Source organism: Microlunatus flavus, from assembly GCF_900110855.1.
Taxonomy (GTDB): Bacteria; Actinomycetota; Actinomycetes; order Propionibacteriales; family Propionibacteriaceae; genus Microlunatus; species Microlunatus flavus.
The window spans coordinates 115,344-173,014 of sequence record NZ_FOFA01000005.1; the positions used below are offsets into that span (position 1 = coordinate 115,344).

The following is a 57,671-nucleotide window of genomic DNA, read 5'->3' on the forward strand; positions in this document are numbered from 1 at the left end:
GCAGGGCGCGCAGCTGCTGTTCGTGCGGCAGGTCTCCCCCTCGGTCGAGGACCTCACGGCCCGCCGGACCGACGTCAACGCGCTGACCGGCTCCTACCCGACCGGGTCGTGGGGCGACGAGTCGCGCGACTACCACGTCGCCGTACGCCTGCCGGCCAAGTCGCTCGGGCAGGAGCAGCTCGCCGCGCGGGTGCAGCTCGCGCTCGGGCCCGACGTCGTCGCCCAGGGGCTGGTCAAGGCGCGCTGGTCCGACGACGAGGGCCTCACCACCCGCATCAACCCCGAGGTCGCCCACTACACCGGCCAGACCGAGCTCGCCGACGCCATCCAGCAGGGGCTCGCCGCCAAGGCGGCGGGCGACGACGCGACCGCGACGACCCGCCTGGGCCGTGCCGTGCAGCTCGCCGAGGCGACGGGCAACGCGGAGGCGACCACGCGGCTGCGCAAGGTCGTCGACATCGACGACCCGGGCACCGGCACCGTCCGGCTGCGCCGCGACATCGCCAAGGCCGACGAGATGGCGCTCGACACCGCCTCCACCAAGACGACGAGGATCCGGCCGTGAGCCCCGACCTGCACCGCTGCCCCAACGGCCACTTCACGAGCGCCGCCGACTACTGCGACGTCTGCGGTGCCCCCGTCGACGCGGGTGCACCGGCCACGGGAGGGTCCGCGCCCGAGGCAGCGGTCCCCGCGGCCGCCGCGCTCGAGCCCTGCCCCAGCTGCGGCACCCCGCACGGCCCGGACGCGCTCTTCTGCGAGGGCTGCGGCTACGACTTCACGACCGGGGCCATGCCGCGTCCGCTCGACCCGCCCGAGGGCGTGGCCGTGACCGCGGACGTCCCGCCGGAGGACCCGGACGCGTCCGGCCTGCCCGACGTCGCCGCCCCGGCCCCCGTGCCGCGCTGGGTGGTCGAGGTCTGGGTCGACCCGGACTGGTACGCCGAGTCGCAGGGCCCCGACCCGCTCCCGACCTCCGGACCGCCCCGCACCGTCGTGCTCACGGGCCGCTCGGCGCTGGTCGGGCGCCCCTCCGCGAGCCGGAACATCCACCCCGACGTCGACTGCGCCGACGACACCGGCGTCAGCCGCCGGCACGCCCAGGTGACGACCGACGGGACGCGCTTCTTCGTCGAGGACCTCGAGTCGGCCAACGGGACGTTCGTGGCGCCGTCCGGCGGCCCCCTGCCGCAGCAGCCGGTCGGTGTGGGCGCCAAGCACGAGCTCGGCGCCGACGACCGCGTCTACGTCGGCGCGTGGACCAGGCTCGTGGTGCGACCGGCGACCGAGGACGAGGGCACCGACCAGGCCGGCTGAGCCGCGAGCCCGCGGACGGGGCGGTCCGGCTCCGCCGGTCGCGAACACGTCCGTGGTCGTTCGGTGCGGTGTGGCAGCGTGGGGCTCCGGCGCCGGGGGTCCACCCCGTACGCCCCTGACGCAGGAGGACTCGTGGAGATCAAGGTCGGCATCCAGTACGTGAACCGCGAGGTCACCGTCGAGACCGACGACAGCGCCGCCGACGTGGAGAAGGCGTTCAACGACGCCGTCTCCGGCGGTTCCGTGCTGACGCTCACCGACACCCGTGGCCGCAAGGTCATGGTTCCCGGCGACAAGATCGCCTACATCGAGCTCGGCGAGGAGAACGCCCGCCGCGTCGGCTTCGGGATCTGACCGCCCGCCTCGACCTCCGGCGGGGTGGTCGGCTCAGGGCTGCAGGCCCAGCCTCCGCATCCGGGCGGCGTGGTTCTCGACCAGCCGTGAGAACGTGCGGTTGACCGCGACCACGTCGGCCCCCTCGCCGCCCATCAGCAGCGCGGTGAGGCCGGCGCGGTCGACGGCGACGCGCTGGGCCTGGCTGAGCGCCTCCCCCACCAGCCGGCGGCCCCACAGCGCGAGCCGGCCGGCGACGCGGGGGTCGGCCTCGATGCCGGCGCGGACGTGGGAGACCACGAAGTCGTCGTGGGCCGAGTCCGACAGCACGTCCTCGACGAGCGCGCGGGTCGCGCCGTCGACGTGCACGGCCACCTCGCCGTAGAAGTCGTCGGCGAAGCCGCTGCCGACGTAGACCCACATCAGGCCCTCGAGCCAGTCCTTGGGCCGGGTGTGCGCGTGGAAGTCGTCGAAGGCCCGGTGGAACGGCGTCATCGCCTCCGTCAGGTCGGTCCCGAGCGCGGCCAGGCGGTCGCGCACCCGCTCGAGGTGGTCGACCTGGCGCCCGGCGATGGTCGCGAGCGTCACCTTGTCGGCCAGGGTCGGGGCCCCGGCGCCGTCCTGCGCGAGCCGCTCGAAGGCCGTGAGCGCCCCATAGGCGATCGCCCCGAGCAGGTCGACGGTGCCGGCGTCGTGGAGTGGGTCTGCCATGCCCGCAGCCTAATGACGGGGGATGTGGTACCGGACGGCTAGACTGGGCGCCACAGGCGTCACAACCGACGCCGCTGGCCGCCGGCCCTGGCACCGCGACATCCTCGCGTCGTGCTGGCTGCGTGGCCACCCGCAGACTCTCAGGACAGGCGAGACGCTGAACACGCAGACCGACAGCACGAGCACGCAGGACGAGGTCCTCGACGACCTGGGCACCGCCCTCGACCTCCAGGACGACGAGAGCGGCACCGGCATCGCGCCGACCGACGAGTCGCTCGCCGCGGCCGAGGAGGCCGACGACGCCGACGCCGGGCTCGGGCCGGTGCCCGTGCAGCAGACCTTCGCCGACCTCGGCGTCGAGGGCCTGATCGTCGAGGCGCTCGAGCAGGTCGGCATCGTCCACCCGTTCCCGATCCAGTCGATGGCCATCCCGATCGCGTTGTCCGGCACCGACATGATCGGCCAGGCGCGCACCGGCACCGGCAAGACGCTGGCCTTCGGCATCACGATGCTGCAGCGCTCCGTCGCCCCCGGCGAGCCCGGCTACGACGAGCTCGCCAAGCCGGGCGCCCCGCAGGGCCTGGTCGTCTGCCCGACCCGTGAGCTCGCCAGCCAGGTGAGCAAGGACCTGTCGACGGCCGCCGCCCTGCGCGGCCTCCGCGTCCTGACCATCTACGGCGGCGTCGGCTACGACACCCAGATCGACACCCTCAAGGCCGGCGTGGACGTCGTCGTCGGCACGCCCGGGCGCCTCCTCGACCTCGCCGACCGCCGCGCGCTCGACCTGTCGCGCATCAAGACGCTCGTGCTCGACGAGGCCGACGAGATGCTCGACCTCGGCTTCCTGCCCGACGTCGAGCGGCTGCTGGCCAAGACCCCGGCCTCGCGCCAGACGATGCTCTTCTCCGCGACGATGCCCTCGGCGATCGTCACCCTCGCGCGTCGCCACCTCGAGCACCCGGTCAACATCCGCGCCGAGTCCGCCGACGACGAGACCACGGTCCCTGCGACGGCGCAGTTCGTCTACCAGGCGCACATGCTCGACAAGCCCGAGGTCGTCGCCCGCATCCTGCAGGCGCAGGACCGCGGCCGGGTCATGATCTTCAGCCGCACCAAGCGCTCCGCGCAGCGGCTCACCGACGACCTCGTCGAGCGCGGCTTCGACGCCACCTCCATCCACGGCGACCTCAACCAGGTCGCGCGGGAGAAGGCCCTGAAGCGCTTCCGCGAGGGCAAGGTCGACGTCCTCGTCGCCACCGACGTCGCCGCCCGCGGCATCGACGTCACCGGCGTCACGCACGTGATCAACTACGAGTGCCCCGACGACGAGAAGACCTACGTGCACCGCATCGGTCGCACGGGTCGCGCCGGCGCCTCGGGCATCGCGATCACCTTCGTCGACTGGGCCGACCAGACGCGCTGGAAGGTCATCAACAACGCGCTCGGGCTGCCCTTCGAGACGCCGGAGGAGACCTACTCCACCTCCGCGCACCTCTTCCACGACCTCGGCATCGACCCGTCGGTCAAGGGCCGGATCGTCGACCCGGCGCCCGTGCCCGAGGCGAAGCGCGAGCCCCGCGAGGGCGGGCGTGGTCCGCGCCGCCGCGGCGGGCAGGACGGCGCCGAGGCCTCGAGCGAGGGTTCGGGTCCGGGCAAGAGCCGCGGGCGCCGGCGGCTGCGCAACGGCGTGCCGGTCGACGGTGCCGCCGAGGCCGTGACCACGACGACGGCAGATGCGGCGGCGGAGGCTCCGGCCCCCGTCGAGTCGTCCAGCCCGACGGACGGCCCGGCGGTCGAGGGCGAGGGCGCTGCGCCCAAGCGCCGTCGTCGCCGCCGCGGTGGTCGCGGGCGCGGCCCGCAGGACGGTACCGGCGCCGGTGGCGACGCGGGCAGCGAGCCGAGCGCGAGCGTCGAGGCCTGACCACGTGAGGGGCTCCGCCGCCGGGCGGGGCCCCGTCCTCAGCGCGCGAGGCCCTTCGGGGTCGCGGTGACGACCACGTTGCTGTCGTAGCCGCCGGCCCCGCGCCGGTACTGCCCGCCGCAGGTGATGAGGACCAGGTGCGGGTCGCCGGTCTGGTCGAACGCGGCGCTGCCGGTCGCCAGCGCGTCCTTCTTGATCGTCTTCACCGACCGCACCGTGTACGCCAGGTGGTGCCCGTCGGGACCGCGCAGCGTGACGGTGTCCCCCTCGTGCACGGACAGCAGCCGCGCGAAGAAGCCGAGGCCCTCCGTGGCCGAGTCCACGTGACCGGCGACGACGGTGTTGCCGAAGGGGTCGCCCGCCCGGGCGCTGCCGTCCCACCAGCCGACGTGCTGCACCTCTTCGGGGACCTGCAGCTCGCCGTCCCTGGTCGCCGCCGGCTGCACCGGCGCGGAGGCCCCGCCCGGCAGGTCGACGCGGACGGGGACGAAGGTGACCCGGTTGCTCGCCGCCGGCGAGCCGACCGAGGCCGGCGGGGCGGGCGCGTCGGCGGGGCTGCTCGACGGACCCGCCGGGACCGCTGCCGGCACCGGGCTGCTGGCGGTGCTGCCCGCCTCGCAGCCGGCCAGGCCCAGCGTGACGACCAGCGCGACGCCCGCCGCCGGCGTACGGAGGCTCCCCCTCAACGAGTGAGCTTGGCCAGGAAGCGGACGACCCCGGCCGCCTCACCACCCGTGCCGGTGTCGACCTTCTTGGGCCGCTCGGATCCCGACGAGCCCGCGGCGAGGACGTGCACCGCGACGTTCATCGTGTTGTTCTCCGGGTCGCCGAGGGCGTAGACGCGGTTCACGGCCCCGCCCTTGACGGTGAGGCTGACCGGGCCGAGGTAGATCGGCGACTTCTTGCCCGTCGGCGTGATCGCGACCTTGTAGGTGGCGACCGGGACCGTCAGATTCAGCGACTGGCCGTTGGCGATGTCGGAGAAGAGAACCTTGCCGTTGACCCGGATGTCGGCGGCCGGAACGGTCGCGGTGTGCGCGACGACGAGCTCGGCCTTGCCGCGCGGGACCGCGGAGGTGTCGTTCCGGAAGACGGTGACGGTCGGGTCGGTCGAGCCGCCCGCGGGCAGGTGCACGACGACGTCCCAGCTGGAGCGGGCCTTGACGTCGAAGGAGCGGCTGAGCAGCTGGTCCCCGCCGTCGCTGAAGCTGATCTTGCGCGAGCCCGGCTTGACCTTGAAGGGCCCGACCACGGCGGCGGTCTTCACGCCCTTGGCGACCGTACGGCCGTCGACGGTCACGTCCACCGTGCGACCGGGCAGGCCCTGGACGACGTAGACGCTGGCCGTGCCGGCGGCGAAGCTCGGTCCGGCGGTCAGGCCCGCGAGCCCCACGGTGGCGCCGAGGAGCACCACGAGCGTGAGCAGGCGGCGCAGAGCGCGTGCAGTCATTGGACGTCCCCCCGAAGGTCCTTCGGCGCGAGCCCCCGCTGCACCGTGGGGCGAGGCTACAAGCCCGGTGATCATCCGCGCAGCCGCCCGGATATATCCGGTGGACGTTTCAAGCGCCCCTCAGGAAGCCTCCGCGCCGCGGGTAGCGTGGCGATCATGACCACGGACGCCTCCGCCCCCTCCTCCGGGCTCGCCGGCACGTACGACGTCGCCGGCTACCAGGTGCACCGCATCGGCTTCGGCGCGATGCAGCTCCCCGGCCCCGGCGTGATGGGTCCGCCGAAGGACCACGACACCGCGATCGCCGTGCTGCGCCGCGCCGTCGAGGCCGGCGTGAACCACATCGACACCGCCCAGTTCTACGGCCCCGACGTCTCCAACGAGCTCATCCGCGAGGCGCTGCACCCGTACGCCGACGACCTCGCCCTCGTCTCCAAGGTGGGTGCGCGTCGCGACGCCAAGGGGCAGTGGCTGCCGGCCCTCACCCCGAAGGACGTCCGCGAGGACGTCGAGACCAACCTGCGCACCCTCGGCACCGAGCGGCTCGCCGCCGTGAACCTGCGCCTGCAGGAGCGGCCCGTGCCCGGGCAGGCGCCGCTGGAGGACCTGCTCGCCGCCATGGTGCAGATGCGCGAGGACGGCCTCATCGCCGGCGTCGGCATCTCCACCGCGAACCGCGACCAGGTCGTGCAGGCGATCGAGCAGGCCGACGTCGTGACCGTGCAGAACCCGTACAGCCTCCTCGCGCGCGAGGACGAGGAGGTGCTCCGGCTCTGCTCGGACCACGGGATCTCCTACGTGCCGTACTTCCCGCTCGGCTCGGCCTTCCCCGGCATGCCGAAGGTGGTCGAGAACGAGGTCGTGCTGCAGGTCGCCGCCGAGGTCGGGGCCACGCCGGCCCAGGTCGGCCTGGCCTGGCTCCTGGCCCACGACGACAGCATCCTGCTCATCCCCGGCACCTCCTCGCTCGCGCACCTGGAGGAGAACCTGGCCGTCGCCGGCGTGCAGCTCTCGGACGACCAGGTCGCCCGGCTCGACGCGATCGCCCCGCCGAGGTAGCCGCGGCGGCGGGCTGGCCCGGGGTCCGGGGTCAGACCGCCACGCGGAGGCGCTTGCGCAGCTCGTCGTAGACCTCGGGGCGGGTCGTGTTGACCCCGAGGCCGTGGTCGGTCTTGCCGGTGCCGTGGTAGTCGCTCGACCCCGTGCCGAGCACGCCGAGCTCGTCGACCAGCCGCCACAGCCGGGCGCGCGCGTCGGCGTCGTGGTCCTGGTGGTCGACCTCGATGCCGTCGAGGCGGTGCTCGGCGACGAGCTCGGCCAGGTAGTCCGGCGGCAGCAGCCCCTCGCGCCCGCGGCCCCAGGGGTGGGCGATCACGGCGACGCCGCCGGCGGCGTGGACGAGGTCGATGCCGTGAGCGACGTCGATCGCGTAGCGCGCGACGTGCGCCGGTCCCCCGTCGTAGAGGAAGCGGTCGAAGGCCTCGGTCCGGTCGGCGACGTGCCCGGCCGCGACGAGCGCGTCGGCGATGTGCGGGCGCCCCACCGAGGGCGACGTCCCGACCTGCTCCATCACCTGCTCCTCGGTGACGGGCACGCCGAGCCCCTCGAGCAGGTCGAGCACCGGCCGCAGCCGGCCCGTGCGCCCCTCGCGGACCCGCACCATCTCCTGCGCGAGGGCGGCGGCCTCCGGGTCGGCGCCGTACGCGAGCAGGTGCACGCTCTGGTGGTTCCGCGAGCAGGAGAGCTCCAGGCCCCGGACGACCTCGACGCCGTGGTCGCGGCCGGCGGCGACCGCGCGGTCGAGCCCGTCGAACGTGTCGTGGTCGGTCAGCGCCACCACGTCCAGCCCGGCCTCCGCGGCGGCCACCACCAGCTCGGCCGGGGTGTCGGTGCCGTCGGAGACGTTGGAGTGCGTGTGCAGGTCGATCCGCATGGGTCCAGACCTACCACGCCCGCCGCCGCGCTCAGCCGCCGACGAGCCCCCGGACCACGCGCAGCGCGACGGAGGCCTTGGCCAGGTCGGTCTGCCCGGACAGCACCGAGCGCAGCGTGGCCCGCGCCTGGTCCGCCGCCGGCGTCGATCGTTCCCAGGCCTCGACGAGCGCGTCCGCCTCGGTGCCACCGGCCGGACGGTCGGCGACCACCTGCGCCGTGAGCCGGGCGTGCGCGGTGTGGAGGTCGTCGCGCAGCGCCGCCCTGGCCATCGTCGACCAGCGGTCCTCCCGGGGCAGGGCGGCCACGCGGTCGACGAGCCGGTCCAGGCCGAGCCGCTGCGCCAGCGCGAAGTGCACGCGCGTGACGAGCGCCGGGTCGACGTCGGCGGCCTGCGCGGTGGTGACCGCCGAGAGCGCGGCGAAGGCCGTGGGCAGCGCGGCGACGTCTGCGGCGAGGTCGTCGGGGACCCCGACCTTCCGCAGCCGTTCCGCGCGCTCGGCGACCCCGGCGGCCTCGCGCTGGCCCAGCGCCTCCGGCAGCCCAGCGACCACCGTGGCCACCCCCGGGCCGAGCGCGTCGACCGTCTCCGCGATGGGCAGCGGGCGCGGGCGCTCGTTCACCAGCCAGCGGGTGGCCCGCTCGACCAGGGTGCGCACGGCCAGCCGCATGCGCGTCTGGGTGTCGGCGGCGACGGCGTGGTCGAGGTCGGCGATGCGGGCCTCGAGCGCGGACGCCCCGAGCAGCGCGCGGGCGGCGACGTGCGCCCGGACGAGCTCCGGCGCGGTGGCGCCGGTCTCGGTCGAGAGCCGGTGGAAGCACGTGATCCCCGCGGTGTCGACGAAGGCGTTCACCACCCGGGTCGTGACGATCTCGCGGTGCAGGCGGTGCTGACGCATCGCCTCGGTGTAGGTCCCGCGCAGCGCCGGCGGGAAGTAGTCGACCAGCCGGTCGGCCAGGTCGGGGTCGTCGGGCAGGTCGCTGCGGCCGACCTCGTCGCTCAGCACGATCTTCGTGTACGCCAGCAGGACGGCCAGCTCCGGCGAGGTCAGGCCGCGGTTCTTGGCCCGGCGGGCGTCGAGGGCCTCCTCGTCGGGCAGGAACTCGATCTCGCGGTCGAGCAGCCCGTGCTCCTCCAGCCGGTCGACCCACTCGCCGTGCACGCGGGCCATCGAGGGGGCCTGCACCTCGGCGGTGGCGAGGGCGAGGTTCTGCGACACGTTGTGGGCGAGCACGAGGTGCGCCACGTCGTCGGTCATCGACGCCAGCAGCGTGTTGCGCCCCTCGAGGGTCAGGCTCCCCTCCTCGACCGCCGGCGCGAGGAGGATCTTGATGTTGACCTCGTGGTCGGAGGTGTCCACCCCGGCCGAGTTGTCGATGAAGTCGGTGTTGATCTTGCCGCCGCACGTCGCGTACTCGATGCGGCCGAGCTGGGTGAGCCCGAGGTTGCCGCCCTCCCCCACGCAGCGCGCCCGCACCTGGGCGCCGTTGACCCGGAGCCCGTCGTTCGCCTTGTCGCCGGCGGCGGAGTCGGGCTCGGAGGCGGCCTTGACGTAGGTGCCGATGCCGCCGTTCCACAGCAGGTCGACGGGCGCCTGGAGCGCCGCGTGGATCAGGGCGGTCGGGTCGAGCGCACGCACGTCGCGACCGAGCCCGAGGGCCCGGCGCATCGGCTCGGTCACGGTGATCGACTTCAGGCTGCGCGGGAAGACGCCGCCGCCCTCCGAGATCAGCGAGGGGTCGTAGTCGGCCCAGCTCGACCGGGCGAGGCCGAACAGCCGGCGCCGCTCGGCGAAGCTCGTCGCCGGGTCGGGGTCGGGGTCGACGAACACGTGGCGGTGGTCGAAGGCGCACACGAGCCGGAGGTGCTCCGAGAGCAGCATCCCGTTGCCGAACACGTCGCCGCTCATGTCGCCGATGCCGACGACGGTGAACTCGTCGGCGTCGGGGTCGATGCCGAGCTCGCGGAAGTGGCGCCGCACCGACTCCCACGCGCCGCGGGCCGTGATGCCCATCGCCTTGTGGTCGTAGCCCGCCGAGCCCCCGGAGGCGAAGGCGTCGCCCAGCCAGAAGCCCTCCTCCAGCGCGATCCCGTTCGCGATGTCGGAGAAGGTCGCGGTCCCCTTGTCGGCGGCCACGACGAGGTACGGGTCGTCGCCGTCGTGCCGCACCACGCCGGGCGGCGGGACGACCTGCTGCGCCCCGGCCGTGCCGACGAGGTTGTCGGTGACGTCGAGCAGGCTGGTGATGAAGATCCGGTAGCAGGCGACGCCCTCGGCGAGCCAGGCGTCGCGATCCGTGGCCGGGTCGGGCAGCTGGCGCGGCACGAACCCGCCCTTGGCGCCGGTCGGCACGATGACGGTGTTCTTGACGGTCTGCGCCTTGACCAGCCCGAGGATCTCGGTGCGGAAGTCCTCGGCCCGGTCCGACCACCGCAGCCCGCCGCGCGCCACCAGCCCGAAGCGCAGGTGGACGCCCTCGACGCGGGGCGAGTGGACGAAGATCTCGAACGCCGGGCGCGGCTCGGGCAGGTCCGGCACCTCGCGCGAGCGGAGCTTGAGCGCCAGCGCCGCGCGACCCGGACGGTAGAAGTTCGTGCGGACGAGCGCCCGCAGGACCGCCAGGAACGAGCGGATGATCTTGTCCTGGTCCAGGCTCGACACGTCGTCGAGCGCGGACTCGACCGCGGTCCCGAGCTCAGCCGCGCGGGCGGTGCGCTCCGCGGTGCTCAGGTCCAGGGCGGGGTCGAAGCGGACGGCGAAGAGGTCGACGAGCTGGCGGGCGACGCCGGTGTTCGCCGCGAGGGCCTGCGCCATGTAGGTCTGGCTGTAGGACACGCCGGCCTGGCGCAGGTAGTGCCCGACCGCGCGCAGCACGCTCACCTCGCGCCAGCCCAGCCCGGCGCTCATCACCAGGGCGCCGTAGGCGTCGGACTCCGCCTCGCCGCGGTAGGCGGCCCTGAAGGCGTCGGCGAACCGCTGCCGCGCCGGCTCGTCCCAGTCGCGCGCGACGGCCTCCGCGCCGCCCGGCACCGACAGGCCGAAGTCGTAGATCCAGGCGCGCTGCGCGTCGCCGGCGTCGAGCTCGTACGGCCGCTCGTCGATCACGTCGACGCCGAGCCGCGTCAGGTGCGGCAGCAGCTGCGACAGCGACAGCGACACGTCGCGGCGGAAGATCTTGAGCCGCAGGTCGGCCTCGTCGGCGGGGCGGCCGGGCAGCCGGTCGGGCGCGTACAGCGTGAGCGTCATGTCCGCGCCGGTCTCGAGGTCGGCCAGCGCACCGAGGTCCAGGCGTCCCTGACGCGGGGTGTAGTCCTCCTTGTAGCCCTCGGGCAGGGCGCGCAGGAGGCTGCCGAGCCGGTCGGCCGCCGGCGTGCCGGTGAGCAGGTCGGCGAACTCGTCGTCCCAGGTGCGGGTGGCCGCGGTGAGCTCGCGCTCCAGCGCCCTCAGGTCGACGACGTCGCCGAGGTCGTCCAGCGCCTGCCGCGACGGCATCCGCACGACCACGTGGAGCCGCGCCAGGACGGCGTCGGTGACCCGGGCGCTGTCGTCGATGCTGGCCCCGCCCAGCCGGTCGAGCAGGATCTGCTCCATCCGGCGGCGCACCGTTCCCGTGTACCGGTCACGCGGCAGGTAGACCAGGCACGACACGAAGCGCCCGTACGGGTCGGCACGGGCGAAGACGCGGACCTGGCGGCGCTCCTTGAGGTGGGCGATGCGCTCGACGGTCTCGGCGAGCTCGGGCAGCGGGGTCTGGAAGAGCTCGTCGCGCGGGTAGGTCTCGAGCGTGTCGACGATCGCCTTGCCGCCGTGGCTGGCGAGGTCGTAGCCGGAGCGCGCGATCACCCCCTCCGCCTTCTGGCGCAGCACGGGGACGCGCATCACGCTCTCGGAGTAGGCGGTCGTGGAGAAGAGGCCGAGGAAGCGGTGCTCCCCGACGACCTCGCCGCGGGCGTCGAAGCGGCGCACCCCGATGTAGTCGAGGTAGGCGGGCCGGTGCACGCGCGAGCGGGTGTCGCCCTTGGTCACCACGAGCAGCGCCGGCCGGCCGTCGACCCGCGGGAGCGCGGAGAAGGTGCCCGACCCGTCCTCGTGGCGCAGGATCCCCAACGCGGTGCCCGGGACGGGGACGTACGCCGCGTCGTCGCCGGTGCTGACCAGGTCGTAGTCCTGCGCGCCGAGGAACGTGAAGTGGCGCGCGGTCAGCCAGTCGAGCAGCTCGCGGGCCTGGTCGGCGTCGCCGCCGGAACCGCCGCGCCGGCCGCTCGCGACCTCGTCGCCGAGCTCGGCGGAGACCGCCACGGCGCGGCGGGCCATCGAGCTCCAGTCCGCGACGGCGACGCCGACGAGGTCGAGGACCTCGTGCACGCCCTGCTCGAGCTCGTCACCGGCGACCGCCTCCGAGCCGAGCCGGGCCGGCGGGAGCAGCTCGAGGTGCATCCACGACTCGTGCAGCGTCTCGGGCTCCTGCGCGGCCTGCGCCGAGCGCAGCAGCTGCCGCAGCCGGCCGGAACCGTCGCGCAGCACGAGGAACTGCGGGTGGAACACCTCGCGGATCGTCCAGCCCTGGCGCAGGACCTCCATGGTCACCGAGTCGACGAGGAACGGCAGGTCGTCGGTGACGACCTGCAGGACCGTCGCTCCGCCGACGCCACCCGCACCGCGGGGGCCGACGACCCGGACGACGTCCTGGCCGGGCTCGCGGACCATCGCCGCGCGGTAGTGGCTCTCGACGACCGACAGCAGGTCCTCGACCGTGCGGTCCTCGAGGTCGGCGGGGTCGACGTGGCGGAAGTAGTGCCACATGAAGGTCGCGACGGCCTCGGGGTCCTGCCCGAGCTCGCGCGCCACGTCGCGCCCGGCGGCGGCGACCGCCGCGATCTTGTCGGTCTTGTCCTGCTCGAGCCCGACCTCGTACGTCGTCACCACACCATCCGTTCTCACCGCGTCGCCGCACCTCGTCGTGCCGCCCGTCCACGTTAGCCCGACCTGGTTGGATGACGGCCATGGACATCTCGACCGACCTCGACTTCGCCGCCGACCCGGCCACCGTCTACGCGATGATGCTGGACCGCGGCTACCAGGAGCAGGTCTGCGTCGACAGCGAGTCGCGCCGCTGGGAGGTCGAGGTCACCCCGCCGCGCACCTGGACCTCGCGCACCCTGGCCGCGCCGGAGTCGGCCGCGCGGTTCACCGGGTCCGAGCTGACGATCCTCGAGGACACCACCTGGGGCGAGGCCGGACCGGACGGCTCGCGGGACGCGCGCCTCGCGCTCACGGTCGACAAGCAGCCGGTGTCGCTGAACGGCAACCTCCGCCTGGCGCCGGGCGGCCGGGGCACGACCGTCCGCCTCACCGGCGAGCTGAAGGTCAACGTCCCCCTGCTCGGCCGAAAGCTCGAGCAGGCGGCCGCGCCGGCCGTCCTGGCCGGGTTCCGCACGCAGCAGCGCGCGGGCGACAAGTGGCTCTCGGAGCACCCGCGGGGCTGAGGCTCACCCGGCCTTCGCGGCACCTTCCGCGCGGCGCTTCTTGGCCGCCTCGACGGACGCGCGCAGGGCGGCGACGAGGTCGACCACCTCGGCCTCCTGGGGAGCCTCGGTCTGCTCGGGCAGCGCGACGCCGGCGGCCTTGCTCTGCACGACCTCCTCCAGCGCCTCGCGGTAGGCGTCGGTGTACTCCTCGGGGTGGAAGTCGCCCGACAGCGCCTCGATGAACGACTGCGCCATCGTCACCTCGGCGTCGGACACCGACACCGACTCCGGCGGAGCCGCGAACTCGCCGGAACGCAGCTCGTCGGGCCAGAGCATCGTGTGCATGACGAGCAGCCCGTCGCGCGGTCGCACCAGGGCCAGCGCCTCGCGCGAGCGCAGCGCGACCTTGACCAGCGCGCACTGGCCGGTCTTGACCAGCGCGTCGCGCAGCAGGACGTAGGGCTTGGTGCCCGGACCGTCGGCCTGCATGAAGTAGGTCTTGTTGAAGTACGTCGGGTCGACCTCGTCCTCCGCGACGAACTGCACGACCTCGACGGCCTTGGTCGTCGCGAGCGGGAGGTTGTCGAAGTCGTCCTTCTCGAGGATGACCATGCGACCGTCGGGCAGCTCGTAGCCCTTGGCGATCTCCGCGTACGGGATCTCCTCGCCGTCGATCTCGCAGACGCGGCGGTACTTGATCCGGCCCCCGTCGGAGGAGTGGACCTGCCGGAAGGCGATGTCCTTCTCCTCCGTGGCCGAGTAGAGCTTCACCGGGATGGTGACGAGGCCGAAGGAGATCGCGCCCTTCCAGATCGAGCGTGGCATGCGACCAGTCTCCCCCAGCCCGTTCAGCCGGCGGCAGGCCCGTAGACGAGGTGCACGACGCCGTTCTCGTACGGGGTCGCGCTCAGCAGCGCGAGCGGGGTCTGCGGGGTGCCCTGCGGGATCAGGTACGGGCCCTCGCCCAGCCCCACCGGGTAGACGAAGAGGTGCAGCTCGTCGACCAGGCCGTCGGCCAGCAGGCCGCGTACGAGCGTGCCGCTGCCGCTGACGTACAGGTCGCCGTCGACCTCCTCCTTGAGCGCCGCGATCCGTGCCGGGTCGTAGGGCAGGACCGTCGCCGGGCCCCAGGAGGGTTGGGTGAGGGTCGCCGACACCACGTACTTGCGCGAGTCGTTGAAGAACGGCGCACCCGGGTCATCCTCCACGGTGCGCTGCGACCACGCCGGCCCGAACATCTCGTACGTCACCCGACCGAGCAGCAGCGCCCCGGCGCCGCGGGTCAGCGCCGCGGTGTCCTCGACCTGGGCGTCGGTCCAGGGATAGGCGGCCGTCCACATCGGCACCCCCACCGACCCGTCGACGGTCGTGAACTCGTGGACCTTGATCTTGCCCATCAGGGACTCCCTAGGTGAGGTTCGGTGGAGCAGAGCAGCGACGTCGGTCAGACCATGCCCGACGCCGGGACTCATCGCGCACGAGCCCTCTGATCGCCACGGCTGGTCCTGCCGTGCCGGAACTGTCAGTGGTCTCGGGCAGAATCGTTCGTATGTTCGATCCGGCGGTGGAGGTGGCGACGGCGGCGCAGCTGGCCGAGCGCATCGCCGACGCCCACGCTCGCCTGGTGGAGGCCGAGTGCGAGGAGCTCGTGCTCGCCGCCGCCTGGGCCGACGCGCACTACCTCGACCCGGACGGGACGCGGCAGCACGAGTTCGCGCCGGTCGTCGAGCGGTCCGTCGCCTGGGGCGGCGACGGCTGCCCGCCGGTGTCGGAGCACTGCGCGCTCGAGCTGGGCGCACTGCGCGGGACCGGCGCCACGACCGCTCGGATGCTGATCACCGACGCCCTCGACGTCCGCCACCGCCTGCCCCGGCTCTGGGCGCTCGTCCGTGCCGGTTCCGTGCGGCAGTGGCAGGCCCGGGCGGTCGCCCAGGCGACGCACGCGCTGAGCTGGGACCAGGCGGTCGCGGTCGACGCGCGCCTGTCCGGGTTCCTGCCGCTGCTGCCGTGGCCGCGATTCCGCCGGCTGCTCACCGCCGCCGTCCTCGACGCGGACCCGGAGGCCGCACGAGAGCGCGCGGAGGCGGCCGCCACCTCGGTCGGCGTCTGGGCGTTCGAGGGCGAGCACGGGCTCAAGACGCTCGTCGCGAAGGCCTCCTCGGGCGACGTGACCTGGTTCCTGGCCGTGGTCGACCGCATCGCCGGCATCCTCGCCCTCGAGGGCGACCGCGGAACCGCGGATGTCCGTCGGGCCAAGGCCGTCGGCGTCCTCGCCCAGCCCGCCCGCGCGCTCGCGCTGCTCGTGGCCCACGCCGGGGACGAGGACCGTCGCACGAGTGAGCCGAGGCCGGCCGACCCGGACGACGAGCCCGACCCGCGGCCCGACCCCTCCCTGGACCTGCGGGTTCCGGCCGTCCTGGGCGCGGGCCGCGACGGAGGAGCACTCGACGACGCCACCCTCGCCCGCCTCGCCCGGGCGGCCAGACCGCGGGTGGTCCTGCACCTGCACCTCTCCGACGCGACCCTCCGCTCGGGCGAGGGGCTCGTCCGGCCGGAGCACGGCGACGCGCTCACCCTGGCGCAGCTGCGCGAGTGGCTCGTCGACACCGGGTGCAGCGTGACCGTCCGTCCCGTGGTCGACCCGGTGGCAACTGCGGCGGTCGACGCGTACGAGGTCCCCGGCCGGCTGCGCGACGCCCTCGTGCTGCGCCACCCGGTCGACGTCTTCCCGTTCGGGCAGGCGACGAGCCGGACGCTCGACGCCGACCACACGGTGCCCTTCGTCCCGCTCGACCGGGGCGGGCCACCGGGGCAGACCGGGCTGCACAACCTGGGCCCGCTGACCCGCCGCCACCACCGCGCCGTGACCGCCGGGCGGTGGCGAAGACGGCAGCCCGTCGCGGGAACCTACCTCTTCCGGTCCCCGACCGGCTTCGTCTTCGCCGTGACCAACCAGGGCACGCTCCGCCTGGGGCGCAGCGCGTTCACCGACGCCCTGTGGGACCTGGCGGCGTCCGCGGGCACCTGGGAGGAGGCGCGCCTGTCGGTGGCCGCCTGATCCATACCGTCAGGCGAGGACGGAGTCGAGCTCCTCGGGGGCGTACCAGAGCAGGTCCCAGCGGTCGACGAGACCGACCACGTCCTCGTCGTCAGCGACCTCGGCGAGGGTCCGCCCGGCGACCAGCCGGCGCACCTCGGCGAGGTCGGCGGCCGCGTCGGGCTCGTCGCCGAACAGCGCCGTGACCTGGCCCCAGCGCAGCCCTCGGACCTCGGTCGTGCCGAAGTCGTCGCCGGACGCCCGCACCTGGCCGGCGTCGAGGTCGACGGCCAGGACGAGCCGGGGACCGGCGTCGTCGAGCAGCGCGGCGAGACCCGCGTAGCCGAGCGCGACGAAGCCGGCCTCCTCGTCGTCGGAGGCGCCGAGGCCGTGCGCCTCGCGCAGCGCGGGCCCGGCCGCGTACGCGGTGAGGAGGCCGGGCTCCTCGCCGTCACGCAGCCAGCGGGCCGCTTCGGGCGGCAGCGGGACGAAGGCGGGCACGGTGCTCATCCGAGGTCCCCGGGCTCGGTGGTCGGCGGCGCCGCCTCGGTCACGGGAACCTTCCTCGCCGCGGTCTTCCTCACGGTCTTCCTCGGTGTCGTCTTCCCTGCGGCCGTCTTCTTCGCGGCGCGGGTCGGCTGACGCCGGCCGGGCTGCCGGGTGGTGCTGACGAGCTCGTCGACGGCGTCCTCGAGGCACTGCACGAGGACGTCGAGGTCGGCGACCGCGGCACGGTCGGCGGTGAGCCCGACGTAGACGTCGCCGTCGTAGGAGGTGACGCCGATCGCCAGCAGGTGTCCCGGGCCGAGGGGCACGACCGGGTAGGTCGCCTCGAGCCGGGCCTCGCCGGCGAACAGCGGCACCTGCGGGCCGGGGACGTTGGTGATCAGGAGGTCGTGGGGCCGGCGGACCGTCTCGGCGGCCACCCGCACGCCGAGCGCGTGCAGGGTCGCCGGCGCGAAGCCCGCGATGTCGGTCAGGGTGCGGGCGTCGACGGCGCGCCCGCTGCTGCGGTGCGCCTTCGACCCGTACGCGACCTGGTGCAGCCGCATCAGCGCGTTGGCCTCCCCCACCGGCAGGTCCTGCAGGTGCGGCGCGACCTGGACGCCGAGCGAGGAGCTGCCGCCCTCGTCCTCGAGCACGCTCATCGGCACCAGCGCACGCAGCGTCGTCCGGGCGCGCAGCTGGCCTCGCGTCAGCAACCACGCCCGCAGCGCGCCGGCCAGGGCGGCGAGGACGACGTCGTTGACGGTGTGCCCGTGCGCGGCGTGCACGGCCTGGAGGTCGGCCAGCGGCAGCCGTGCGGTCGCGAAGCGGCGGTGTTGCGACACGGGTCCCGCCAGCGGCGAGCCCGCCGGCGGCCGTCCGCCGCGCAGCGCGTCCTCCGCCAGGGTGCCCAGGCTCGCGCCGATCGTCCCGCCCAGGACCTCGCCCACGGCCAGCGCGACGCCGAGGGTGCCGGTGACGAGCCCCCGCAGGTTGTCGACGGCGCGGACGGGGTCCTGGGCGCTCTCCCAGAGCGCGCCCACGACGAGGTCGGTCGGCGACGGCTCGAGGGCCGGGTGCCAGGTCGCGGGTTCGACGACGTCGGACGTCGGCTCCGAGTCGAGCAGGACCTGGGCGAGGTCGACGGTGTCGCCACCGTCGACGAGGGCGAGGTGGACCTTCTCGACCAGGGCCACCCGGCCACCCTCGAGCCCCTCGACGACGTAGAGCTCCCAGAGCGGCCGCGAGCGGTCGAGGCGCCGGGACAGCAGCGCGGCGACGTGCTCGCGCAGCTGCGCCGGCGTCCCGGGTCGCGGGAGCGCCGAGGGCCGCACGTGGAACGACAGGTCGAAGTCGTCGTCGTCCACCCACACGGGCGCGGCGAGCCGGCCGGGCACCGCGACGACGCGCTGGCGGTAGCGGGGGGTGTACGCGACACGGTTCGCCACGAGGGCGAGCACGCGGTCGAGGTCGAGCCCGCCGGCGTCCGCGGGGCCGGGCTGCAGGACGGCCACCGTGCCGACGTGCTCCGGGATGTGGGCGGTGTCGAGGGCCAGGAGCGAGACCTCGAGGGGGGTCAGTCGCTGGGCCACGCGACCACCGTACGGCGTGCCCCGGTGCCCCGGTCAGCCCCCGAGGGCTCGCGGCTCCGTCGGGTCGTAGATCACCAGCGCCCGGTTGCGCTTGAGCAGCTCCTCGCCGACCCGCCGGCCCGTCCGCCGGTCGATGACGTCGCGCCAGATCTCGTTGTGCCGGTACCAGCGCGACCCCACCTGGTCGAAGCCCTCGTCGCGGGCGTGCACCGAGTACGAGTGCGGCAGCGCCTCGCTCGCCCGGAGCTCGCCCTCGAGGTAGCGCTCGCCGACGGACACCCGGACCTGGAACGTGGTGTCCGTGTCGTTGCGGAAGCGGAGGTCGACGTAGTTGAAGTAGACGGCGCACCCGACCCCCCAGGGCAGCACACGGCCGCTGTCGGGGAACGGGTCGAAGGAGTGCTCGGAGCGCTCGGTCACCGTCATCGGGCTGTGCAGCACCATCCAGTGCAGGAGGTTGGCGAGCTGGCAGATGCCGCCGCCGGTCCCGGCCTGGGCGACGCCGTTGTCGAGGAGCATCCCCTCGATGTAACCCTTCCGGCGCGTGGTGCGGCCGACGAGGCGGCAGAAGGAGAACTCCTCGCCCGGCCGGACGAGGACGCCGTCGACCGCCGCGCAGGCGAGCCGCAGGTTGACCACCTTGTTGTGCTGGAGCCGCATGTCGACGTCGCCGAGGGTCCGCAGCAGCAGCGAGCGGTGGCGCAGGACGCGGACGGGCAGGTCGCCGCCCGAGCGACTCCGGGCCACCGGGGTCGCCCCACGCAGGTCCTGCCCGAGCCAGCGGGCGTGGCGTCGCAGCCGGTGCACCTCCACCGCGAGCGGGTAGAGCGCCGGGAACCGTTCCGACCACCGTCGGCGCTGCTCGTCGTCGACGCGCTCGCTGCTGGGCACGCTGGTCATGACCGTCCTCCTCACCACGACGCCGTGAGCCGGCGGGCGCCCCCGCGCCGGCTGTGACGCTAGCCACAGGAACTCTCCGGTGGAAGCACCGACGCGCGTGGAACGGCCCAGGTGGCGTCCGCCCGCCTCCGTATCCTGGAGCGTCAGGCCCGACACTGGTTCGGACGACCTGCAGCAGCCACAGGGGAAGTCGTGAAGGTGACCGTCGACCACCGCCCGGACGCGACCAGCGAGCTGGCCGCGCTCATGCGCGAGCGCGTGGTGGTCATGGACGGCGCGATGGGCACGCTGCTGCAGCAGCAGGGCCTGGGCGAGGCCGACTTCCGCGGGGAGCGCTTCGCCGACTGGGCAAGCGACCTGCAGGGCAACAACGACCTGCTGAACCTCACCCAGCCCGACCTCATCGAGCGCCTGCACACCGAGTACCTCGACGCGGGCGCCGAGCTCGTCGAGACGAACACCTTCAACGCGCAGCGGATCTCGCTCGCCGACTACGGCATGAGCGACCTCGCGTACGAGGTGAACGTCGCCGCCGCGCAGGTCGCCCGCCGCGCCTGCGACGCCGTGGAGGCTCGCACGGGCCGTCCCCGTTGGGTGCTCGGCGCGATCGGACCGACGAACAAGACGGGGTCGATCTCGCCCGACGTCAACGACCCGGGCGCTCGGAACACCACGTTCGACGAGCTGGTCGAGGCCTACCTGGAGCAGGCGCGCGGCCTGGTCGACGGCGGCGCGGACGTGCTGATCATCGAGACGATCTTCGACACGCTGAACGCCCGGGCGGCGATCTTCGCGGTGGAGACGCTGTTCGAGGAGCACGGGCGCCGCTGGCCGGTGATCATCTCGGGGACGATCACCGACGCGTCCGGTCGCACCCTGTCGGGGCAGGTGACCGAGGCCTTCTGGAACTCGGTGCGCCACGCCCGCCCGCTGGCCGTCGGCCTGAACTGCGCGCTCGGCGCGGGCGACCTGCGCCCGTACGTCGCCGAGCTCGCCCGCATCGCCGACACCTTCGTCTCCACCCACCCGAACGCGGGCCTGCCGAACGCGTTCGGCGAGTACGACGAGACGCCCGAGGACCTCGCCCGGGTGCTCGGTGAGTTCGCGCGCTCCGGGCTGGTGAACATCGTCGGCGGCTGCTGCGGCACGACGCCCGAGCACATCGCCGCCCTCGCGGCGGCCGTGACCCCGGACGCCGGCGCGGTGACGCGCGAGCCGGTCGAGGTCGCCCCGGCGCTACGGCTGTCCGGCCTGGAGCCGCTGACGGTGACCGAGGACTCGCTCTTCGTCAACATCGGCGAGCGGACCAACATCACCGGCTCGGCGCGGTTCCGGAACCTGATCAAGGCCGGCGACTACGCGACCGCCCTCGACGTCGCCCGTCAGCAGGTCGAGGCCGGCGCGCAGGTGATCGACATCAACATGGACGAGGGCATGATCGACGGCGTCGCCGCGATGGAGCGGTTCACGCGCCTCGTCGCCACCGAGCCCGACATCTGCCGGGTGCCGGTCATGGTCGACTCCTCCAAGTGGGAGGTCGTCGAGGCCGGCGTCAAGGCGCTGCAGGGCAAGCCGATCATCAACTCGATCTCGCTCAAGGAGGGCGTCGAGCCCTTCCTGAAGCACGCCCGGCTGGCGCGCAAGCACGGCGCGGCCGTCGTCGTCATGGCCTTCGACGAGCAGGGCCAGGCCGACACCCTCGAGCGCCGCCAGGACGTGTGCCAGCGGGCGTACGACCTGCTGGTCGAGGAGGTGGGCCTGCCGCCGACCGACATCATCTTCGACCCGAACGTCTTCGCCCTGGCCACGGGCATCGAGGAGCACGCCACGTACGGCGTCGACTTCATCGAGGCGGTGCGCTGGATCAAGAAGAGCCTGCCCGGCGCGCTCGTCTCGGGCGGCATCTCGAACGTCTCGTTCTCCTTCCGCGGCAACAACCCGGTGCGCGAGGCCATCCACGCGGTGTTCCTCTTCCACGCCATCGAGGCGGGCCTCGACATGGGCATCGTCAACGCCGGCGCGCTCGCCGTCTACGACGACATCGAGCCCGACCTGCGCGAGCGCATCACCGACGTCGTGCTCAACCGTCGTCCCGACGCGACGGAGCGGCTGCTCGAGGTCGCCTCGGCCCACAACCGCGCGAGCGACGACAGCGTCGACGAGCAGGAGTGGCGCTCGCTCCCCCTGCGCGAGCGCATCAGCCACGCGCTCGTGCACGGCCTCGACGCCTTCGTCGTCGAGGACACCGAGGAGCTGCGCCTCGAGCTCGCGGCCTCCGGCGGGCGGCCGCTGGACGTCATCGAGGGCCCGCTGATGGACGGCATGGGCGTCGTCGGCGACCTCTTCGGCGCCGGCAAGATGTTCCTGCCGCAGGTCGTGAAGTCGGCGCGCGTGATGAAGAAGGCCGTCGCCCACCTCGTGCCCTTCATCGACGCCGAGAAGCAGCCGGGCGACGCGAGCACCAAGGGCAAGGTGGTCATGGCCACGGTCAAGGGCGACGTGCACGACATCGGCAAGAACATCGTCGGCGTGGTCCTGCAGTGCAACAACTACGAGGTCGTCGACCTCGGCGTGATGGTGCCGGGCCAGAAGATCCTCCAGACCGCAAAGGCCGAGGGGGCCGACATCGTCGGCGTGTCCGGGCTGATCACGCCGTCGCTGGACGAGATGGTCAACCTCGCGGCCGAGATGGAGCGCCAGGGGTTCACGATCCCGCTGCTGCTCGGCGGGGCGACGACCTCCCGCGCGCACACCGCGGTCAAGGTCGCGCCGCGCTACTCGGGCCCGGTCGTCTGGGTCAAGGACGCCTCGCGCTCGGTCCCGACCGTCGCCTCGCTGCTGTCCGACGAGCGCCGCCCGGCTCTGCTCGAGTCCGTCGCCGCGGACTACGCCTCGCTGCGCGAGCGTCACGGCGCCAAGCGCACCGAACGTCCGCTGCGCCCGTACGCCGAGGCGAAGGTCCACGCCTCGCCGCTGGAGTGGGACACCGAGCACCGCCCCGTCCGCCCGCGGATGCTGCTCCAGCAGGCGCGCGACGTGCACACCTCGGAGGAGCCCACGGGCTCGCACGCGGTGGCCTCGTTCACGCGGACGTTCGCCGACTACGACCTCGACGAGCTGCGCGAGTACATCGACTGGAGCCCGTTCTTCGGCGCCTGGGAGATGCGGGGCCGCTTCCCCGACCTGCTGCACAACCCGGCGACGTCGACGGTCGCACGCCGGCTCTACGACGACGCGCAGCGCATGCTCGACCGGCTGACGCGGGAGAAGTGGCTGCGCGCGGCGGGGACGTTCGGACTGTTCCCGGCGAGCTCGCTCGGTCGGGGCAGCGACGACCTCGAGGTCTACACCGACGAGTCCCGCACCCAGGTGCGGACGGTGCTGCACCACCTGCGCCAGCAGGGCCGGCACCGCGAGGGCGTCCCGAACCGGTCGCTGGCCGACTTCGTGGCGCCGAAGGACAGCGGGCTCGCCGACTACGTCGGGGCGTTCGCGGTCACGGCGGGCCACGGGTCGGCCGAGCACGTGGCCCGGCTGAAGGCCGACCTCGACGACTACGGCGCCATCCTGCTGGAGTCGCTCGCCGACCGGCTGGCCGAGGCGTTCGCCGAGCGGCTGCACCAGCGCGTGCGCCGGGAGTTCTGGGGCTACGCCGCCGACGAGCACCTGGCCAACGACGACCTGATCGCCGAGCGCTACCGCGGCATCCGGCCGGCGCCGGGCTACCCCGCCTGCCCCGACCACACCGAGAAGCGGACGCTGTGGGAGCTGCTCGACGTGGAGCGGACGGTGGGCATCTCGCTGACCGAGTCGATGGCGATGTGGCCGGGCGCGGCGGTCAGCGGCTGGTACTTCGGGCACCCGCAGAGCCAGTACTTCGTCGTGGGCCGGCTGGGCCGCGACCAGGTCGCCGACTACGCGGCGCGCAAGGGCTGGACGCAGGCCGAGGCCGAGCGCTGGCTCGCGCCCAACCTCGACTACGAGCCTGAGGACTAGGGGCGCTCGTGGCTCGGGACGTGGGGGCGTCGATCTGCTACCGGGTACGCGGTCCGGTGGACGACGTCGCCCTCTCCGCCCTGCACGACGCGGCCTTCGGCGAGCCCGGCCCGGTGCTGCCCTGGAACCGTCGCCTCCACCACCACAGCCTCACCTGGGTCGAGGCGTACGCGGTCGGGGACGGGCCGAGGGCGGCGCTGGTCGGGTTCGTCAACGTCGCCTGGGACGGCGGGGTCCACGCGTTCCTCCTCGACACCTGCGTCGCGCCCGAGCGGCAGGGGCAGGGCGTCGGCGCCGAGCTGGTGCGACGCGCGGCCGCCGGCGCGGCCGAGGCGGGCTGCGCGTGGCTGCACGTCGACTTCGAGCCGCACCTCGCGGCCTTCTACGCGCGGTGCGGCTTCGGGCCCACGCAGGCCGGGCTGCTGAGCCTGCGCGCCCGCGGGTAGGAAGGGAGCATGAGCGAGAGCAGCCACCAGACGAGCACCGACCCGAGCGAGACCAGCCACGAGCCCACCAGCCGGCAGACGAGCCCGGAGTCGCAGACCGACGGGCCCGCGGACATGAAGGCCGGCGTGAAGCCGGGCGACAGCCTCTCCGAGCTGCGCCACCCCGAGCAGAACAACGGCATCACCGAGGAGGAGGAGGCCCGGCGCCAGGCGAACGTCGACGCCGCGGCCGAGCAGGCCGAGCGCCTGCGCAACGCCCCCGGCCACACGGGCCGCGACCACCTCTAGCGCCCTCCCCCTTGCCCGGCGAGCGGTAGGTTGCCGCGCGAAAAGACGCTCGAAAGGCGCGGCAAACTACCTCTCGGCGGGTCTCAGGAGGGCGCGCCCACCCGGACGTCCGGCGCGCCGACGCGGGCGGCGTCGGCGGTCAGGTCGTCGGGCTGGGTCTGCGACTCGCGCTCGGCGGCGACGCGGGCGACGTAGTGCTCGACCTCGCGCGCGACGTCGGCGTCGTCCCAGCCGAGCACCGGAGCGACCAGCCGGGCCACCTCCTCGGCGACCTTCGTCCCGCGGTCCCACGTCTCGATGGACACGCGGGTGCGGCGGGCGAGGACGTCGTCGAGGTGCAGGGCCCCCTCGTGGGAGGCGGCGTACACGGCCTCGACCCGCAGGTACTCCCGCGCGTCGGCCAGCGGCTCGGCGAGCGTCGGGTCGGCCTCGACGAGGTCGAGGAGCTCGGGCAGCAGCGAGCCGTAGCGGTTCAGCAGGTGCTCGACCCAGCTCTGCTCCAGCCCGGTCCGCTCGGCCAGGAGCCGGCGCGAGTTCCAGAGCGCGTGGTAACCGTCGGCGCCCACCAGCGGGACGTCCTCGGTGATCGACGGACCGGTGCCGGCGTCGAGATCCTTCACGGCCGCGTCCACGGCGTCCATGGCCATGATCCGGTAGGTCGTGTACTTGCCGCCGGCGACCGCGGTCAGGCCCGGCGCCGGGGAGGACACGGCGTGCTCGCGCGACAGCTTGGACGTCGACTCGTCCTCGCCCGCCAGCAGCGGCCGCAGGCCGGCGTAGACGCCGATGACGTCGTCGCGGGTCAGCGGGTCGAGGAGCAGCGCGTTGACGTGCTCGAGCACGTAGTCGATGTCGGCCGCGCTGGCGGCCGGGTGCGCGAGGTCGAGGGCCCAGTCGGTGTCGGTGGTCCCGATGAACCAGAAGTTCCCCCACGGGATGACGAAGAGCAGGCTCTTCTCGGTCCGCGTGATGATCCCGGTGCGTGAGCTGATCCGCTCGCGCGGCACGACCAGGTGGATGCCCTTCGAGGCGCGCACGCGGAACTGCCCGCGCCCGCCGATCATCTCCTGGATCTCGTCGACCCAGACGCCGGTCGCGTTGATCACGTGCTTGGCGCGGACCTCCACGGCGCCGCCGGTCTCGAGGTCGGTGACCGTCGCCCCGGTGATGCGGCCGGCGGTGCGCGTGAAGCCGCTGACGCGGGCGCTGCTCGCCACCAGCGCGCCGAAGTGCGCGGCCGTGCGGGCGATCATCATCGTGTGCCGGGCGTCGTCGACCTGGCCCTCGTAGAAGGTGATCGACCCGGTCAGCGCGCCGGGCTTCGCGGACGGGAAGTCCTCGTAGGTCTTGCGCCTGCCGTGGTGGCGCAGGTGCGACGGAACACCCCGGCCGGCACCCATCACGTCGTAGACGCCGATGCCCAGGCCGGCGTACGCACGGTCGATCCCGGTCTTCTGCAGCGGGTAGAGGAACTCGACCGGGTGGGCCAGGTGCGGGCAGAGCGTCTCGAGGGCGAGCTTGCGCTCCTTGAGCGCCTCGAAGACGAGCGCGAAGTTCAGCTGCTCGAGGTAGCGCAGGCCGCCGTGGAAGAGCTTGCTCGACCGGCTCGACGTGCCAGCGGCCCAGTCGCGGGCCTCGACGAGCCCGACCTTGAGCCCGCGGGTCACGGCGTCGAGCGCGGCCCCGGCCCCGACGACGCCCCCGCCGACAACGAGGACGTCGAGCTCCTCGGTGCCCATCCGGCGCAGCGCGTCGGCGCGGGCGGCGGGGCTCAGGGGGGTGCTCAGGGAGGTGCTCGCAGAAGCCATGGGACCGATTGTCCCCTCCCCGCCCACGGGGGTCCTACTCGACGTCGACCCAGCCGTACGTGCGCTCGACGGCCTTCTTCCAGCCGGCGTAGCCCTGCTCGCGCGCGGCCTCGTCCTGCTGGGGGCTCCAGCGAGCGTCCTCGTGCCAGTTCTCGCGCAGCTCGTCGGGGTCGGACCAGAAGCCCACCGCCAGCCCGGCCGCGTACGCCGCCCCGAGCGCCGTGGTCTCGGCCACCTGGGGCCGGCTCACCTCGACGCCGAGGACGTCGGACTGGATCTGCATGCACAGGTCGTTGGCCGTCACGCCGCCGTCGACCTTGAGGACGTCGAGGTGGACCCCCGAGTCGGCCTCCATGGCGTCGACCACGTCGCGGCTCTGGTAGCAGATCGCCTCCAGCGCGGCCCGCGCGACGTGGGCGTTGGTGTTGTAGCGCGACAGCCCGACGATCGCGCCGCGCGCGTCCGAGCGCCAGTAGGGCGCGAACAGCCCCGAGAAGGCCGGCACGAAGTACACGCCGCCGTTGTCGTCGACCGAGCGGGCAAGCGCCTCGCTCTCCGCAGCGTCGCCGATGATCTTGAGCTGGTCGCGCAGCCACTGGACCGCCGAGCCGGTGACGGCGATCGAGCCCTCGAGGGCGTACACGGGCTTGGCGTCGCCGAGCTGGTAGCAGACGGTCGACAGCAGGCCGTTCTCGGAGCGGACGAGCTCCTCGCCCGTGTTCATGAGCAGGAAGTTGCCCGTGCCGTAGGTGTTCTTGGCCTCGCCGGCGGACAGGCACACCTGCCCGACCATGGCCGCGTGCTGGTCGCCGAGGACCCCGGCGATCGGGATCTCGGCCTTCCAGAGACCGCCCTTGGCCTGCGTGTGGCCGAACAGGTGCGGGTCCGACGACGGGCGGATCTCGGGCAGCATCCGCTCCGGGACGCCGAAGACGTCGAGCAGCTCGGGGTCCCAGGCGAGGGTCTCGAGGTTCATGAGCATCGTGCGCGATGCGTTGGTGACGTCGGTGAGATGGACGCCGCCGTCGACCCCGCCGGTCATGTTCCACAGCAGCCAGGTGTCGATGGTGCCGAAGAGCAGGTCGCCCGCCTCGGCCCCCTCACGCACGCCGTCGACGTTCTCGAGGATCCACTTGAGCTTGCCGCCCGCGAAGTAGGTGGCCGGCGGGAGCCCGGAACGCTCCCGGATCAGGTCGGCGTGCCCGTCGCGCTCCAGCGCCGCGGCGATCGAGTCGGTCCGGGTGTCCTGCCAGACGATGGCGTTGTAGCAGGGCCGCCCGGTCCGCCGGTCCCACACGACGGTGGTCTCGCGCTGGTTGGTGATGCCGACGGCGGCGACGTCGGACAGGTCGGCCTTCGCCCGGCGCAGCGCCTTCTTGGCCACCGTGCGGGTCCGCTCCCAGATCTCGTCGGGGTCGTGCTCGACCCAGCCCGAGCGCGGCAGGATCTGCTCGTGCTCCAGCTGGTGGCGCGCCACCTCGCGCCCCTCGTGGTCGAAGAGCATGCAACGCGTGCTGGTGGTCCCCTGGTCGAGCGCGGCGACGAGCTCTGGCATGGCCACACCGTAGCGAGCGCCCCGCCCCGCCCCGTAACCTCTGGCCATGACCGTCTCCCACGGGTTCGGCGGACGGCGCCGCCCCCCGCGCAGCGACCTCCCGCCCGGGCAGTACGACGCGGGCCGCGAGTGGCCCGTCCTGACCGCCGAGGTGACCCCGCACCTCGACCCCCAGCGCTGGACGATGAGCGTCGACGGCCTCGTCGACACCCCGACCACGTGGTCGTGGGACGAGATGCACGCGCTGCCGCAGTCCGACTACGAGGGCCCGATCCACTGCGTCACGACGTGGTCGAAGTTCGGGATGACGTGGTCGGGCGTGAGCGTGGACGTGCTGCTCGACGCCGTCGGCGTGCAGGACGAGGCCGCGTACGTGCTCGCGACGTCGACCACCGGCTACACGACCAACCTGCCGCTGGAGCACCTGCGCGGCGGTCAGGCGTGGATCGCCTGGACGGCCGACGGCAAGCCGCTGACCCGCGAGCACGGCGGCCCGGTGCGCCTGCTGGTGCCGCACCTGTACTTCTGGAAGTCGGCCAAGTGGGTCACCCGGCTCACGCTGCTCGAGCACGACCAGCAGGGCTTCTGGGAGGTCAACGGCTACCACGACCTCGGCGACCCCTGGCGCGAGCAGCGCTACCAGGGTGACTGAGCTCTCCACGACGCCCGGCAGCGCGGCGTCGGCACCGGCCGGCGGCTGGCGCACCGCGACGGTGCGGAAGGTCACCCACCCGCACCCGCGCGGGGTGATGCTGCGCCTCGAGGTGCCCGACCGGGTCGACCACCTTCCCGGGCAGCACTACGTCGTCCGGCTGACCGCGCCCGACGGCTACACCGCGCAGCGCTCGTACTCGCTCTCCTCCTCCCCCGACGACCCCTTGATCGAGCTCTACGTCGAGCGCCTCGACGACGGGGAGGTCTCGACCTACCTCGCCGACGAGGTCGGCGTCGGCGACGCGCTGGACGTGCGCGGCCCGATCGGCGGCTGGTTCGTGTGGCGCGGAGACACCCCGGGCCTCGGCATCGGCGGCGGGACCGGCGTCGTCCCGCTCGTCGCGATGCTGCGCCACGCTCGGCACACCGGGGCGACGGACCGGCTCCGGCTGGTGGCGGCTGCGCGGACCTGGGACGACCTCCCGTACGGCGACGAGCTGCGCGACGCCGGCGCCGTCCTGGCGCTCAGCCGCGAGGCCGGGCGCGACGGGCGGGCCGCCGGGCGGCTGCGCCCCGAGGAGGTCGCGCCGCTGGTCGAGGGCCGCGGGGACGGCTGGACGGCGTTCGTGTGCGGGTCGGCCGGGTTCGCCGAGTCCGCGAGCGCGCTGCTGCTGGGCCTCGAGGTGCCCGCCGCCGACGTCCGCGTGGAACGGTTCGGGCCGAGCTGACAGGTCGGTCACGCATGCTGGAGGCCCCGAGCCACGAGCAGAGCGGAGACGAACGGTGCGACGAGCGCACGGATGGGCCCTGGCAGCGGTGCTGGTCCTGGCGGCCGGCTGCGGCGGACCAGGGGCGTCCAGCGCCCCCAGCCCCTCGAGCAGCCTGGTCGCGTCCGCGGACGGCGGCGCCCAGGTGCTCACGATCCCCATCACCATCGCCGGCGGCCAGGTCACGCCGAACGGCGAGAAGATGACGGCCAAGGTCGGCGAGAAGGTCGTCCTGCAGGTGACGAGCGACCAGGCCGACGAGATCCACGCGCACACGGGCGGCGACGGCTACGAGCTCGAGGTGCCGGCGGGCACGCCCACGACGGGGAGCTTCACGCCGACCTCGCCGGGCAGCTTCGAGATCGAGTCGCACCACCTGGAGAAGGTCATCGTCGTCCTGAACGTCAGCTAGGCACCCGCGTTGCCCCCGTACGCCCTCGCACCCCTGCTCGCCCCGCTGCACGGCATCGCGTCGCGCCACGACCTGCCGCTGCCCTTCCCGTTCGTCGTCGTCGGCGCCGGCGTGGCCCTCGTCGTCTCCTTCGTCGTGCTCGGGCTGGCCTGGAAGCGTCCTCGCTACGCCACGGTCGGCGGCGTCGGGCTGCCCCGGCTGACCCGCTTCGTCGACGGACGCGGCACCCGGACGGTCGCCCGCGTCGTGGTGCTGGCGCTGTTCCTCGTGGTCGCGGCGGCCCTGTTCGCCGGGCGCGACCTGCTGACCAACCCGGTCTTCGGCTTCGTCTTCGTCTGGATGTGGGTCGGGCTCGTCCCGCTGTCGCTGCTGCTCGGCCCCTTCTGGCGCGTCGTCAGCCCGCTCCGCACGCTGCACCGCCTGCTGTGCGCCGTCGCCCGGACCGATCCCCGCGAGGGCCTGCTCGAGATCCCGCGCGGTTTCGGGCAGTGGCCGGGGGCGATCCACCTGGCCGCCTTCACCTGGCTCGAGCTCGTGCAGCCCGACCGCACGACGCTGCCCGTGCTGCGGGTCTGGGCCCTGGCCTGGCTCGTCGTCGTGGTGCTGGGGGCGATCGTGTTCGGCGAGCGGTGGTTCGCGGCGTCCGACCCCTTCGAGGTCTACTCCACGACCGTCGCCCGCCTCTCGCCCTGGCACCGCAGCGGGGACACCCTCCGCCTCGTCAACCCGCTCGCCGGGCTGACCGCCTGGCGTCCCGGCGTCGGGACGGTCGGTGTCGTGTCCGTGCTCCTCGGCAGCACCGCCTTCGACAGCTTCACGAACACCTCGTGGTGGCTGCGGACGGTGCAGTCCTCCGCGGTGCCCGCCGTGCTCTGGGCGACCGCCGGCCTGCTCGTGATGATCGCGATCGTGCTCGTCACCTTCAGCCTGGCCGCGGCCTGGATGGCCCGCTACGGCACCGCCGGCCCGCGCACGTACGCGCGGGCCATGGCCGGCTCGCTGGTGCCGATCGTCGTCGGGTACGCCGTCGCCCACTACTTCACGCTGCTCGTCATCGAGGGCCAGCGCGTCGCCGTGAACCTCTCCGACCCGCTCGGGCGGGGCTGGGACCTGCTCGGCACCGGCGGCTGGCGCGTGGACTCCTCCATCGCCGACCACCCGACCGCCGTGGCGCTGGTCCAGCTGATCGCGATCGTCGCCGGGCACGTCCTCGGCGCCGTGGCCGCGCACGAGAAGGCGGTCAGCCTGCTGCCGCCGGAGAAGGCGTTGCGCGGGCAGTGGCCGATGCTCGTGCTGATGGTCGGCTACACCAGCGCCGGGCTGGTGCTGCTCTTCTCCCCGTGAGGCTGCTAGCGTCCATGTCCTGACAAATGGCGCCTTGCGCCGACGCTCGAGAGGCATCACGACGATGACGTCCACGAACACGCTCCCCGCCGGGCCCGCCCCGCTCCGCGTCGGGGTGGTCGGGCTCGGCTGGATGGGCCAGGTGCACGCCCGCGCGTACACGCGCGTCGGCCAGCACTACCTCGACGCGCCGCTGCGGCCCGTGCTGGTCGCCGTCGCCGACAACGCGGCCGACGAGCGCCTCGCCCGGGCGGTGTCCGCGTACGGGTTCGCCGACGTCCACGCGGACTGGCACGAGCTCGTCGAGCGCGACGACATCGACGTCGTCAGCATCACCGGCCCGAACTTCATCCACCGCGACGTCGCCGTGGCGGCGGCGCGCGCCGGCAAGCACCTGTGGCTGGAGAAGCCCGCCGGACGGGACGCGGAGGAGACCGCCGAGATCGCCGAGGCGGTCGCGGCCGCCGGCGTGCAGAGCGCCGTCGGCTTCAACTACCGCAACGCGCCCGCCGTCGAGCTGGCCCGCAGCCTCGTCGCCGAGGGCCGCCTCGGCCGGGTCGAGCAGGTCCGCATCACCATGCTCGCCGACTACGCCGCGCACCCCGAGGGCGCGCTGACCTGGCGCTACCAGAACCGGTGGTCGGGCTCGGGCGTGCTCGGCGACCTGGTCAGCCACGGCATCGACCTGGGCCGCTACGTGGTCGGCGAGGTGGAGTCGCTGGTCTGCGACACCGCGACCTTCATCACCGAGCGCCCGGCCCTGACCGGCGCCGCCTTCGCCCACACGGCCCGCGGCACGGGTGCCCTCGCCCCGGTCGAGAACGAGGACTACGCCGGCGCCCTGCTGAGCTTCGCGGGAGGCGCGCGCGGCACGCTCGAGTCGAGCCGGGTCGCCGTCGGCGAGCAGTGCACGTACGGCATCGAGGTGCACGGCGACCGCGGCGCGCTGGCGTGGGACTTCCGCCGGATGGGCGAGCTGAAGGTGTGCCTGGACCAGGAGGTGACCGACGCCGCGTTCGCGACCCACCTCGTGAGCCCCGGCGACGGCGAGCTGTCCGCCTTCCAGCCCGGCTCCGGGATCGCCATGAGCTACGACGACCTCAAGGTCGTCGAGGCGCACCGGCTGCTGCGCTCGATCGCGAGCGGCACGCCGCAGGGGGCGACGATCACCGACGCGCTGCGCGCCGCCCGGCTCGTGGACGCCATGGCCGTCTCGGCCCGGGAGCGGCGTTGGGTCGACGTCCCCGCCTGACGGGAACCGTGCCAGGCGTCGGCGACGCGCCCGCGAGCGCAGGCCTCTTTGTGCTGACAAGCACTCCTGGCGGGCCTAGGGTGGCGCCATGACGCAGGGCGCCATCGCGCGCGAGCTCGACATCACGCTCGACCGCAGCTCCTCGGTGCCGCTCTACCACCAGCTCGCGCAGTCCATCGAGCACGCGATCACCTCCGGCGAGCTCGCCCCTGGTGACCGCCTCGAGAACGAGCTGTCCCTGACCACCCGGCTGGGCCTGTCACGGCCCACCGCGCGGCAGGCGATCCAGGAGCTCGTCAAGAAGGGGATGCTGGTCCGCAAGCGCGGCGTCGGCACCCAGGTCGTCCGCTCGCAGTTCCGCCGCGACGAGCGGCTCTCGAGCCTCAACGAGGACCTCGCCAAGGCGGGCCGGGTGCCGAGCAGCCGGCTGCTGCAGTTCAGCGTCGGGCCGCTCGACGACGACGTCCGCGACGCGCTGGAGGCCGACGAGGTGACCGAGGGCGACTTCGTCACCATCCGCCGGCTGCGGCTCGCCGACGAGGTGCCCCTGGCCATCCTCACGAACTACCTCCCGGCCCGCTTCGACATCACCCGCGCCGACGTCGAGGACGGGATGAGCCTCTACGGCCACCTGCGCGCCCTCGGCGTCAACCTCAAGATCGCCCACCAGCGCATCTCGGCCCGGCTGATGACCGAGGAGGAGGCCGAGCTGCTCGACTCCGAGGTGCCGTCGGCGTGCCTCACGGTCGAGCGCACGGCGTACGACGACGTCGGGCAGTTCGTGGAGCTCGGCCGGCACGTCTACCAGGCCGCGCACTACTCGATCCAGTCCTCGCTCGTCGTCTGAGCAGGGTGGCGGTCAGGCCGGCGCGAGCAGGTCGTGCGTGGAGCTGACCAGCGTGTAGCCGAGGCTGCGGTACAGCGACCGCGCGACCACGTTCCAGCCGAAGACGTGCAGACCGAGGACCTCGTCGCCGGCCTCGCGGGCGAGCCGTTCCGCTACGAGCATGGCCGAGCGCCCGTGCCCCCGGCCGCGGTGAACCTCGTCGACCTCCACGTCGTAGACGTAGGACATCCCGGGTGCTCGGTGGTGGCGGACCCAGAGGTGCCCGACCGGCACGCCGTCGGCCTCGAGGACCCCCAGCGACGTGTCCGCGGTGCCCAGCCCGTCGGGCAGCAGGCGGGCGAAGTCCTCCCGCGCGTCGGCGAGGGCGAGCTCCAGGTCCCCGCCGAAGCCGTCGAGGCCGTCCTGCGCGTATACCGCCACCGACCGTTCCTGCCAGGGTCCGAGCTCCTCCGGCGTCATCACGCGCCACGCGAACCCCGGCCGGATCTGCGGCTCAGCGGTCAGCGGCTTGGTCATGCGCTCCCCGAGCAGCCGGGTGCCGTCGGCGAGGGCGGTCCGCACCGGGTCGTCGACCGGCACCTCGAGCTCCAGCACGGTCGCCCCGGAGCCCGCGGCGTGGTCGCGGACCCACCCCGCGAGCGTTCCAAGGACGTCGAGCCGCCCCGGCCCCACCCAGAGGCGCTCGACGTGCAGGACCGGGAGGTCTCCGCCCAGCTCCGCCTCCGCGACCGGCTCGCCGTCCTCGCGGAGGACGAGCGAGCGGGCCTCAGGCGTCGAGGACACCGCTCCGGCCGGTGACCGGCGGTTCGGTGGACCACGGGAAGTTGATCCAGCGGTCCGTGCGGCGCCAGGCGTAGTCGCAGGAGATCACCGAGTGCGGCTTCTCGTACAGCACCGCCGTCCGCATCTCGCGCGCGTGCCCGGCGCAGAACTGCGCGACCAGCTCCAGCGTGCGGCCGGTGTCGGCCACGTCGTCGACGACGAGCACGGAGGACTCGTCGAGGTCGTGCGCGTCGAGGAACGGCGGCAGCATGACCGGCACGTCCAGGCGGCTGTCGACGCCGGTGTAGAACTCGACGCTGATCGTGAAGAGGTTCTTGCAGTCCAGCGCGTAGGCCAGGCTGCCGGCGGGGATGAGCCCGCCGCGGGCGATGCCCAGCACGACGTCGGGCACGTAGCCGCTGTCGGCGACGGCCTGCGCGAGCTCGCGGGACCCCTGCCCGTAGAGGTCCCAGGTGAGGACCTCGCGCTCGGGTGCGGCGTCCGTCATGGGACCACCACCAGACCAGTCGGCGCGGTGGTGTTGCGTCGTGGCGCAGAAGTGGTAGACAAGGACGCAGAGCGCGACCAGGGCCGCGAGCAGCGTCGCCCGCCCCTGGTCACGCCAGCGAGACTGGTGTCGGATGCGGTCACGAGACCCATCCTGCCGTCCCCTCCCCCACCCCGGACGGACCGGTCCGTCAGCGCCGGCCCTGTCATCGGCCCGCGTCGAGCGCCAGCAGCGCGAAGCTGCCCAACCAGTGCGTGCTCATGAAGCCCGTCTCGGCCAGCGCGGCGAACCCCGCCTCCCGGTGCCGCCCCGCCGAGCGCGTGAGCACCGGACGCCGCGCGTCGTCAGCCGGCAGTGCGTCGGCCAGGTGCGCGAGCGCGGCCGCGCGGGACAGGTTCAGCCCGTCGAGGTGACCGACCTGGCCGTCGGTGCGGTCGGGCACGGCGACGGGCTCCAGCAGGGTCTGCGGCTGCGCCGCGTCGAGGCCCGGCCAGAACGCGGACAGCCACGCGCCGAACCCTCCGGCGGGCAGCACCCGGCGCACCAGGTCGGCCTCCGCCAGCCCGGGCGAGAGGAAGTCGTGGCCCGACGGTTCCCAGCGCAGCGGCGCGTCGGCGTCGGGCACGAACCACTCCTCGACGTACGCGCGCACCGCCGCGGCCAGGTCGTCGCGCCCCAGCGGCCTGGCGGCGTCGAGCAGCAGCGCCAGCGCGAACGCCGTGCTCGCGTGCGTGCCGTCGCGCACCGGGCGCCCGGCCTGCGGCAGCCACGCGAGCACGAGGTCGGCGACGACGTCGGCCGCCGGCCGCACCGCGTCGGCCCAGGCCTGCGCCCCGGGCACGCCGTCCGCCGCGGCGGCGGTGCACGCGGCGCCCAGCATCGCCAGCCACGCCCAGCCGTACGGCCGCTCGAACGACGGCTCGCGGCGCAGGACCGCGGCCTCCGCGGCGAGGTTCGCGGGCGTGAGGTGGTCGTCGAGCACGGCGGCGACGGCCTCACCGTCCACGGTGCTCGCGGGGCCGGCGTGCTCGTGCAGCAGCCGGACCAGCAGCCAGTGCGTGTGCACCGCCGAGTGCCAGTCGTAGCAGCCGTGGAACGCGGGGTGCCGCTCGCGCGGCTGCTGGACGTCCTCGGGCCCGTTGACCACCGCGACCAGCGCGTACGGGTGCTCGCGCGTCGCGTTGCCGACCGCGGTCCGGGCGAGGGCCGCCAGGTCGACGCCGCTCAGAAGGCGACCACGTACATGATCACGATGTTCGCGACGAGCAGCGGGACCGCGGTGGGCAGCTGCTGGCGGATCACCGCGTAGTTGCTCTTGAGCTCCAGCAGCGCCACCGGGACGATGTTGAAGTTCGCGGCCATCGGCGTGCAGAGCGTCCCGCAGTAGCCCGACAGCATGCCGATCGCGAAGACCGCCGGCGGGTTGCCGCCCATGGCGGCGACCAGGACCGGGTAGCCGATGGCCGCGGTGAGCACCGGGAACGCGGCGAAGGCGTTGCCCATGATCACGGTGAACACGGCCATGCCCACGCAGTAGAGGATCACCGCGGGCAGCAGCGAACCCTTCGGCAGGACGGCCGACACCGTGCTGCCGATCGCGTTGCCGACCCCCGCCGTCGCGAAGACGAGGCCGAGCACCGAGAGCAGCTGCGGGAGCACGAGCGCCCACCCGAGGTCCTCGGTGAGCCGGCGGCCCTGGGTCAGCGCGAGCGCCGGCGTCCGCAGCTTGAACAGGACCATGGCGATGACGATCGCGATGATGCCCGCGGCCGAGAGGCCGATGACGGTCTCGCTGCCCTTCTGCAGCAGCGGCGTGCCGCCGATGACCACGTACGGGCCCGCGATCGCGCAGAGCGCGGTGATGACGGGGATGGCCAGCACCGGGATGAAGAGCTTGTTGCCGTAGCGCTCGGCGCTGGCCTCGCGCTGCGCGAGCACCGGAGCGGTGGCGACGCTCGCCCCGCCCGTCCTGCCCCGCGCCGGTGAGGGCCCGACGGGCCCGCGCCCGGAGGCGTCGCGGTCGAGGTCGGCGCCCTCGACGTCCCCGTCGTCGGTCGACGCCGTGGCGCTGCCGCTCTTGGCGAGCTGGCCGGTGCCGGCCAGCACCGCGATGACGACGATGGCGACGCCGAGGATCCACGGGGGCGCGGTCTTGGCCACGACGAAGGAGCTGTACGGGAAGCAGAGCCCGAGCAGGATCCAGAAGAGCCCGCTGGTGCCGCGCTTGGGGTTGCTGGCGTCGCGGGCGACGAGCACGCCGACGCCGACGAAGAACAGCCCCATCAGCCAGTAGAACCACTCGACCTGGATCACCGGGCCACCTCCGCGACGGTGCCGATGCGGCTCATCTCGCGATTGAGCGACCGGTCGACCAGCAGGCTCCGCGTGCCGTGGATCAGCAGCGCGACGACGGCGGTCGGGATGGCCCACAGGGCCACCTGGAGCGGCGCGAGCGTGTAGCCGTACGTGGTGTCGACGAACGACGTGATCAGCAGGACCGCGCCGACCGCCACGAAGATGTCCTCGCCGAAGAAGGCGCCGACGTTGTCCGTGCTGGCCGCGAAGGCCCGCAGCCGCTGGACCACGTGGTCGGGCAGCGCGCCGTACTTGCGCTGGGCCGCCGCCTCGGTCATCGGGGCGACCAGCGGGCGCACCGTCTGCGCGTGGCCGCCGATGCTCATCAGGCCGATGGCGGCCGTCACCTGGCGCACGAGCAGGTAGCCGGCGAGGATGCCGCCCGCGCTGAGCCGGGCCAGCCGGGAGACGAGCCGGCGGGCCTGCTGCTGCAGGCCGAAGTGCTCGACCAGGCCGATGACCGGGAGCACGAGCAGGAAGATGCTCACCGATCGGCTGCCGGCGAAGCCGGTGCCGAAGGCGTCGAGGACCTCCAGCAGGTTCATGCCGCCGAGGAAGCCGGTGACCAGACCGGCCACCGTGACCACGAGCATCGGGTTGAGCCGCAGCGCGAAGCCGACGACCACGACGAGGATTCCGAGCAGGACGAGCACGCCTGCCGCCTTTCGTACGAGGGACGAGAGGGGACGCCGGGTGGATGGCGTCGTTCGGTAACCTAGGGATCGTTCAACGATTCCGCAAGACTCCGATCCGCGACACTCCGACGAGACAGGGCGGCACGCGATGAGCCAGGCGACGACGGACACCACCCCCACCCGGCGCCGGCGCGCCCGGCCCCGCTCACCGTCGAGGAGCAGCGGCGCTTCGACACCCTCGTCCCGGGCGCGGTCCCGGCGGCCGACCAGCTCCTGCAGCGGTCGGGCTTCGACGCCCTCGTGGCCGAGCTCGGCGGGGACCTCGAGGCGGCGGGCTCGCTCGCCGAGCTGACCGCCGCCGTCCGGTCCGCCGGCGCCCGGCTCTGGACCGCCGCCGTGGACCGTGCGCAGGGCCGCAGCCGGACGGGCGACCTGGACGCGCACGACGACCGCCCGCTCTACTGGGCGCGCCTCTCGCTCAGCGCGCTGCTGCGGACCTCGGGGTCGCCGCTGCTGACCGGGCAGCACCAGCGCTACGCGCTGCTGCGGATCCTCGACCGGACCTCGCGGGGCATCGACCCCTCGACGGGCTCAGGGAACGCCTGGTGGCCCGACGCGCGGCCGGGCGACCTGCGGGTGATGGTCAGCGGCTTCGACGTCTTCGGGCTGGACGACAGCGTCCGGCACTCGAACCCCTCCGGCGCGGCCGCGCTGCAGCTGGACGGGGCCCGGCTCGCGACGCCGGCCGGGGACGCGGTGGTGCGGGCCGTGGTGCTGCCGGTCGTCTACGGCGAGTTCGACCAGGGCGTCGTCGAGGACGCGTTCGGACCGGTGCTGCTCCCCGGCGCGGACCGGGCCGACCTGATCATGACCATCTCGATGACGGCGCGCGGCCGGATGGACGTCGAGCGGTGGGCGGGGTGCACCCGCGGGGGCACGCCGGACAACCAGCGCGACCAGCACTTCGGACCGGTCGCCCGGGCGGCGCGCTGGCCCCAGCCCGAGCCGAACCCCGAGTGGATCGAGACCACGCTCCCCCACGCGGCGATGGTGGCCGCCGGCACCGGCCCGTGGCCGGTCGTGCTCAAGCGCGGGATCCAGGAGTGGCCGGCCGGCACCTACCCGGACCCGTCCTCGCTGACCTCCGCCCCCGACCCCAGCCCGGGCAGCACACCGGCGGCCGCGACCGGCGGGGACTACCTGAGCAACGAGAGCATGTACCGCTCGAACCGGCTGCGGATCGCCCTCGGCGCCGACGACGTCCCAGGCGGGCACCTGCACATCTCGGCCCTGGAGTACCCCGCCGACCCGGCGCTGCTCACCGACGCGGCGTTCGAGGCCGACCGGCGGGCGGTGGTCGACCAGACGGTCGCGCTGGTCACCGCGGCCGCCGCGGCGCGGGCGGCTCGGCTGGCCCGGTGAGCTCAGCGGCTCAGGCGAAGCCGCGGGAGCGGTAGGCCTCGAGCACCTGGGACTCGGCCTCGTCGAGGTAGGCGCGCAGCATCGCCGCGCCGGCCGGACCGCCCTGGTCGGCCGTGGCGTCGAGGATCGCGTGGTTGCGGGTCAGGTAGGAGCCGTGGAAGGCGTCGGGGCGCGCGACGACGTGGAAGGCGAGCCGCATCTCGTTCCAGACGCTCTGCATGAGGGCGACGATGCGCGTGCTGCCGAGCGCGGTGAGCTCGCGGTGGAAGTCGATGTCCGCCGTGCCGACACCGACCCAGTCCTCGGCGCGGGCCGCACGGTCGGCCTGCGTCAGCGTGGCCGCGACCCGCTCGAGCCCGGCCCGGCCGCCGGGGTGCGTGGCGACGGCGGCGCACTCGACGAGGCGGCGGACGTCGTACAGCTCGGAGACGTCGCGCACGGTGGGGACGCGGACGAAGACGCCGCGGTTGAGCTGGTGGACCACCAGCCGCTCCTCGGCGAGCATCCGGAACGCCTCGCGCAGGGTGTTGCGCGAGACGCCGAGGTCGTGGGAGATGCGGGGCTCGGAGAGCCGCGTACCGACCCGGTGCACGCCGGACAGGATGTCCTGGCGGACGTGGTCGGCGGCCCGCCGGGCCCGGCCCGCCTGGTCCGTCGCGGTCGACGGAGCCTCGGGGTCGACCGTGGCCGAGACCTGCGCGCTCACGCCTCGGACGTTACCAGCGTGTGACGCCGTCGGGATCGTGTGCGATCGTTCAACGATCGGGTGAGGACGAGGAGCGCGAGGTGGGCGTGGACGCGGGTGCACGGATGGACCTGAACTCCGACGTCGGCGAGGGCTTCGGCCGCTGGTCGCTGGGCGACGACGCCGCGGTGATCGCGGCGGTGACCAGCGCCAACGTGGCCTGCGGCTTCCACGCCGGGGACCCCGCGACCATGGCCGCGACGGTTCGCACGGCGCTCGAGCACGACGTGGCCGTGGGCGCCCACGTGTCCTACCGCGACCTCGCCGGCTTCGGGCGCCGCTACGTCGACGCGACCGAGACGGAGCTGGTCGGCGACGTCGTCTACCAGATCGGTGCGCTGGCCGGCCTCTGCCGCACCCTCGGTGCCCGGATCGGCTACGTGAAGCCGCACGGCGCGCTTTACAACACCATCGCCGACGCGGACGGCGCCGGCGCGAAGCACGCCCGCGCGGTGATCGAGGCGGTCGGGGCGTACGACGCCGACCTGCCGCTCGTCGGGCTCGCCGGCTCCCCCCTGCTGGACCGGGCCCGGGAGGCCGGGCTGGGCGTGGTCGCCGAGGCCTTCGCCGACCGCGCGTACACCCCGGAGGGCGCGCTGGTGAGCCGGCGCGAGCCGGGGTCGGTGCTGCACGACGCCGACGAGGTCGCGCAGCGGATGGTGACCCTGGCGCGGACCGGGTCCCTCCAGGCCGTCGACGGCAGCACCGTGCGGATCGAGGCCGGGTCCATCTGCGTGCACGGCGACTCCCCCGGCGCCGTCGCGATGGCGCAGGCGGTGCGCGCGGCGCTGACCGCGGCCGGGGTCGAGCTCCGGTCCTTCGCCGCCGCGCCCCGGGCCGCCTGAGCGACGGCGCGGCGGTGACGGAGCGCGTACGGGTCCTACGGGCCGGGTCGGACGGGCTGCTCGCCGAGGTCGCGGACCTGGACGAGGCCCTGGCCCTGTTCGGCGCCCTGAGCGCCGCCCCGCCGGCGGGCGTGCGCGAGCTGGTGCCCGCCGCCCGGACCGTCCTCGTGCGGTTCGACCCCGCCGTGGTCACCGCCGAGGCGCTGACCGCCGACCTGCGCGGTCGTCCGCTGACGGCGGCGGGCGTCGCCGACGGCCCCCTCGTCGAGGTGGCCGTCTGCTACGACGGCGCCGACCTGGAGGAGGTCGCCCGGCTCTGCGGGCTGGCGCCGGACGAGGTCGTGCGCCGGCACACGGCGACGCCGTGGACCGTGGCGTTCACGGGCTTCGCGCCCGGGTTCGCGTACCTGTCCGGGGGCGACCCGGCGCTCGACGTGCCCCGGCGCTCCGAGCCGCGGACCAGCATCCCGGCCGGGTCGGTCGGCCTCGCCGGACCGTTCAGCGGGGTGTACCCGCGGGTGAGCCCCGGCGGCTGGCAGCTCGTCGGCCGGACCGCCGCGACGATGTGGGACCTGGGCCGCGAGGAGCCGGCCCTGCTGGCGCCGGGCATGCGGGTGCGGTTCGTCGACGCCGGTCCCGACGCGCTCGAGCGGCCGACGCCGACGAGCGCTCCCCCGGCCGCGCCCGCCGCCGGCGAGCGTGCGCTGGAGGTGCTCGCCCCCGGAGCCCTCGGCGTGGTCGCCGACCTCGGCCGGCCGGACCGCGCCAGCCAGGGCGTCGCCCGCTCGGGCGCGGTGGACCGCGGGGCGCTGCGCCGCGCGAACCGGCTCGTGGGCAACCCGCCGGGCGCCGCAGCCCTCGAGGTCGCCGGCGGCGGACTGGTCGTCCGGGCGCGGGGCGACCTCGTCGTCGCGGTCACCGGCGCGCACGGTCCCGGGGTCGAGGGCGACCGGGCCGTCGGGCTGGACGACGGCGACGAGCTCGACCTCGGCACGCCGGAGCACGGGATGGTCGCCTACCTCGCCGTCCGCGGCGGCGTCGACGCCGAGCCGGTGCTCGGCAGCCGCTCGACCGACGTGCTGTCCGGCGTCGGGCCGCCGCCGCTGCGGGCCGGGACCGTGCTCGCCGTCGGGGACCTCCACGAGACGGCGGTCGCCGCGGTCCCGGAGCCCGGACCGGCCCTGCCCGCACCCGGCGAGGTGACCACGGTGGACGTCCTGCTCGGGCCGCGGGACGACTGGTTCGACACCGCCGCGCTGGCGACGTTCGTCGGCCAGGAGTGGACCGTCACGCCGCGCTCGAACCGGGTCGGCCTGCGCCTGGCCGGGGAGCACGCCCTGGAACGGTCGCGGGACGAGGAGCTGCCGAGCGAGGGCACGGTGCCCGGCTCGGTCCAGGTCCCCCCGAACGGCCAGCCGGTCCTCTTCACCGCCGACCACCCCGTCACCGGCGGCTACCCGGTCGTCGCCGTCGTCGCGCGGCACGACCTCGACCGCGTCGGACAGGTCCCCGTCGGCGGCCGGATCCGGTTCCGGGCGGTGCAGTGACCGTCGGTGATCCGACGCAGGTCCGGGAGGTCGCGGCCGCCCTGCGGGAACGGCTCGGGTCCCTGCCGCCGAGGGCGGCGCACCGGGCGACGTTCCTGGGGGTGTACGCCCGGGTGACCGACGCCGTGGCCGACGCCGTCGCCGCCGGCCACTTCGAGGACCCGGCGTGGGTGAGTGAGTGGGACGAGGTCTTCGCCGATCTGTTCCTGCGCGCCCACGACGCCGACCTCGCGGGCGGCGAGGTGCCCAGGCCGTGGCGGCTCGCCTTCGGCGCGGACCCCGCGATGCACCCGCTCGGCCACCTGCTGCTCGCGATGAACGCCCACATCAACTTCGACCTGCCCCAGTCCGTCGCCGCCGTCGTCAGCGACGACGACTTCGCCGACCCCGGCCTGCTCCAGGCTCGCGACCGCGACCACCAGCGCATCGACGAGGTCCTCTTCGCCCGGGTGCGGGCCGAGGACGCCGACCTCGGCTGGAAGACCCGGGGCGTCGACCGCGTGCTGGCCCCGGCGAACCGGTGGGCCTCCCGACGGTTCCTGCGCGAGTCGCGCGAGAAGGTCTGGCACAACACCGCCGCCCTGCAGCGGGCGCGCGCCGGGGGCGGGGCCGCGTACCCCGCCCGGGTCGCCGAGCTGGACGTGCTCACCGCGGCCAAGATCACCGAGTTCCTGCGCCCGGGCCCGGTGCTGCTGCGGCTGGCGCTGCTGGGCTTCGGGGTGACGCTCCCGCCCGACGACCCGGCGTGAGGCCGGCCTCCAGCGCGGTGCACACCCACCGCCCGTCCGCGCCCTCGAGCCGGAAGGCGAGCACCAGCAGCCGGGCGCCCGTGCGCAGCACCGCGCTGACCTCGGCCACCTGAGCCGCGGGGTGCTGCACCCGCCCGGACAGCAGCACCGTGCGGGGTGCGGGCGGGCCGGCCGGGCGCAGCCGCTGGCGCCGGGCCAGCCCAGCGAGCACCTGGGGGCTGACCCAGCCGGCGAGCTGCGTCGCGGGCCGCCGGCCGAGGGCGGCCTCGGCGAGCGCCAGCGCGCACCAGGCCGCCCAGCGCGTCGCATCCGGGAGGTGGGCGGCGGGGCCGACGCCCCAGCCCCGACCCGCGACCTCGACGCGCCCCGGCTCCGGCCTCGGCGTCTCCGGCGGCGGAGCCGTCGGCGGGGTGGCGCGCGCGGTCCCGACGAGCCAGGTCCTGGCTTCGGGCCGGGTCGCAGGCAGGACGCGGACGGCGGGCGACGTGGTCACCGCGCCACCCTGCGGGAGCGACCGGCCCGGCGGGAAGAGCTCCGCACCGACGGCCCACACCGGCGCGAGACGGACAACACCGGCGTCCGGCGCGCCTCTCGCGCCGGGGCTCAGGTGGTGGGGTTCAGCTTCAGCTGGAAGGCGCGGAAGACGTCGACCGCCTCCGGCCAGTCCACCCGCCGCTGGTCGGCGGTGCCGTCGTCACCGCCGCTGGAGACCATCCCCCGCAGCTGGCGCTCGCCGTGCGGCTCGACCGCGAACACGGTGCCCCCGCTGTCGCCACCGACGGAGCCCCAGCCGTGGACGTCGACGCCCTCGACCCCGCGGACGTCGTGCCCGCCCTCGCGGAACCACAGGTCGTCGTCGGTGACCTTGATCCCGCACGGCGTGGGGTGGCCCTTGGCGGCCGACTTGGCACCCGAGTGGCAGACGTAGTCGCCGCGGTAGGAGTAGGCGACGCTGGTCAGCGGCTTCCACCCCGACGTGTCGCTCTCGTCCGCGTTGTCGTCGGCGCCGACCAGGGTCTCCGCGTCCCAGGTGCGGTTCAGCGCGGTCACCGTGCCGACGTGGTGCCCGGTGCGCCCGTTGCCGTAGTCCCAGGTCGCGCCCGCGCCGGTGCGCACCCGCTGGCCCTGGGCGAAGCAGTGCGCCGCCGTGACCATGACCGCCCGCCCGTCGGACCTGCGGACCGCCGGCAGCCCCGCCGTGCAGTAGCGCTTCCCGTCGGGGGTGAGCACGTCGCCGCCGATGAAGGGCGCGGAGTCGTGCCACTTGACCGCGTCCCAGTCGTGCGGCTGGCGCGGCGTGCCGGCGACGACGGTCAGGGGGACGCCCTCGGGGCCGGCGACGCCCGACCAGCGGGCCGGGCGGGCGACCTCGAGCACGACGCCCGACGCGTCGTCGGCGGGGTGGGCGGCGTATGGGGCGTCCTCGCCACGGACGCGCAGCGCCATGGCGGCCCGGCTGGCCCGGTCGAGCGTGACGAGCGGGACGGCGGCGCGGTGGACGACGACCTGCCCGGTGACCAGGCCCGGGTCGCGCACGCGGGCGAGGTCGAGCAGGTCGGGGGCGCGGCTGGTGTCGGTCAGCCAGACGTCGACCCGGCGCGCGTCGGCGTCGATCGTGACGCCGCCGTAGACGGCGGCCAGGGCGCCGCGCCCGATCCCGTCGACCGCGCCGGCGGCGGCCCGCAGCGGGCCGAGCACGGCGGCCTGGGCCTCGGGGTCGAGCGACGCGACCGGCACCCGCGGCGAGGCGGACGGGGCCGGGGACGGGTTCCGAAGCGCGTCGGCCGCCGACGCCCCGAGGGGCGCGGCGGCCAGGATCAGCCCGACGCAGGCGAGAGCTGCACGGCGAGCCGTGCGCAGGAGGGTGTCACGGACGCTCACCCCCGCACGACAGCACGGCGACCTGTGCAGCGCGGTTCAGCTCCCGGAACGCCCGTGGCACATCTTGAACTTCTTGCCCGAGCCGCAGGGGCAGGGCGCGTTCCGGCCGACCCCGGCGTACGGGTCGTCCGAGGCGGCCGTGGCCCCCTCGCCCGTCTCGTCGGGCGCGGAGTAGGTCATGCGGCGACGGGCCTGCGGCTCGAGGCCCTTGGCCCGGATCTGCGGACGGGCGCCCGCGGTCTGGAGCTCGGGCTCGTCGAGCACGACCTCCTCGACCTCGGTGACCTCGACGCCCGGCCCGTCGGGGTCGGGACCGGTCTCGGTGAGGTGGCGGTGGCCGTTCCCGTTCGTGCTCGCGTCGTCGGAACCGTCGCGGCTGCCGATCTGCACGGCCCGTCCGTCGGCACCGGCCACGACCCCCACCTGGGCGGCGGGCTCGGCCGGCTCGACCTGGACGTCCAGGTGGAAGACGAAGCCGACGACCTCCTCCATGAACGCCTCCATCATGGCGTTGAACATGTCGCCGCCCTCGCGCTGGTACTCGACCAGCGGGTCGCGCTGCGCCATCGCGCGCAGGCCGATGCCCTCGCGGAGGTAGTCCATCTCGTAGAGGTGCTCGCGCCACTTGCGGTCGAGGACCGTCAGCAGCACGCGGCGCTCCACCTCGCGCATGACCTCGGCCCCGAGCTCGGCCTCGCGGGCGTCGTACGCGCGCTCGGCGTCGGCCTTGAAGTCGGCGATCAGCGTGGCCTGGTCGAGGTCGTCCTGCGCCTCGTACTCGGCGCGGTCGAGACCGACCGGGTAGAGCGTGCTCATGTTGGTCCAGAGCTGCTCGAGGTCCCAGTCCTCGGCGAAGCCGGCGGTCGCGCCGACGACGTACTGCTCGACGACCGTGTCGACGGTGTTCCGCAGCCGGTCGGAGACGTCGGCGCCCTCGAGCACCTTGCGCCGGTCGCTGTAGACCGCGTGACGCTGACGGTTCATCACGTCGTCGTACTTGAGGATGTTCTTGCGGGTCTCGAAGTTCTGCGCCTCGACCTGCGCCTGCGCGCTGGCGATCGACGAGCTGACCCGCTTGTTCTCGATCGGCTGGTCGTCGGGGATGTTCAGCGCCTGCAGCACCCACTCGACGATGTCGGACTTGAACAGCCGCATCAGGTCGTCGCCGAGGGAGAGGTAGAAGCGGCTCTCGCCCGGGTCGCCCTGGCGGCCGGAACGGCCGCGGAGCTGGTTGTCGATGCGGCGCGACTCGTGGCGCTCGGAACCGACGACGTAGAGGCCGCCGGCGTCGACGACCTCCTCGTGCTCGCCCTTGACCTGCTCCTCGAGCGACTCGAGGACCTTCGGGTAGCGCTCCTCGTACTCGTCGATGTGCTCGACCGGGTCGATGCCCTCGGCCCGCAGGGCGGCGTCGGCCAGGAACTCCGCGTTGCCGCCCAGGATGATGTCGGTGCCGCGGCCGGCCATGTTCGTGGCGACGGTGACGGCGCCCTTCTGCCCGGCCAGCGCGATGATCGAGGCCTCGCGCTCGTGCTGCTTGGCGTTCAGCACCTCGTGCTTGACGCCCTCCTTCTTGAGCAGCTGGGAGAGCACCTCGGACTTGGCGACGGAGGCGGTCCCGATCAGGACCGGCTGACCCTTCTCGTGGCGCTCCGCGACGTCCTTGACGATCGCCTCGAACTTGGCGACCTCGGTGCGGTAGATCAGGTCGCGCTGGTCGCCGCGGACCATCGGCTTGTTCGTCGGGATCGGCACGACGCCCAGGCCGTAGATCTTCTGGAACTCCGCCGCCTCGGTGAGGGCGGTGCCCGTCATGCCCGAGAGCTTCTCGTACATGCGGAAGAAGTTCTGCAGCGTGATGGTGGCGAGGGTCTGGTACTCCTCGCGGATCTGCACCTTCTCCTTGGCCTCGATCGCCTGGTGCAGGCCCTCGTTGTAGCGGCGGCCGACCAGCGTGCGCCCGGTGTGCTCGTCGACGATGAGGATCTCGCCGTCGAGGTTGACGTAGTCGCGGTCGAGCTTGAAGAGCTCCTTGGCCTTGATCGCGTTGTTCAGGTACGAGATCAGCGGCGTGTTCGCCGACTCGTAGAGGTTGTCGATGCCGAGGCGGTCCTCGACCTGGTCGATGCCGGCCTCGAGGATCGCGACGGTGCGCTTCTTCTCGTCGACCTCGTAGTGCACGTCCTTCTGCAGACGGTTCACGAGGGTGGCGAAGGTCGGGTACCAGCGCTGGCTGTCCTCGGCCGGGCCGGAGATGATCAGCGGCGTGCGGGCCTCGTCGATGAGGATCGAGTCGACCTCGTCGACGATCGCGAAGTGGTGCTCGCGCTGCACGCAGTCGGCCAGGCTCAGCGCCATGTTGTCGCGCAGGTAGTCGAAGCCGAACTCGTTGTTCGTCCCGTAGGTGATGTCGGCGGCGTACGCGGCGCGGCGCTCGGCCGGCGTCATCTGCGACAGGATCGCGCCCACGTCCATGCCGAGGAAGTGGTGGATGCGGCCCATCTGCTCCGACTGGAACTTGGCCAGGTAGTCGTTCACGGTCACGACGTGGACGCCGCGGCCGGTGATCGCGTTGAGGTAGCTGGGCAGCGTCGCGACCAGCGTCTTGCCCTCACCGGTCTTCATCTCGGCGATGTTGCCGAGGTGCAGCGCCGCGCCGCCCATGAGCTGGACGTCGAAGTGCCGCTTGCCGAGGACGCGCTTGCTGGCCTCGCGGACGGTGGCGAACGCCTCCGGCAGCAGCGACTCCAGCGTCTCGCCGTTCTCGTGGCGCTGACGGAAGTCGGCGGTCTGACCCTGGAGCTCGTCGTCGCTCATCGCGACGAAGTCCTCCTCGATGGAGTTGACCTGGTTGGCCATCCCCTTGAGCTGCTTGAGGATCTTGCCCTCGCCGATACGGAGCAGCCTGTCCATCAACGCCACGAGATCCGGGCTCCCTACTAGGTCGTGCAGGTCGAAGCGCCCGGGCGGTCCGCCCCGACGCGCGTCCATGGTAGGCCAGCCGCCCCACGACGCCCGCCGTCCGCGCGAACGGACGACCCGGGCACCATGAGCGCGTGCCCCTCCTCCGTACGCCCGACGGCCGCGACCTCGACGTCCTCGTCTCCGGACCGGAGGACGGCGTCCCCCTCCTCTTCCACCACGGGACGCCGGCCTCGTCGGTCCCGCTGCGCGCCTGGTCGCGGGCGGCGCAGGAACGTGGCCTGCGGCTGGTGACCTGGTCGCGGCCCGGCTACGGGTCCTCGACCCGGCGCCCCGGCCGGCGCGTCGTCGACGACGCCGACGACGTGGCCGTGCTGCTCGACCACCTCGGGGCGGGACGGTGCGTCACGGCCGGCTGGTCGGGCGGCGGGCCGCACGCGCTGGCCGCGGGTGCGCGGCTGCCGGACCGGGTGGCCGGCGTCCTCACGGTCGCGGGCGCCGCACCCTCGACGGCTCCGGACCTCGACTTCCTCGCCGGGATGGGCGAGCAGAACCACGAGGAGTTCGGGGCCGCGTACGCCGGGGAGGACGCGCTGCGCGCCTACCTGGAGCGCGACGCCGAGGGGCTGCGCGACGTCTCGGCCGACGGCATCGTCGCCGCGATGGCGTCGCTGCTGCCGCCCGCCGACCGCGCCGTGCTCACCGCCGAGTTCGGCGAGGACCTCGCCGCCGCGCTGCGGGAGTCGGTGCGCACCGGCGTCGACGGGTGGCTCGACGACGACCTGGCCCTCGTCCGCGACTGGGGCTTCGCACCCGACGACGTGACGGTCCCGACCTTCGTCTGGCAGGGGTCGGACGACCTCATGGTCCCGCCCGCCCACGGTCGCTGGCTGGCGTCCCGGCTGCCGCGGGCGACGGGTCACCTGCCCGACGGCGAGGGCCACCTGTCGGTCGCGCTCGGCGCGGTCGGGCCGATGCTCGACGAGCTCGTCAGCTGCCTCTGACCGCGAGCGCGAGGGCCGGAGCGAGGTCGCCACGAGGCAGTACCTCGACGCCCGACAGGCCCTGCCACGCGGCCATGGAGGCGAGCTCGGCGGCCAGCTCCTCGGCGACCTCGACCGTCTCGCGCCCGTGCACCGCGGGGTCCTCCGCCCACGCGGACACCACCCGCAGGACGCCGCGGGCCCGGTCGGCCTTGAGGTCGACGCGGGCGACGAAGCGGTCGCCGAGCAGGAACGGGTAGACGTAGTAGCCGTACGCCCGCTTGGGCTCGGGCACGTAGATCTCGATGCGGTAGGCGAAGTCGAACAGGGCCTCGAGTCGCGCCCGCTCGAAGACCAGCGAGTCGAACGGGCTGAGCACCGCCCGCGCGTGCACCCGGCGTGGCAGCCGCGCCTCGTGCCACAGGTACCACGGCCGGACCTGGTCGCCGACCTGGACCGGCCGCAGCTCGCCGGACTCGACCAGCTCGGCCACCGCCTGCTGGGTGGCCGCCGGCCGGGTGCGGAAGTAGTCGCGCAGGGCGGGCTCGGTGGCCACGCCCAGCGCGAGCGCCGCCCGCCGGACCAGGCCGCGCACCGACTCCTCCTCGCTCGGCGTCGGCCGGGCCCGGACCTCGGCGGGCAGGACCCGGTCGGGGAGGTCGTACACACGCTCGAACTGGCTGTTGCGGTAGGCCGAGCTCACCTCGCCCAGGTAGAAGAGCCACTCGAGCACGGTCTTGACCGCCGACCAGTTCCAGCCCCACCGGCTGCGGTCCCTGCCGGCCTCCTCGACCTCGAGCTGGCGCGCGCTGACCGGCCCGCGGTCGGCGACCTCGCGGCGGACGTGCTCGACCAGCGCCGGGTTGGCCCGGGCGACGCGGTCGACGCCGCCCCAGGAGTGGGCGCCCTCGTTCATCCGGAAGCGCAGCAGCGGCTCCAGCTCGACGTCGAGCAGGCTCGCCGCGTGGCCCCAGTACTCGAAGAGCCGCCGCGGCGCGGCGAACGCGGCCCGCTCCAGCAGCGCCGGGTCGTACGGCCCGAGCCGCGAGAACGTCGGCACGAAGTGGGCCCGCGTGACGACGTTGATCGAGTCGATCTGGAACTGCCCCAGCCGCCGCGCCAGCCCGGCGACGTCGCGCATCCCGACCGGCCGCTCCAGCGCCGGCCGCCCGAAGCCCTGCGCGGCGAGCACGACGCGCCGCGCCAGCGCAGGGCTCAGGCGCTCGGGTCTGGAGCTGTCCGTCGGCACCCGCCAGAGGCTAGTGGTCGCCTCCGACGAAGCGGCCGGACGGCCGGGTCAGCCCGCGTGCGCGACGGCGTCGGCCGTCTCGAGGCGGATGACCCCGTAGTCGTAGCCGTGGCGGCGGTAGACCACGCTCGGCAGGTCGTGGTCGGCGTCGACGAAGAGGAAGAAGTCGTGCCCGACCAGCTCCATGGCCAGCAGGGCCTGGTCGAGGGTCATGGGCTCCGCCGCGTGCTTCTTCTCGCGCACGACGAGCGGGCCGTCGCCCTGGACCTCGATGCCGGCCACCACGCGGGTGTCGCTCTCGGTGTCGTCCTCGGCGGCGGGGACGCTGCCCAGGTCGGGCGGAGTCGCCACGCGCAGCGACTGCGGCGCGTGCTGGCCGCGGTGGACCTTCTTGCGGTCGGCAGCCTTGCGGAGCTGGGCCATGACCCGGTCGACGGCCATGTCGAGGGCCGCGTTCTTGTCGATGCTGGAGGCCTCGGCCCGCACCACCGGGCCCTTGCTCCGGAGCGTGATCTCGACGCAGTGCGCCTGGTCGTGCTGTCGCTTGTTCGGTTCCTCGGTGACCTCGACCTCCACCCGGATGACCCGGGTGTCGAGCTTCTCGAGCCTGGCGAGCTTTTCCTCGGCCAGCGCGCGGAACTCGTCCGCCACCGTGCAGTGCCGGCTCTTCACGACAACATCCATCAGATCTCGCCTCTCCTCGGGAACCCGGACTGGCGACGGCTGGGCAGGTCTGGCGGTTCGGGCCAGGACCGGCCACGGCGCCGGACGCCACGAAGCCCCCGCACCCAGAAGCACGGACGAACCGGGTGGTCCGTTCCGGTGCCGTTCTGGAGCAGGGGCGCCATGCACAGACGTTAGACCCCCTGGCGCCCCGGCGGCAGGGCGGGGCCCGCCCCCGACGGCGGGGGGTGGCGGCGCACCGTGGCGGCCACGGTGGCCGCCCCGAGGACCGGCACCCCGCCCGCCCGCAGCGCCCGCACCGCCTCCGTGAGGCTCGCGCCGCTGGTCACCACGTCGTCCACGACGACCACCCGCGCACCCCGCGACCGGACCTCGTCGAAGGCCCACCGGCGCCCCGGACCGGCGCCCGGCCGGAACGCGCCGGCGAGGTTCGCCTCCCGCTCGGCCGCGCCCAGCCCGCTCTGGTCGGCGACCCGCCGGGCCGGGACCAGCAGGGGAGCCGCGCGCGCCGCCGGCAGCCGTCGGGCGGCCGCACGGGCCAGGGCGAGGCCCGCGTCGAACCCGCGCTCGCGCACCGCCCGCCGCGACGACGGGACCGGCACCAGCAGCACCCGCGCTCCCCCCTCGTCGAGCAGCCCGTGCCCGTCGAGCAGCCCGAGCACCGCGAGCGCGAGCGACGCGCCGAGCACGCGGGTCAGGCCGAGGGCGGAACGTTCCTTGTGCGCGCTCACCAGCGCTCGGGCGAGGGCGTCGTACGGTCCGGCCGTCCAGGTCGGCGGGAAACCGGCCGGGCAGGGCACCGGGCGCGCCGGCCGGGGCCGCACCGCGTCGAGGGCCGCACGGCACGCGGTGCACAACGTCCAGGCGGGCCGCCGGCAGCCGTGGCAGCGCGACCCCAGCAGCAGGTCACCGGCCGCCGCGCGCCAGCCCACGGCCACGGCCTCCTCGGGCGCGGCCCCCGCCCCGGCTCCTGACCACCTCACACCCGGATCGTGGTGCGCGGGCGCCGGACCGGCCGGTCCCCCGCCCTCGCCTGTGGACGACAACGCGCCGGCGAACCGTCCTGTGGACGTCCGGCACGCTGACCGGCTCAGCCCGGGTAGGCCACCGCCGAGACCTTGTTGACGAACGGGGTCCAGGTCGTGCCCTGGTCGCGCCAGGTCTGGCCGTTGCTGCTCAGCAGGATGGCGGACTGGGTGCGCAGCAGCACCGCGACGCTGACGGGGTCCCAGGCCAGGGCCTCGCCCTGGTTGGTGATGCTCGAGGCGTCCTGGCTGACCGCGTACGGACCCGCCGCCTCCTTGTCGGTCGCCGAGCCCAGCACCAGCAGGTGGGTCGCGTCGAGCCAGCCGACGTCGTTGAGCCGGCGCAGCTGCGGGGTGTCGGCCTGGGTGGTGCTCAGCACGCGCACCCCCTCGACCTCGACGTTGTCGCCCCGGGTCACGCGGGCCACGAGCAGCCGGGAACCGCTGCGGGTGCGCTCGACCAGCGCCAGCCGGACGCCGTCGGGCGAGAAGCTCATGGCCGTGATGTCGCGGCCCGCGAGCTCGGGGGCGAGCACCGGCCTGGCCTGACCGCCCGCGGCGCGCCAGAGCTGTTGCACGCCGTCCTTGCGCCCCAGCGCCCACAGCTCCCCGAACCGGGTGAACTGGGGTCTCAGGAGGCCGTCGACCCCCGACAGCACGGTCCGCGCCCGGGTGCCGGCGCCGGCCGTCGTCGCCTCGACCAGCCGCGTCCCGCCGTCGGTCACCGCGGCCAGGTCGGTGTCGGTGACCGACACGGCCAGCGAGCGCACCGGAGCCCGACCGAGGTCGCCCCCGAACGGTCGCAGCTCGGCGCTGTCGGCGTCGACCAGGACCACCTTGCCGTCACGGACGACGTAGAGCTGGTTGCCGGCGTTGGGGCTCACCGGGTCGAGCTGGGAGGAGATGGCCGTCGTCGGCACCACCAGCGTGGTCGGGTCGCTCTCGGGTACCCGGAACCCCTGCTGGTCGACGGTGATGAGCACGCCGCGGACGGCCAGCGCCTCCTTGAGCGTGTAGACGACCTGCGCGGCGAGCAGGGAGCGCTGCGCGTCGGGCAGGGCGAGGACGCTGTCGCTGAGGGCCACCGAGGCGACGCCGTCGGTGATCGTCACCGAGTCGACGCTGAGCGTCGTGCCCGGCGGGATGGCCGTGGTGACCGACCGGGCCAGCCACGACGTCGGCCCGACGAGGAGCGCCCGGACGAGGGCGGAGGCCACCCGGCCCGGGTTGCGGAACTTGGGCAGCCAGATGGGGTCGGGCACCAGCACCGGGCTCTGCACGGCTCCCGGGCCGTCGCCCGGGCGCCCGTCGGCCAGGAAGTAGAGGTCGTACGTCGAGTAGTTGCGCGTGAAGGCGTCGGCGGCGACGAGGAGCCCGGCCGGGGGCTTGTCGATGCGCCACTCCCCGTCCTGCCGCACGAGGGTGAAGGTCTGAGCGAAGGCGTCGCCGCGCACCGCGTACGACCGGTCCGCCGCCACCTGGCCGACGGTGCGACCGCGGAGGCTGACCCGGTCGTCCTTGACGGTGATCGCGTCGAGGTCGTAGACGGTGACGCCGTCCTCGGGCTTCCACTCCTGGGCGGACTCGCGGGTCAGGTACTGCTTGGCGACCGAGTAGCCGGACTGGTAGTTGGCGTTGGCCCGCAGGAAGCCCTCGACGACCTGGCGCGGGTCGTCGCCGGGCGAGGGCGGGTAGACCTCGACGTTCACGCAGTTCTGGCAGGTCTGCTGCTGGCCCTCCACGCGCTCGACCGGACCCTGGGTCGGGACGCCGACGCAGCCCGCGAGCAGGAGCGTGAGCAGCACGACGAGCACGGCGCCCGAGCGCCGGACGCCGGTCATGCGGGACCCCGTCCGGGCTGCCAGCCGGTGCCGGCGAGGGCGCCGACCGAGGGCGGTCCGTCGAGCGGCACCTGCTCCTCGACGCGCGTCTCGTCGTCGTCGGTGGGCACGGGCAGCAGCGGGAGGTCGCGCGGCGCCATCGGCAGCGGCGAGGTCTGGAGCACGTCGCCGGCCCGGCGCGGCACCGTCAACCGGAACTGCGCCCCGAGGCCGGGGCGCCCCCGCGCCGTCAGCCAGCCGCCGTGCAGGTTCGCGTCCTCCATGGAGATGGCCAGGCCGAGGCCGGTCCCCCCGACCGTACGGGCCCGGGCCGGGTCGGCGCGCCAGAAGCGCAGGAAGACCTGCTTGGCCTGGCTGGCCTCGAAGCCGACGCCGTGGTCGCGGACCGCGACGGCGACGGCTTCGTCGTCCCCGGCGAGCAGCACGTCGACGGGGCGGCCCTCGCTGTGCTCGATCGCGTTCGTCATCAGGTTGCGCACGATCCGCTCGATCCGGCGGGCGTCCACCTCGGCGGTGGTGTCGCCCTCGGCGTGGGCGGTCACGGGCACGCCGTAGGCGCGGGCCAGCGGCTCCTGCGCCTCGACCACCCGCTCGACGACCCCGCGCAGGTCGGTGCGCACGGGGGTCAGGACGACGGCGCCGGCGTCGAAGCGCGAGATCTCGAGCAGGTCGTTGAGCAGCACCTCGAAGCGGTCGAGCTCGGTCTGCAGCAGCTCGGCCGAGCGCGCCGCCACCGGGTCGAACTCCTCGCGGGCGTCGTGCAGGACCTCGGCCGCCATCCGCACGGTGGTCAGCGGCGTGCGCAGCTCGTGGCTGACGTCGGAGACGAAGCGCTGCTGGACCTGCGACAGCTCCGACAGGGTGGTGATCTGCTTCTCCATCTCCGCGGCCATGTCGTTCATCGACGTGGCCAGCCGCGCCAGGTCGTCCTGGCCGCGGACCCGCATGCGGTCGTGGAGGTTGCCCGAGGCGAGGTTCTCGGCCGCGCGCCGGGCGTCGCGCACGGGCACGACGACCTGTCGTGCGACGAGGGCAGCGATGAGGGTGAGCATCAGGACGAGGACCGCACCGGTGCTGACGACGGCCGTCTGCAGGACGGCGAGGGTCGAGACCTCCTGCGTGAGCGGGAAGATCAGGTAGATGCCGTAGCGCCCCGTGCCCGGCAGCGTGAGCGCCGACCCGGCGGCCAGCCCCGCGACCGGGGGCCGGTCGTCGTCGTAGACGACCTGGGTCGAGGTGATGAACAGGTCCGGGCTGTTCTCGACCTGGGCGCGCAGGCTGTTCGGGATGCTGTCGGCGGTCGCGTCGCCCGCGGTGATCGTCTGCCCCCGCGCCAGGATGATCACCTGGTACTGGCTGCCGCCCGAGCGGTTGGCGAAGCCGAAGGCCAGGTCGTAGAGGATCTTGTCGACGTTGACCTCGCCCGACAGGTCGGTGGCGTTGAGCTGGCCCTGCGCGAGGCTGACGGCCTGACGCGCCTCGTTGGAGGCGCTCTCGCGCTTGCCGCTCAGCACGCCGGCCGTCGCCTGCTGCATGAGCAGGAGCCCGCCGAGCACGAGGACGACCACCGACGCGAGGAAGACGGTCGACGTCACCCGCAGCGGCAGCGAGGACGACCACCACTCGAGGGGCGCGCGCCACCAGCGGGTGGTGACCGTGCGCCGGGCGAGCGCGGCCAGCCCCGCGGCGCGGCCCTCAGGCGCGGACGGGCTCGCCGGCCTTGTAACCGATGCCACGGACCGTCACCACGATCTCGGGGTGCTCCGGGTCGCGCTCGATCTTGGAGCGGAGCCGCTGGACGTGCACGTTCACGAGGCGGGTGTCGGCGGCGTGCCGGTAGCCCCAGACCTGCTCCAGGAGCACCTCGCGGCTGAAGACCTGCCAGGGGCGGCGGGCCAGGGCGAGCAGCAGGTCGAACTCGAGCGGGGTGAGCGCGATCGGCGCCCCGTCGCGCTTGACCGAGTGCCCGTCGACGCTGATCACGAGGTCGCCGATGGCGAGGGTGTCCGGCTCGCCCTCCTCCACCGCGCTCGGCAGGCGCCGGAGCCGGGTCCGGATGCGGGCCACCAGCTCCTTGGCCTTGAACGGCTTGGAGACGTAGTCGTCGGCACCGGCCTCCAGCCCCGCCACGACGTCGATCGTGTCCGTGCGGGCGGTCAGCATGACGATCGGGACGCCGGACTCCGCCCGGATGTCGCGGCAGACGTCGACCCCGTCCCGGCCGGGCAGCATCACGTCGAGCAGCACGAGGTCGGGGTGGTTCTCGCGGAACGACGCCAGCGCCTTGTCGCCGTACGCGCACCAGAACGGCTCGAAGCCCTCGTTGCGCAGCACGATCGAGAGCATCTCCGCGAGGGCCGCGTCGTCGTCGACGACCAGGACCCGAGCGCGCGGCGCGCCGGCCTCGGTCGGCTCGCCCGCTCCAGCCGAGCCCCCTGCCACGCCGTCGAACACCCGCAGCCCTTTCGTCAGGCAGCCGCGGGGACCGCGCTGGACGCTCCGTCGCGCCCACCCGGCTGCGCGCTCATCCTATGCGCGACGTCCTCACCGGACGCCGATCTTGCTGCGCGGTGCGTGTCAGTTCTGGGTCGGGTCGTCGACCCAGGTCGAGAACAGCGCCAGCGGGCCGCGCTGGCGGCGCAGCACCACCCGCCACAGCTCGAGCGGCTCGTGGCCGAAGACGTCGCCGGCCTCGGCGTCGACGACGTGCCACATGCCCTCCTCCAGCTCCGACTCCAGCTGCCCGGAGGCCCACCCCGCGTAGCCGGCGAAGATGCGCAGGTCGTCGTACGCGCCGCGCACGATCTCGACCGGCGTGTCGAGGTGCAGCAGGCCCACGTCGCCGAACAGCCGCCGCCAGCCCGGGGGCTCCTCGCCGCTGACCCGGACCCGGGCGAGGCAGATGGCGCCGTTCGGCGAGACGGGCCCGCCGTGGAAGAGCAGCCGCGGCTCGGACACGACCGGCACCCAGTCGGGCAGCACCGACTCCAGCGCCGTGGGCGACAGCTCGTTGAGCACCACCCCGAGCGCGCCGTCGCCGTCGGCGTCGAGGACCAGCACGACCGTGCCGTCGAAGACGCCGTCGGCCAGCGCGACGCTGGCGACGAGCAGGCTGCCGGGACGCGCCTCACCGCTCACGGCGGCCCCGCAGCGCGAGGTAGCCGAGCAGGCCGAGCGTGGTGCCGGCGAGGTCGGCGAGGGCGTCGAGCGGGTCGCCGGAGCGGGTCGTGTACGCCTCGCCCTGGACCACCTCGCTCACCACGGCGTGGACGGCGAACAGGACGGCCACACCGACGACGGTACGCATCCGCGGTCGCGCACCCCGGGCCGCCGCGTGCACGTGCAGGGCCAGCAGCACGAGCAGGCACGGGAGCCCGAAGCCCACGAGGTGCTCCAGCTTGTCGGCCTGCGGGAACCACCCGACCGAGGGCGGCCCGTGATCGCGGTAGAGACCCCACAGGTGCACGGCGACGCCGAGGACGGCGGCGAGGGTGACCAGGGTGCGGGTCGTGGGCCCGGGCCGGTCCAGCAGCCGGCGCGACCCCTGGCCCCCGAGCGCGGGTGCCGGGGTCACACCGCGACTTCGGACCCGGCCAGGTCGTCGGAGGGATCGGCCGGGAGCTCGGCGGGTCCGCCGGCAGCCCGGCGGACGGCGGCGGCGACGGCGGTGTGCACGTCGGCGTTGAACACGCTGGGCGTGATGTAGGCGGCGTTGAGCTCGCCGTCGGAGACGACCCCGGCGAGCGCCCGCGCGGCGGCGAGCAGCATCGTCTCGGTGATCTCGGAGGACTGCGCGTCGAGGAGCCCGCGGAACACGCCCGGGAAGGCGAGCACGTTGTTGATCTGGTTGGGGAAGTCCGAGCGGCCGGTCGCGACGACGGCCGCGTACCGGCTGGCCTCGACGGGGTCGACCTCCGGCTCGGGGTTGGCCAGCGCGAAGACGATCGCGTCCTCCGCCATCGTGGCGACGTCCTCCCCGCGCAGCACGTTCGGCGCCGACACCCCGACGAAGACGTCCGCCCCCGCCACCGCCTCGCGCAGCGAGCCGGTGAAGTCGAGGCGGTTGGTGTGCTCGGCCAGCCAGAGCAGCTCCCCGGCCAGGCCGCCCCGGCCGCGGTGCACGACGCCCTCGATGTCGGCCACCACGATGTCGCCGGCCCCGGCGGCGAGCAGCAGCTTGATGATCGCCGTGCCCGCCGCGCCGGCCCCGGACATGACGATGCGCACCTGCGCGATGTCCTTGCCCACCACGCGCAGCGCGTTGTAGAGCGCGGCCAGCACCACGATCGCGGTGCCGTGCTGGTCGTCGTGGAAGACGGGGATGTCGAGCAGCTCGCGCAGCCGGCGCTCCACCTCGAAGCAGCGCGGCGCGGAGATGTCCTCCAGGTTGATCCCGGCGAAGCCCGGCGCGACCGCCTTGGCGACCGCGACGATCTCGTCGACGTCCTGGGTGTCGAGGCACAGCGGCCAGGCGTCGATGCCCGCGAAGCGCTTGAACAGGGCCGCCTTGCCCTCCATCACCGGCAGCGCGGCCTCCGGGCCGATGTTGCCGAGCCCGAGGACGGCGGAACCGTCGGTGATGACGGCGATCGAGTTGCGCTTGACCGTGAGGCGGCGCGCGTCGTCCTTGTTCTTGGCGATCGCGAGGCACACGCGGGCGACGCCGGGGGTGTAGATCATCGACAGGTCGTCGCGGTTGCGGATCGGGTGCTTGGTCTGCATCTCGATCTTGCCGCCGAGGTGCATGAGGAACGTCCGGTCGCTGACCTTGCCGATCACCACGCCCGGGACAGCCGCCATGATCTCGACGATCTCGTCGGCGTGGTTGGTGTCGCGCGCGGCGACCGTGACGTCCATCCGCAGCCGCTCGTGGCCCGAGGCCGTGACGTCGAGGGCCGTGACCACGCCCCCGGCCTGCTCGACGGCGGTGGTCAGCTGGCTGACCGACGCGCCGCCGGCCGGGACCTCCAGCCGGACGGTGATGGAGTACGAGACAGAGG

At 74.1% G+C, this 57,671-nt stretch carries 51 protein-coding genes (2 of these 51 cut by a window edge); 21 read left to right on the plus strand and 30 right to left on the minus strand.

The annotated features are described in order from the left end of the window. The 3 genes from BMY04_RS13015 to BMY04_RS13025 form a co-directional block, all read left to right on the plus strand. Positions 1–565, plus strand: the 3' end of a protein-coding gene (locus BMY04_RS13015) for a vWA domain-containing protein (RefSeq protein ID WP_091181098.1). Its footprint begins 740 nt before the window's first position; only the last 565 of its 1,305 coding nucleotides appear in the window; the start codon falls outside the window, past its left edge; it ends in the stop codon at positions 563–565. Beyond that, entirely contained in the window at positions 562–1,317 is a 756-nt protein-coding gene (locus tag BMY04_RS13020) for a double zinc ribbon and FHA domain-containing protein (RefSeq protein ID WP_232506374.1), read from the plus strand. Before BMY04_RS13015 ends, BMY04_RS13020 begins: the two co-directional genes overlap by 4 nt. Positions 1,318–1,449: 132 nt before the next feature. Continuing rightward, a complete protein-coding gene (locus BMY04_RS13025; protein ID WP_091181101.1) occupies positions 1,450–1,671 on the plus strand; it encodes a DUF3107 domain-containing protein in 222 nt (73 codons plus the stop codon). A gap of 33 nt (positions 1,672–1,704) precedes the next feature. Here the strand turns inward: BMY04_RS13025 and BMY04_RS13030 are convergent, their stop codons facing one another. Continuing rightward, entirely contained in the window at positions 1,705–2,361 is a 657-nt protein-coding gene (locus BMY04_RS13030) for a ferritin-like fold-containing protein (protein WP_091181106.1), read from the minus strand. Positions 2,362–2,782: 421 nt separating this feature from the next. Here BMY04_RS13030 and BMY04_RS13035 point away from each other — a divergent pair, with 421 nt between their 5' ends. Then, positions 2,783–4,282: a DEAD/DEAH box helicase gene (locus BMY04_RS13035; RefSeq protein WP_408630462.1), complete on the plus strand. Its 1,500-nt coding sequence runs from the start codon at positions 2,783–2,785 to the stop codon at positions 4,280–4,282. Positions 4,283–4,320: 38 nt separating this feature from the next. Here the strand turns inward: BMY04_RS13035 and BMY04_RS13040 are convergent, their stop codons facing one another. Both BMY04_RS13040 and BMY04_RS13045 read right to left on the minus strand, forming a co-directional pair. Then, positions 4,321–4,968: a class F sortase gene (locus tag BMY04_RS13040; protein ID WP_232506376.1), complete on the minus strand. Its 648-nt coding sequence runs from the start codon at positions 4,966–4,968 to the stop codon at positions 4,321–4,323. Next, entirely contained in the window at positions 4,965–5,732 is a 768-nt protein-coding gene (locus tag BMY04_RS13045) for a DUF4397 domain-containing protein (protein WP_170854122.1), read from the minus strand. The genes BMY04_RS13040 and BMY04_RS13045 overlap by 4 nt, the downstream gene beginning before the upstream one ends. Positions 5,733–5,888: 156 nt before the next feature. Between BMY04_RS13045 and BMY04_RS13050 the strand changes: the two genes are divergently transcribed. Continuing rightward, on the plus strand, positions 5,889–6,791 hold the full coding sequence (locus BMY04_RS13050; protein ID WP_091181707.1) for an oxidoreductase: 903 nt from the start codon (positions 5,889–5,891) through the stop codon (positions 6,789–6,791). 31 nt (positions 6,792–6,822) lie between these two features. On the opposite strand, the gene BMY04_RS13055 is transcribed toward BMY04_RS13050, so the two are convergent. Continuing rightward, positions 6,823–7,665: a PHP domain-containing protein gene (locus tag BMY04_RS13055; RefSeq protein ID WP_091181115.1), complete on the minus strand. Its 843-nt coding sequence runs from the start codon at positions 7,663–7,665 to the stop codon at positions 6,823–6,825. Positions 7,666–7,696: 31 nt separating this feature from the next. Next, positions 7,697–12,589 (minus strand): NAD-glutamate dehydrogenase, encoded by a 4,893-nt coding sequence (locus tag BMY04_RS13060; protein ID WP_091181709.1) that lies wholly within the window; start codon positions 12,587–12,589, stop codon positions 7,697–7,699. 80 nt (positions 12,590–12,669) lie between these two features. On the opposite strand from BMY04_RS13060, the gene BMY04_RS13065 reads away from it, so the two are divergent. Beyond that, positions 12,670–13,152, plus strand: coding sequence for a DUF2505 domain-containing protein (locus BMY04_RS13065; RefSeq protein WP_170854123.1), 483 nt, complete (start codon positions 12,670–12,672; stop codon positions 13,150–13,152). 3 nt (positions 13,153–13,155) lie between these two features. On the opposite strand, the gene ku is transcribed toward BMY04_RS13065, so the two are convergent. Both ku and BMY04_RS13075 read right to left on the minus strand, forming a co-directional pair. Next, entirely contained in the window at positions 13,156–13,959 is an 804-nt protein-coding gene (gene ku, locus BMY04_RS13070; RefSeq protein ID WP_091181122.1) for a non-homologous end joining protein Ku, read from the minus strand. 23 nt (positions 13,960–13,982) lie between these two features. Next, complete coding sequence (locus tag BMY04_RS13075) at positions 13,983–14,531, minus strand: dihydrofolate reductase family protein (protein WP_091181124.1); 549 nt, start codon at positions 14,529–14,531, stop codon at positions 13,983–13,985. A gap of 152 nt (positions 14,532–14,683) precedes the next feature. Here BMY04_RS13075 and BMY04_RS13080 point away from each other — a divergent pair, with 152 nt between their 5' ends. Next, positions 14,684–16,192, plus strand: a complete 1,509-nt coding sequence (locus tag BMY04_RS13080) for a DUF222 domain-containing protein (RefSeq protein ID WP_139209845.1) — start codon at positions 14,684–14,686, stop codon at positions 16,190–16,192. 9 nt (positions 16,193–16,201) lie between these two features. On the opposite strand, the gene BMY04_RS13085 is transcribed toward BMY04_RS13080, so the two are convergent. Genes BMY04_RS13085 through BMY04_RS13095 form a run of 3 tightly spaced genes read right to left on the minus strand, consistent with a single transcriptional unit; the run spans position 16,202 to position 19,149 of the window. Next, positions 16,202–16,681 carry a DUF6912 family protein gene (locus BMY04_RS13085; protein ID WP_091181130.1) on the minus strand — a complete coding sequence of 160 codons (480 nt, stop codon included), beginning with the start codon at positions 16,679–16,681 and terminating at the stop codon, positions 16,202–16,204. Beyond that, on the minus strand, positions 16,678–18,249 hold the full coding sequence (locus BMY04_RS13090) for a wax ester/triacylglycerol synthase family O-acyltransferase (RefSeq protein ID WP_091181135.1): 1,572 nt from the start codon (positions 18,247–18,249) through the stop codon (positions 16,678–16,680). Before BMY04_RS13090 ends, BMY04_RS13085 begins: the two co-directional genes overlap by 4 nt. 33 nt (positions 18,250–18,282) lie before the next feature. Further along, positions 18,283–19,149 (minus strand): VanW family protein, encoded by an 867-nt coding sequence (locus BMY04_RS13095; RefSeq protein WP_091181139.1) that lies wholly within the window; start codon positions 19,147–19,149, stop codon positions 18,283–18,285. Positions 19,150–19,341: 192 nt separating this feature from the next. Between BMY04_RS13095 and metH the strand changes: the two genes are divergently transcribed. From metH to BMY04_RS13110, 3 genes are read left to right on the plus strand one after another with little or no spacing between them, the layout of a single operon-like run. Next, complete coding sequence (gene metH / locus BMY04_RS13100; RefSeq protein ID WP_091181142.1) at positions 19,342–23,145, plus strand: methionine synthase; 3,804 nt, start codon at positions 19,342–19,344, stop codon at positions 23,143–23,145. Positions 23,146–23,153: 8 nt separating this feature from the next. Then, on the plus strand, positions 23,154–23,591 hold the full coding sequence (locus BMY04_RS13105; protein WP_232506377.1) for a GNAT family N-acetyltransferase: 438 nt from the start codon (positions 23,154–23,156) through the stop codon (positions 23,589–23,591). 9 nt (positions 23,592–23,600) lie between these two features. Beyond that, positions 23,601–23,879, plus strand: coding sequence for a hypothetical protein (locus BMY04_RS13110; RefSeq protein WP_091181145.1), 279 nt, complete (start codon positions 23,601–23,603; stop codon positions 23,877–23,879). A gap of 83 nt (positions 23,880–23,962) precedes the next feature. Here BMY04_RS13110 and BMY04_RS13115 read toward each other — a convergent pair whose 3' ends face one another. Both BMY04_RS13115 and glpK read right to left on the minus strand, forming a co-directional pair. Continuing rightward, the gene (locus BMY04_RS13115) at positions 23,963–25,687 is read right to left on the minus strand and encodes a glycerol-3-phosphate dehydrogenase/oxidase (RefSeq protein ID WP_091181149.1); all 1,725 of its coding nucleotides are present in this window, start codon (positions 25,685–25,687) and stop codon (positions 23,963–23,965) included. Positions 25,688–25,721: 34 nt separating this feature from the next. Then, the gene (gene glpK / locus BMY04_RS13120; protein WP_091181715.1) at positions 25,722–27,242 is read right to left on the minus strand and encodes a glycerol kinase GlpK; all 1,521 of its coding nucleotides are present in this window, start codon (positions 27,240–27,242) and stop codon (positions 25,722–25,724) included. Positions 27,243–27,288: 46 nt separating this feature from the next. Between glpK and BMY04_RS13125 the strand changes: the two genes are divergently transcribed. The 6 genes from BMY04_RS13125 (at position 27,289) to BMY04_RS13150 (ending at position 32,518) form a co-directional block, all read left to right on the plus strand. Further along, on the plus strand, positions 27,289–27,894 hold the full coding sequence (locus tag BMY04_RS13125) for a sulfite oxidase-like oxidoreductase (protein ID WP_091181153.1): 606 nt from the start codon (positions 27,289–27,291) through the stop codon (positions 27,892–27,894). After that, on the plus strand, positions 27,887–28,624 hold the full coding sequence (locus BMY04_RS13130) for an FAD-binding oxidoreductase (protein ID WP_232506379.1): 738 nt from the start codon (positions 27,887–27,889) through the stop codon (positions 28,622–28,624). Before BMY04_RS13125 ends, BMY04_RS13130 begins: the two co-directional genes overlap by 8 nt. 55 nt (positions 28,625–28,679) lie before the next feature. After that, positions 28,680–29,075, plus strand: coding sequence for a hypothetical protein (locus tag BMY04_RS13135; protein WP_139209846.1), 396 nt, complete (start codon positions 28,680–28,682; stop codon positions 29,073–29,075). A gap of 9 nt (positions 29,076–29,084) precedes the next feature. Next, positions 29,085–30,419 carry a hypothetical protein gene (locus tag BMY04_RS13140; RefSeq protein ID WP_091181159.1) on the plus strand — a complete coding sequence of 445 codons (1,335 nt, stop codon included), beginning with the start codon at positions 29,085–29,087 and terminating at the stop codon, positions 30,417–30,419. A gap of 64 nt (positions 30,420–30,483) precedes the next feature. Further along, positions 30,484–31,671 (plus strand): Gfo/Idh/MocA family protein, encoded by a 1,188-nt coding sequence (locus BMY04_RS13145; protein WP_091181161.1) that lies wholly within the window; start codon positions 30,484–30,486, stop codon positions 31,669–31,671. Positions 31,672–31,759: 88 nt separating this feature from the next. Then, entirely contained in the window at positions 31,760–32,518 is a 759-nt protein-coding gene (locus tag BMY04_RS13150; protein ID WP_091181163.1) for a GntR family transcriptional regulator, read from the plus strand. 12 nt (positions 32,519–32,530) lie between these two features. On the opposite strand, the gene BMY04_RS13155 is transcribed toward BMY04_RS13150, so the two are convergent. From BMY04_RS13155 to BMY04_RS13175, 5 genes are all read right to left on the minus strand, one after another. Next, positions 32,531–33,301 (minus strand): GNAT family N-acetyltransferase, encoded by a 771-nt coding sequence (locus BMY04_RS13155; RefSeq protein ID WP_091181167.1) that lies wholly within the window; start codon positions 33,299–33,301, stop codon positions 32,531–32,533. Next, positions 33,285–33,788: a phosphoribosyltransferase gene (locus BMY04_RS13160; protein WP_091181171.1), complete on the minus strand. Its 504-nt coding sequence runs from the start codon at positions 33,786–33,788 to the stop codon at positions 33,285–33,287. Before BMY04_RS13160 ends, BMY04_RS13155 begins: the two co-directional genes overlap by 17 nt. A gap of 205 nt (positions 33,789–33,993) precedes the next feature. Continuing rightward, on the minus strand, positions 33,994–35,016 hold the full coding sequence (locus BMY04_RS13165) for a DUF2891 family protein (RefSeq protein ID WP_091181720.1): 1,023 nt from the start codon (positions 35,014–35,016) through the stop codon (positions 33,994–33,996). Further along, positions 35,013–36,101 carry a DUF979 domain-containing protein gene (locus BMY04_RS13170; RefSeq protein WP_091181172.1) on the minus strand — a complete coding sequence of 363 codons (1,089 nt, stop codon included), beginning with the start codon at positions 36,099–36,101 and terminating at the stop codon, positions 35,013–35,015. Before BMY04_RS13170 ends, BMY04_RS13165 begins: the two co-directional genes overlap by 4 nt. Next, positions 36,098–36,796 (minus strand): DUF969 domain-containing protein, encoded by a 699-nt coding sequence (locus BMY04_RS13175; protein WP_091181176.1) that lies wholly within the window; start codon positions 36,794–36,796, stop codon positions 36,098–36,100. The genes BMY04_RS13170 and BMY04_RS13175 overlap by 4 nt, the downstream gene beginning before the upstream one ends. Before the next feature lie 282 nt (positions 36,797–37,078). Here BMY04_RS13175 and BMY04_RS13180 point away from each other — a divergent pair, with 282 nt between their 5' ends. After that, positions 37,079–38,200 carry a hypothetical protein gene (locus BMY04_RS13180; protein ID WP_091181180.1) on the plus strand — a complete coding sequence of 374 codons (1,122 nt, stop codon included), beginning with the start codon at positions 37,079–37,081 and terminating at the stop codon, positions 38,198–38,200. 10 nt (positions 38,201–38,210) lie between these two features. Here BMY04_RS13180 and BMY04_RS13185 read toward each other — a convergent pair whose 3' ends face one another. Then, the gene (locus tag BMY04_RS13185; protein WP_091181184.1) at positions 38,211–38,906 is read right to left on the minus strand and encodes a GntR family transcriptional regulator; all 696 of its coding nucleotides are present in this window, start codon (positions 38,904–38,906) and stop codon (positions 38,211–38,213) included. Positions 38,907–39,010: 104 nt separating this feature from the next. Here BMY04_RS13185 and BMY04_RS13190 point away from each other — a divergent pair, with 104 nt between their 5' ends. From BMY04_RS13190 to BMY04_RS13200, 3 genes are read left to right on the plus strand one after another with little or no spacing between them, the layout of a single operon-like run. Beyond that, positions 39,011–39,790, plus strand: coding sequence for a LamB/YcsF family protein (locus tag BMY04_RS13190; protein ID WP_091181722.1), 780 nt, complete (start codon positions 39,011–39,013; stop codon positions 39,788–39,790). 14 nt (positions 39,791–39,804) lie between these two features. Next, positions 39,805–41,337, plus strand: coding sequence for a 5-oxoprolinase subunit B/C family protein (locus BMY04_RS13195; RefSeq protein WP_091181187.1), 1,533 nt, complete (start codon positions 39,805–39,807; stop codon positions 41,335–41,337). Continuing rightward, complete coding sequence (locus BMY04_RS13200) at positions 41,334–42,086, plus strand: DUF5995 family protein (RefSeq protein ID WP_091181190.1); 753 nt, start codon at positions 41,334–41,336, stop codon at positions 42,084–42,086. Before BMY04_RS13195 ends, BMY04_RS13200 begins: the two co-directional genes overlap by 4 nt. On the opposite strand, the gene BMY04_RS22375 is transcribed toward BMY04_RS13200, so the two are convergent. From BMY04_RS22375 to secA, 3 genes are all read right to left on the minus strand, one after another. Next, positions 41,998–42,579, minus strand: coding sequence for an Rv3235 family protein (locus BMY04_RS22375; protein ID WP_139209847.1), 582 nt, complete (start codon positions 42,577–42,579; stop codon positions 41,998–42,000). The two genes, BMY04_RS13200 and BMY04_RS22375, sit on opposite strands and share 89 nt — an antisense overlap. 110 nt (positions 42,580–42,689) lie before the next feature. Then, positions 42,690–43,967, minus strand: a complete 1,278-nt coding sequence (locus tag BMY04_RS13205) for a chymotrypsin family serine protease (RefSeq protein WP_091181194.1) — start codon at positions 43,965–43,967, stop codon at positions 42,690–42,692. 36 nt (positions 43,968–44,003) lie between these two features. After that, positions 44,004–46,889 carry a preprotein translocase subunit SecA gene (secA, locus tag BMY04_RS13210; RefSeq protein ID WP_170854139.1) on the minus strand — a complete coding sequence of 962 codons (2,886 nt, stop codon included), beginning with the start codon at positions 46,887–46,889 and terminating at the stop codon, positions 44,004–44,006. A gap of 134 nt (positions 46,890–47,023) precedes the next feature. Between secA and BMY04_RS13215 the strand changes: the two genes are divergently transcribed. Further along, on the plus strand, positions 47,024–47,893 hold the full coding sequence (locus BMY04_RS13215; RefSeq protein ID WP_091181199.1) for an alpha/beta fold hydrolase: 870 nt from the start codon (positions 47,024–47,026) through the stop codon (positions 47,891–47,893). Here the strand turns inward: BMY04_RS13215 and BMY04_RS13220 are convergent. The 9 genes from BMY04_RS13220 to BMY04_RS13260 form a co-directional block, all read right to left on the minus strand. Further along, entirely contained in the window at positions 47,880–49,121 is a 1,242-nt protein-coding gene (locus BMY04_RS13220; protein WP_232506381.1) for a winged helix-turn-helix domain-containing protein, read from the minus strand. The two genes, BMY04_RS13215 and BMY04_RS13220, sit on opposite strands and share 14 nt — an antisense overlap. A 48-nt stretch (positions 49,122–49,169) precedes the next feature. Beyond that, on the minus strand, positions 49,170–49,805 hold the full coding sequence (gene hpf, locus BMY04_RS13225) for a ribosome hibernation-promoting factor, HPF/YfiA family (protein ID WP_091181203.1): 636 nt from the start codon (positions 49,803–49,805) through the stop codon (positions 49,170–49,172). Between the two features lie 173 nt (positions 49,806–49,978). After that, on the minus strand, positions 49,979–50,788 hold the full coding sequence (locus tag BMY04_RS13230) for a ComF family protein (RefSeq protein ID WP_198410138.1): 810 nt from the start codon (positions 50,786–50,788) through the stop codon (positions 49,979–49,981). A gap of 107 nt (positions 50,789–50,895) precedes the next feature. Next, positions 50,896–52,671: an LpqB family beta-propeller domain-containing protein gene (locus BMY04_RS13235; protein ID WP_091181206.1), complete on the minus strand. Its 1,776-nt coding sequence runs from the start codon at positions 52,669–52,671 to the stop codon at positions 50,896–50,898. Further along, the gene (gene mtrB / locus BMY04_RS13240) at positions 52,668–54,407 is read right to left on the minus strand and encodes an MtrAB system histidine kinase MtrB (RefSeq protein ID WP_232506382.1); all 1,740 of its coding nucleotides are present in this window, start codon (positions 54,405–54,407) and stop codon (positions 52,668–52,670) included. Before mtrB ends, BMY04_RS13235 begins: the two co-directional genes overlap by 4 nt. Continuing rightward, a complete protein-coding gene (mtrA, locus tag BMY04_RS13245; RefSeq protein ID WP_269766221.1) occupies positions 54,367–55,113 on the minus strand; it encodes an MtrAB system response regulator MtrA in 747 nt (248 codons plus the stop codon). Before mtrA ends, mtrB begins: the two co-directional genes overlap by 41 nt. A 135-nt stretch (positions 55,114–55,248) precedes the next feature. After that, the gene (locus tag BMY04_RS13250) at positions 55,249–55,809 is read right to left on the minus strand and encodes a YqgE/AlgH family protein (protein ID WP_091181210.1); all 561 of its coding nucleotides are present in this window, start codon (positions 55,807–55,809) and stop codon (positions 55,249–55,251) included. Then, entirely contained in the window at positions 55,799–56,245 is a 447-nt protein-coding gene (locus BMY04_RS13255; protein ID WP_091181212.1) for a VanZ family protein, read from the minus strand. The genes BMY04_RS13250 and BMY04_RS13255 overlap by 11 nt, the downstream gene beginning before the upstream one ends. Continuing rightward, on the minus strand, positions 56,242–57,671 hold the 3' portion of the coding sequence (locus BMY04_RS13260; protein WP_091181737.1) for an NAD-dependent malic enzyme. 13 nt of this gene lie beyond the right edge of the window; 1,430 of the gene's 1,443 nt are visible here — the last part of the coding sequence; its start codon lies beyond the right edge, outside the window; it ends in the stop codon at positions 56,242–56,244. Before BMY04_RS13260 ends, BMY04_RS13255 begins: the two co-directional genes overlap by 4 nt.

Bases quoted from the DNA above. Each gene is read 5' to 3' on its own strand.
- glpK (WP_091181715.1), bottom strand. From the start codon at position 27,242: ATGCCAGAGCTCGTCGCCGCGCTCGACCAGGGGACCACCAGCACGCGT.
- BMY04_RS13110 (WP_091181145.1), top strand. From the start codon at position 23,601: ATGAGCGAGAGCAGCCACCAGACGAGCACCGACCCGAGCGAGACCAGC.
- BMY04_RS13035 (WP_408630462.1), top strand. From the start codon at position 2,783: ATGGCCATCCCGATCGCGTTGTCCGGCACCGACATGATCGGCCAGGCG.
- BMY04_RS13115 (WP_091181149.1), bottom strand. From the start codon at position 25,687: ATGGCTTCTGCGAGCACCTCCCTGAGCACCCCCCTGAGCCCCGCCGCC.
- BMY04_RS13065 (WP_170854123.1), top strand. From the start codon at position 12,670: ATGGACATCTCGACCGACCTCGACTTCGCCGCCGACCCGGCCACCGTC.
- BMY04_RS13045 (WP_170854122.1), bottom strand. From the start codon at position 5,732: ATGACTGCACGCGCTCTGCGCCGCCTGCTCACGCTCGTGGTGCTCCTC.
- BMY04_RS13055 (WP_091181115.1), bottom strand. From the start codon at position 7,665: ATGCGGATCGACCTGCACACGCACTCCAACGTCTCCGACGGCACCGAC.
- BMY04_RS13190 (WP_091181722.1), top strand. From the start codon at position 39,011: ATGGACCTGAACTCCGACGTCGGCGAGGGCTTCGGCCGCTGGTCGCTG.
- BMY04_RS13160 (WP_091181171.1), bottom strand. From the start codon at position 33,788: ATGACGGACGCCGCACCCGAGCGCGAGGTCCTCACCTGGGACCTCTAC.
- BMY04_RS13080 (WP_139209845.1), top strand. From the start codon at position 14,684: ATGTTCGATCCGGCGGTGGAGGTGGCGACGGCGGCGCAGCTGGCCGAG.
- BMY04_RS13050 (WP_091181707.1), top strand. From the start codon at position 5,889: ATGACCACGGACGCCTCCGCCCCCTCCTCCGGGCTCGCCGGCACGTAC.
- BMY04_RS13095 (WP_091181139.1), bottom strand. From the start codon at position 19,149: ATGACCAGCGTGCCCAGCAGCGAGCGCGTCGACGACGAGCAGCGCCGA.
- BMY04_RS13075 (WP_091181124.1), bottom strand. From the start codon at position 14,531: ATGGGCAAGATCAAGGTCCACGAGTTCACGACCGTCGACGGGTCGGTG.
- BMY04_RS13150 (WP_091181163.1), top strand. From the start codon at position 31,760: ATGACGCAGGGCGCCATCGCGCGCGAGCTCGACATCACGCTCGACCGC.
- ku (WP_091181122.1), bottom strand. From the start codon at position 13,959: ATGCCACGCTCGATCTGGAAGGGCGCGATCTCCTTCGGCCTCGTCACC.
- hpf (WP_091181203.1), bottom strand. From the start codon at position 49,805: ATGGATGTTGTCGTGAAGAGCCGGCACTGCACGGTGGCGGACGAGTTC.
- BMY04_RS13235 (WP_091181206.1), bottom strand. From the start codon at position 52,671: ATGACCGGCGTCCGGCGCTCGGGCGCCGTGCTCGTCGTGCTGCTCACG.
- BMY04_RS13085 (WP_091181130.1), bottom strand. From the start codon at position 16,681: ATGAGCACCGTGCCCGCCTTCGTCCCGCTGCCGCCCGAAGCGGCCCGC.
- BMY04_RS13030 (WP_091181106.1), bottom strand. From the start codon at position 2,361: ATGGCAGACCCACTCCACGACGCCGGCACCGTCGACCTGCTCGGGGCG.
- BMY04_RS13125 (WP_091181153.1), top strand. From the start codon at position 27,289: ATGACCGTCTCCCACGGGTTCGGCGGACGGCGCCGCCCCCCGCGCAGC.
- BMY04_RS13145 (WP_091181161.1), top strand. From the start codon at position 30,484: ATGACGTCCACGAACACGCTCCCCGCCGGGCCCGCCCCGCTCCGCGTC.